Raw genomic sequence first — 41,011 nt, forward strand, 5'->3', positions numbered from 1 at the left:
GATTCCATCGTGTTCGCGGCCCCGGTGGCTTTCGTGCTCGCATCGTTGCTGGCCCCGGGGGCCGTGTAGGCGCGCGGCCGCGGTTACCCGGGGCCATGCGGCGGCCCGCATAGACTGGGCACCGTAGACAAGCGGAACGTATTGAAGGAACAGGAACCACAGGACACCATGGCGCGACGAACCATTGATGCCGGCAAGGGCAGTGCCCCGTTCGACCACGTGGACCGGCGGAACTTCGGCTACAACGCACGCCAGGTGGACGACTTCCTGGGCCGGGCGCGGGAGTACTACAACAACCCCGAGCCCGACGACGCTCCCATCACCAGCCGCGATGTCCGGGCGATGACGTTCGATCCGGCCAAGGGCGGTTACGACCCGCGGGCCGTCGACGCCGCGCTGGACCGGCTGGAGGACGTCTTCGCGCAGCGGGAGCGCGACGCGCTGATCCGGCGGGACGGCGAACAGGCCTGGCTGACCCAGATCGGCCGCGTGTCGGCGATGCTGCGCGCCCGCCTGCACCGCGCCCCGGGCGAACGCTTCCGCCGGCCGGCGAAGCGGAACGCCGTCAGCTACAACGTGGAGGACGTCGACGCGCTGTGCGTCGAACTGCTGGGCTATTTCGAGCACGACCAGCCGATGAGCGTCGACGTGGTCCGCAGGGCCGTGTTCCGCGAGGCCAAGGGCAAAGACGGCTACGAGGAAAACCAGGTGGACGCGTTCCTGGACCGCGTCGTCGAGTTGATGGCCGCGATCGACTGACGGGCCGGACCTCGTTCAGTCCCCGGGACCGGGCCAGCCGGCCGGCTCCGGCCTGTCCGCCCGCTCCGGGGTGTGCAGCCGTGCCATGACCCGGGCAGTGGTGGCCGGCCTGCGCGAAGCCGTCGCGCGGGAAACGGCCACGGTCACCAGGAACGCCGCCGGAACCGTCCAGGCCGCCGGCTGTCCCAGCGGCTCGGCCCAGGCGCCCAGTTTCGGTCCCGCCACGGCAGCCGCCAGCAATGAACCGCCGCAGAGCACCGCCCCCGACACCATGCCGGCAATCGCGCCGGCATCCGTGAGGCCGCGCCACCAGATGCCTAGCAGCAAGAGCGGGCAAATGGTCGAGGCGGTGAACGCGAAGACCGTGCCCACGCTGCCGGCCAGGGCCAGCGATTCGGTGCTCAGGGCGATGCCCAGCGGCACGATGGCAGACAGCACGGCGGCCAGCCGGAAGCCCCTGACGCTGCCGCGGAACAGGTCCTGGCTCACCACCCCGGCCAGGGACACCACCAGCCCGGAGGTGGTGGAGAGGAACGCGGCGAACGCGCCCGCCACCACGCACGCGCTCAAGAGGTCGCCGGCCATGCCGTCCACAATCCGCCCCGGCAGCAACAGCACCGTGGCGTCGGACTGGCTGCCGCCGGCCAGCCGCGGGGTGTGCAGCCTGCCGAGGATGCCGTAGATGGTGGGGAAGAGGTAGAACAGCGCCAGCAGCCCGAGCACCAGTTGCGTGGTGCGGCGGGCGGCGGCACCGTCTGGATTGGTGTAGAAACGCACCAGCACGTGCGGCAGCCCCAGCGTGCCGAAAAGCAGGGCGACGATCAGCGAGATATTCCGGTACAGCGATGCATCGCCGACGACATCCAGCAACGGGTCGAAGGCCGCGCCGCCGCCGGTGGCCGACTGGCCCGAACCGGCGAGGACCAGCAGGATGAACACCACCGGGACGGCCAGGGCCGTGAGTTTCAGCCAATACTGGAAGGCCTGCACGAAGGTGATGGAGCGCATGCCGCCGGTGACCACGGACAGCACCACCACGACGACGACGGCGAGGGCGCCTGCCCAGCCCGGCAGGCCCGTGGCGATGCGCATGGTCAGGGCGGCCCCGTGCAGTTGCGGCACGATGTACAGCCAGCCGACCGCTATCACCAGCAGGCTGGTGACGCGGCGGGCGGCTGTGGAATCGAGCCGTGCCGCGGCGAAGTCGGGAATCGTGTATGCGCCGGAGCGGCGCAGCGGGGCGGCCACGAACAGCAAAAGCATCAGATAGCCGGCGGTGTATCCGACGGGGAACCAGAGCGCGTCGATGCCCGAGACCAGGATCAGCCCTGCCACGCCCAAAAAGCTTGCGGCCGAGAGGTATTCGCCGCCGATGGCCGACGCATTCCACCACGGCTTGACCGTCCTCGAGGCGACGTAGAAATCACCGGTGGTGCGGGAAATCCGCAGCCCGTAGATGCCGATCAGCACGGTGGCGGCGCAGACGGCGGCCACCGCCGCCAGCCCGGCGGCCGCGTTCACTGCCTCGTCCCCGGGTCAACCCGGTCGGCCGTCAACTCGCGGAAGCGGCGCTCGTTGCGGGCGGCCGCCCGGTTGTAGAGCGCGGCGCACGCCAGGATGATCGGGTAGATTCCGATGCCCAGCAGCAGCCAGGGGAGCGGGACGGTGAACACGGTCAGCGTGCCCGTGAGCGGTACCAGCGCGATCAGCACGGCCATGCCCAGCAGGATCAGCCCGAAACCGGCCGCCACCACGACGGCCAGGCGCAATTGGGAACGGACCAGGGACCGCACGAAGAGCTCGCCGACCTCGGACTGCTCGGCCACCTCGCGGGAGAAGGTGTAGCCGCCCGCCGGCCGGGGCGCGGCCGAACGCGGCGCGGTGACGCGGATGCGCTGCCGGAAACCGGCCGACGGAACCTGTGCATCGCCGTCGGGCAGCGGGGCGCCGCCGGGCAGCGGGACGCCGCCGTCGTCGCCAAGGGGAACCTCGCCGCGGCCGGGACCGCTGCTCATCCGCGCGGCCTCACCCGCGTGGCCTCCAGCCTGTCGCGGACGGCGGGCAGATGACGCCGGCTGACGGGCAGTTCCGCACCGCCGACCAGGAGGCTGGCCCTCCCGGCGCTGGTGCGCATCTGCTGGATTTGGTCCATCGCCACCAGGTAGGACCGGTGGATCCGGAGGTAGCCGGCGTCCGCCCACTGACGCTCCAGGTCGTTGAGCGGCACCCGGATCAGGTAGCTGGCGTCGGCCGTGTGCAGCCGGGCGTAATCGCCTTGGGCCTGCACATACTGGATCTCGTCGCGCCGGATCATCTTGGTAATGCCGCCCTGGTCAACGGTGACGACTTCAGGCTTGGCGGCGGCGCCGTCTTCCATCAGTTCGCAGATCCGGCGCACGGATTCCGCCAGCCGGTCTGCCCGCACCGGCTTGAGCAGGTAGTCCACGGCGGCCAGCTCGAAGGCCTGCAGCGCCTTGTCCTCATCGGCGGTCACGAAAACGACGGCGGGCGGGCGGCTGAAGCGGGAAATGACCTTGGCGATGTCCAGACCGGTCAGGGCCGGCATGTGGATGTCCAGAAAGAGCGCGTCCACGTCGTGACGCTCCAAGGCACGCAGCGCTTCGGCGCCGCTGGTGGCCTTGTGGACCTCCCCGATCCGGGAATCCCGGGCGAGCAGGTACGCCAGCGCCTCGACGGCGGGGGCTTCGTCATCGGCGACAACCACATTGACCATGGCCCACAGTCTATTAGGCCCCGGGGTGTAGCTCCGCGCCGGCCGCTTCAGTCCACCAGGTTCCCGGGCTGGGACTTGGGTAGCCGCAGCGTGACCAGCGTGCCGGCACCGGGCGCCGTGTCGACCACCAGGCCGTGTTCGTCGCCGTAGACCTGCCGCAGCCTCACGTCCACGTTGCGCAAACCCACATGGTCGCCTTCGGCGCGGCCGGCCAGCACGGTGCGCAGCCGGTCCGGATCCATGCCCACGCCGTCGTCTTCAATGGTCACCACGGCGTAGGCCCCGGCGTCGTGGGCGGTGATGGTGATCTGCCCCGGCCCTTCCTTGGCTTCGATCCCGTGGCGCACCGCGTTCTCCACCAAGGGCTGCAGGGAGAGGAACGGTATGACGGTGCTGAGGACTTCGGGGCCGATCTGCAGGCTGACCCTGAGCCGGTCACCGAATCGGGCCCGTTCCAGCAGCAGGTAGCGGTCGATCGATTTCAGTTCCTCCGCCAGGGTGGTGAAGTCTCCGTGCCGACGGAAGGAGTAGCGGGTGAAGTCGGCGAACTCGATCACCAGCTCCCGTGCCCGCGCCGGGTCGGTGAGGATGTAGGAGGCGATGGCGTTCAGGGCGTTGTAGATGAAGTGCGGGCTGATCTGGGCCCGGAGCGCGCGCACCTCGGCCTCCATTAGCAAGGTCCGCGAGGTGTCCAGTTCGGCCAGTTCGATCTGCGTGGCCACCCAGGCCGCGACCTCGTTGGTGGCCCGCACGAGCGACGCGGCGACGTGTCCGGTGTAGGCGCCGACGGTGCCGACCACCCGGTCCTGGACCCGGATCGGGGCGAAGACCGCTTCCGTCGGGCCGCCGTCTCGGGCGGCGGCCCCCCGCGGGACCCGGCCCTCCGGCAGCAACTGATCGCCGCGGAAGACCCGGGTGCGTCCCGATCCAATGGTCTTGCCAGCCAGGCGCAGGGCCGACTCCGGCGGCTGGCCGGCGCCGTCCCAGCCGAGCACATCGTCCAACCCGGTCAACACCAGCACCTCGGAGCCCAACAGGCCGCGCAGGTGCTTGCTCGCCTTGCCGGCGCCGGCCGGCGTCAGTCCGGCGCGCAGGTACTGGCCGGCAAGCCCCGCGGTATGCAGCGTGGCGTAGGTTGCGCGGTCGGCCTCGGAGCCAAGGTCCCGGTAGGACCGGGTCAGCTTAAAGCCCACCAGCGCGATCACCGCCACCGCCGCCGCGGCCAGGGCGGCGATGAGCGCGATGTCCACGGCCGGGCTGAGCATGCCCTCCAGCCTAGCCGCCGGACGGCCGGGCCGATTTGCAGCTCGGCGCACGGAGGTGCCGTTCACCGCAGCCGGAGAGCCGTTGGGCGACCCGACCCGCCCGGCCGCTGGCCACCGGCCCCGCCAGCTAGCAGAGTGATCGCAGTCACACACGCCACGCGTGTGCCCGAAGAGGAGGAAAAGATGGGCAACAACCCTCACCCGGACGCCGGAACCGCCGCGGCCGTGGACTTCCGAGAGGTCCAAGGCAGTCCGGAATTCACCGAGCTGCGCAGGCGCCACCGCTCATTCGTGTTCCCGATGGCAGTGGCCTTCCTGCTGTGGTACTTCGCCTACGTGCTCCTGGCCGACTACGCGCACGACTTTATGTCCACCAAGCTGTGGGGCAACATCAACGTCGGCCTGGTCCTGGGCCTGCTGCAATTCGTGAGCACCTTCGCCATCACCACCTGGTACGTCCGCTACGCCAACAGGAAGCTGGACCCGATCGCCACTGACATCCGCCGCAGCCTCGAGGACGAGGGTGTCGGCCTACCGGAGGACACCAAATGAACCACTCCGTCACCATCCCGCTGGCCGTCACGGCGGACGACATTAAGGATTCCACCTGGATCAACATCCTGATCTTCGCGCTGTTCGTCGGCGTGACGCTCGTGGTGGTGCTGCGGGCCAGCCGGAATAACAAGACCGCCGCCGACTACTACGCGGCGGGCCGGTCCTTCAGCGGCGGCCAGAACGGCACCGCCATTGCCGGCGACTACCTGTCGGCCGCATCGTTCCTGGGCATCTGCGGCGCGATCGCGATCAACGGCTACGACGGTTTCCTGTACTCGATCGGCTTCCTGGTGGCGTGGCTGGTGGCCCTGCTGCTGGTGGCCGAACTGCTGCGCAACACCGGCAAGTTCACCATGGCAGATGTGCTCTCCTTCCGGCTGCGGCAGCGCCCGGTGCGGATCGCCGCGGCCATCACCACGCTGGCGGTGTGTTTCTTCTACCTGCTGGCGCAGATGGCCGGCGCCGGCGGCCTTGTCTCGCTGCTGATCGGCATCGACTCCAAGCTGGGACAGTCCCTGGTGATCACCGTCGTCGGCGCGCTGATGATCCTCTACGTCCTGGTCGGCGGCATGAAGGGCACCACCTGGGTCCAGATCATCAAGGCCTGCCTGCTGATCGCCGGTGCGTTCATCATGACCGTCTGGGTGCTGGCACTGCACGGCTTCAACCTGTCCGAGCTGCTGGGTGCCGCCGTGGATACCGCCGGCAACCCCGAGCTGCTCAATCCGGGCCTGCAGTACGGGGTCTCGGAGGCGTCCAAGCTGGACTTCATCTCGCTGGCGCTGGCCCTGGTGCTGGGCACCGCGGCCCTGCCGCACGTGCTGATGCGCTTCTACACCGTGCCCACGGCCAAGGAGGCCCGCCGGTCCGTGGTCTGGGCCATCTGGCTGATCGGCGCGTTCTACCTGTTCACCCTGGTGCTGGGCTACGGCGCCGCGGCCCTGATCGGCCCGGAAGCCATCAAGAGCGCGCCGGGCGGGGTCAACTCCGCCGCGCCGCTGCTGGCCTTCGCGCTCGGCGGCCCCGTGCTGCTGGGGCTGATCTCCGCGGTCGCATTCGCCACCATCCTGGCGGTGGTGGCCGGCCTGACCATCACCGCGGCCGCCTCCTTCGCGCACGATATCTACGCGAACGTGGTGCGCAAGGGACAGGTCGACTCGGCCGGCGAGGTCAAGGTGGCCCGCCGCACGGTGGTGGTCATCGGCGTCGTCTCCATCCTTGGCGGCATCGGCGCGCAGGGCCAGAACGTGGCCTTCCTCGTGGCCCTGGCGTTCGCGGTGGCCGCCTCCGCCAACCTGCCCACCATCGTCTACTCGCTGTTCTGGAAGCGCTTCACCACCCAGGGTGCGGTGTGGAGCATGTACGGCGGCCTGGGCGCGGCCATCGTCCTGATCGCGTTCTCCCCGGTGGTCTCCGGAAAGGAGACGTCGATGATCCCCGGCGCGGACTTCGCCATCTTCGGCCTGAACAACCCGGGCATCGTCTCCATCCCGCTCGCGTTCTTCCTGGGCTGGCTGGGAACCGTGCTGGACAAGAACCGCGAGGACGCGTCCAAGCAGGCCGAAATGGAGGTCCGCTCGCTCACCGGCGTCGGAGCGGAGAAGGCCACGGTTCACTGAGACGACGACGGCGGCGCGCGCCTGCTGCGGCGCGCCGCTACAGATAACATTGCGGGCCCGGCGGCCGATTGCCGGGCCCGCAGCCATGCGGGTCGGATGGCGTTAGCCGGTTGCCCGGGCCCCGCGGGAGAGCAGCGGTTCCATCCGGAACGGGATCAGTTCGTGCATGGCCAGCGACGTGTCGGTCCGCTCCACGCCGTCGATCGCCAGGATCTTGCCGTTGACGCGGAACAGGTCCTCGGCGCCCTCCGAGACGACGCGGGCCAGGATATCCGCCTGGCCCGTGATGCCGATTGCTTCGAGTACCTCCGGAATGCGGGCCAACTCGTCGGTGATTTGTTGCAGTTTCGGCTGGTGCACGTGGATGTGGATGAAGGCCGCCAGCGGGTAGCCCACGGCGGCCGGATTGATCCGCCGGTCGAAGGAAAGGAACACCTGGTCCTTTTCCAGCCGGGCCATGCGCGCCTGCACCGTGTTGCGGGACAGGCCCAGGATCTGCGCCAGGGCCACGACGGTCCGGCGCGGATCCTGCGTCAGGGCTCCCAGTAACCGCAGGTCGGTGCCGTCCAGATTCCGCATAATGCGCAGAATAGCACGGGCTGCCCGGCCCCGACAGGGCATCCTGCTCAGTTTTTGTCAGGATCATTGCGCTACTTGCGGGATGTGAGTAGTGTCACAGTCAACCGCGGGCAAAGGTGCAGGCGGGGCTGTCCGGCGCCGGGAGGTCCACAAGACCTTCCCGGCCCTGAAGACGCAAAGGGAGTGTCGCAAGTGTCCTTACCAGGCACGGACCCGGCCGGTCCGCATCACCAGGAAAGCTACATCCAACTGCTCGCGCCGGACGGTACGCGGGTCCCCAGCGGGGAGTTCGACCCCTGGCTGGAGGATATCGACGGCGACCGACTCGCCGGCCTCTACCAGGACATGGTGGTCGTCCGCCGCCTGGACCAGGAAGCCACCGCCTTGCAGCGGCAGGGGGAGCTCGCCTTGTGGCCGCCGCTGCTGGGGCAGGAAGCGGCCCAGATCGGCTCCGGCCGCGCCCTGCGCAAGGACGACTTCGTCTTCTCCAGCTACCGGGAAAACGGCGTCGCGTACTGCCGCGGCGTGGACCTGACCGACATGATCCGCGTCTGGCGCGGCAACAGACCCTCCGGCTGGGACCCCTACGAGATCAACATGGCCACCCCGCAGGTCATCATCGGCGCCCAAACGCTGCACGCCACCGGCTATGCCATGGCGGTCAAGTTCGACGGCGACGACGCCGTGGCGGTGACGTTTTTCGGCGACGGCGCCACCAGCCAGGGCGACGTGAACGAGGCCATGGTGTTTGCCGCCAGCTTCCAGGCACCGGTGATCTTCTTCTGCCAGAACAACCAGTGGGCGATCTCCGAACCGGTGTCACTGCAGGCCCAGGGCAAACTGTCCGACCGGGCGCCCGGATTCGGCATTCCCAGTTACCGGGTGGACGGCAACGATGTCCTGGCCTGCCTGGCAGTGACGCGCCGGGCCTTGGAGCACGCGCGCAGCGGCGGCGGCCCCGCCTTCATCGAAGCGGTCACCTACCGGATGGGACCGCACACGACGGCGGACGATCCCACCCGCTACCGCGACGCGAACGAGCTGGAGGATTGGAAGAGCCGGGATCCGATCGACCGGCTGGCCGCCCACCTGGCGGCCGAGGGCCTGTTGGACGAGGGCCTGCAACAGCGGGTCCGGGACGCGGCCGACCGGGCCGCGGCCGAGATGCGGGCCGGCTGCACGGGCATGGCCGACCCTGCGGATTTGGAGCTGTTCGAGAACGTCTACGCGGCGCCGCACCCCGTGCTGGCGGAACAACGCGCGCACTACGAGCGCTATCTTGATTCGTTCGACGCTGCCGAGGGAGGCCGCTGATGACCACCATGACGTTTGGACGCGCCATCAACACCGGGCTGCGCAAGGCCCTGGAGAACGACCCCAGGGTGGTGATCATCGGCGAGGACATCGGAGCGTTGGGCGGGGTGTTCCGCATCACCGACGAACTGCAGAAAGACTTCGGCGCCCACCGGGTGATCGACGCCCCGCTGGCCGAGTCCGCGATCCTGGGCACCGCCGTCGGGATGGCCTACCGGGGCTACCGGCCGGTGTGCGAAATCCAGTTCGACGGCTTCATCTACCCGGCGTTCGACCAGATTGTCAGCCAGGTAGCCAAGCTGCACTACCGCACCCGCGGCCGGGTCAAGATGCCGCTGACCATTCGGGTGCCCTTCGGCGGCGGCATCGGCGCGGCCGAACACCACTCCGAATCCCCGGAGGCGTATTTCACCCACACCTCCGGGCTGCGGGTGGTGGCAGTGTCCAACCCGCAGGACGCCTGCACGATGATCCAGCAGGCCATCGCCGCCGACGATCCGGTGGTCTACTTCGAGCCGAAGCGGCGGTACCACACCAAGGGCGAAGTGGACGAGAATGCGCTGGAGTCCGCCCTGCCGATGGGCAGCGCCCGGGTGGAGGTGCCCGGGTCCGACGTGACCCTGGTGGCCTACGGCGCGCTGGTCCAGACGGCGCGGGAGGCGGCCCAGGCCGCCGAGGACGACGGCGTGTCGGTGGAAGTCATCGACCTGCGCTCGCTGTCGCCGCTGGACTTTCCCACCGTGGAGGCCTCGGTGCGCAAGACGGGCCGCCTGGTGATCACGCACGAGGCGGCCCGGACCGGCGGGCTCGGCGCGGAGATCGCGGCCAGCCTGACCGAGCGCTGCTTCTATCATCTGGAACACGCTCCCGTGCGGATCGCCGGGATGGACATTCCCTACCCTCCGGCCAAGCTGGAGCGGCATCACCTCCCGGACCTGGACCGCATCCTGGACGGGGTGGACCGGGCGCTCGGCAGGCCCAACTCGCTGACCGGACTGGAGGACTGAAGCCGTGGGGATCAAGGTATTCAAGTTGCCGGACCTGGGCGAGGGGCTCACCGAGTCGGAGATCGTCAGCTGGAGCGTGGCGGAGGGCGACGCGGTCCAGCTCAACCAGATCCTGGGCGAGGTGGAAACCGCCAAGGCCGTGGTCGAGCTGCCCTCGCCGTTCGCCGGGGTGGTCCGGACCCTGCATGAGGTACCCGGCACCACGGTCAGCGTGGGCGAGCCGATCGTCTCCATCGAGGTGGAAGACGCGGGGCAGAGCGACGACGGCGCGAAGGCCGCCGGAAGGCCGCCGGAACCGCGCCGCGAGGCGAACCTGGTGGGGTACGGTGCTGCCGCCGAAGGGAACGGGCGGCCGGCCCGGCGCCCGCGCAAGACCGGAGGGGCGGCGGCCACCGCGGCGGTGCCGGCCGCCTACCCGGCGACCCTGGCCGGGCGCGCACCGGACACGGAGCCCGCCGGAGCCGCGAATGGTGCGGTTGCCGCCCGGCCGGCCGGGGCGCCCGGCGAGGCCGCGGCCGAACCGTCCGGGAAGATCCCGGAGCGGCCACGCTCCACCCCGCCGGTCCGGAAGCTGGCGAAGGACCTCGGCGTCGAGCTCGCACGGGTGGCCGGGACCGGCGAACGGGGCCTGATCACCCGCGACGACGTCCTGGCCTTCCACGAGGCGGCCGCAGCGGCCCCGGCCGTCGCGGCCCGGGGCGCCGTGTCCGGAACGGCCGGCGGCTGGCTCGGCGGCGCCGCGGAGGCCGAGACGCGGATCCCGGTCAAGGGCGTACGGAAGCACACCGCCGCCGCCATGGTGGCCAGTGCCTTCACCGCCCCGCATGCGTCCTCGTTCCTCACCGTCGACGCGACGGAGAGCATGGAATTGATCCGGCGGCTCAAGGCGGGCAAGGCGTTCGCCGGGCTGAAACTCACGCCGCTGACCATCACCGCCAAAGCCCTGTGCCTGGCGCTGGAGCGCCGCCCCGAGCTGAACTCCCGCTGGGACGGGGACGCCGGCGAGATCGTGCGGCAGAACTACGTGAATCTGGGCATCGCCGCGGCGACCCCGCGCGGGCTGACCGTGCCGAACATCAAGGACGCGCACCGGATGGACCTGCACCGGCTGGCCGAGGCCCTGGGGGAGCTGACCGAGACGGCACGTGCCGGCAGGACCGCCCCGGCCGAACTGCGCGGGGGGACCATCTCCATCACCAACATCGGGGTGTTCGGCATCGACGCCGGAACGCCGATCCTGAACCCGGGGGAGTCGGCCATCCTGGCCCTCGGCGCGGTGCGCCGGCAGCCGTGGGAATACCGGGGTGAGGTGGCGCTGCGCGACGTGGTGACGCTCAGCCTGTCCTTCGACCACCGCGTGGTGGACGGGGAGCAGGCGGGGCGCTTCCTCGCCGACATCGGCACCATCCTGTCGGACCCGGCCATGGTGCTGGCCATGGTGTGATCAGCCCGGCCATGGTGCTGGCCATGGTGTGATCAGGGTTCAAAGCCGGCTCAGGCCAGTTCGAGGATCTCCTCGGTGACCACGGCGCCGCGGGCGTTGGCGAAGCCCTGGGCCTCGCCGACGGTCCGGAAGCCGAGCTTGTGCAGGACCTTGACCGAGCCAAGGTTGTCCTTGACCACCCTGGCCCGGATGGGACGCGCGGAAAATTCCCGCAGGAAGGCCTCGACGGCCGCGGTGGTGACGCCCTTGCCCCACTGCGACTTCGCCGTCCAGTAGCTCAGTTCCGGGTACCCCTCGTTGGGGTAGGCCAGCACGCTGCCCACCACCTCGCCGTCGACGGTGACGGTGCGCACGGTGATGGACTCGTCGTCGAGCAGGCTCTGCCAGTGAAGATCAAACACGCCGCGGTCAGACGGATTCCGGGCGGCAAACGCCGCCATATGGTTGGCGTCGGGATCCTGCTGGTACTCGAAGAACTCGTCGAGGTCGGCAGGTTCTACAGGACGAAGCTCAATCACAGCAGACCTTTCGGCTAGTTGGTGTCTGATACACCCTACTCGGCTTTCAACGCGGCCCAAGCCATTTGTTCCAGCAGATTGCGGCGCCAGGCTTCCCGCGGCTGCCGGCTCCGATGGGTCGAATGCGGCGTGGAGTTGATCAGTCCGAAGACCGCGTGTGCGCGGACCCGCAACTGCGCCGCGTCCGCCTCCGGCAGCAGCCGCGCCAGCACGGAAACCCACACCTCCACATAGGTGCGCTGCAGCGTCCGGACCAGCGCCGAATCCTCGGCGGGCAGGCTGTCCAGGTCCCGGTCGTGGACCCGGATGACGTCGGGATGCTTCAAGGCAAAGTCCACGTGGAAGGCGACCAGGCCGCGGAGCGCCTCCTCGGCGTCCTGCTGGCCGGCCGCCACGTCCTGGCCGCCGTCGAGCAGGTCCTGGCTGACGCCCGTGAGCAGCGCCGCCAGTACCGCATGTTTGCTCTCGAAATGCCGGTAGACGGCCGGCCCGCTGACGCCGGCCGCCGAGCCGAGGTCTTCGATGGAGACGCCGTTGAAGCCGCGCTCGGCAAAGAGGCGGGCGGCGGCGTCCAGCAGTGCGGCCCTGCGGGTGGCCTTGGCCAGGCTGCGGCCGGTCTGGCGCGTCCCGGCGGCGGCATGCGGTGCTGTGGGCATGGATCGGTTCCCTCGAGAAGGTGCTGAATAAGTGCTGGACAAGACACTTAACGGCCACTAGCCTGATTTCAGTTAGTACAGACTAACCAAAATGCGTCCTGCAGGCCAGTTGCCCGGAGCGGGCGGCGGGCCGGACGCGCGACGGCTTCGGCCAGGAAGGTGTCGATGGAGACACTGGCTTCCCGGGTGGACACTACCAGTGACAGCTTCCGGGCCAACGACGAGCAGCAGCGCCGGCTGGCTGCCGACCTGCACGCCCGGCTGGCGTCGGTGGCGGCGGGCGGGCCGGAGAGCTCGCGCCGGCGCCATCTGGAACGGGGCAAGCTGTTGCCGCGGGACAGGGTCGACACGCTGCTGGACGAGGGCAGCCCGTTCCTGGAGATCGCGCCGCTGGCCGCCGAGGGAATGTACGACGGCGATTCGCCGGGGGCGGGGATGATCGCCGGCATCGGCCTGGTGCACGGCCGCCACGTGCTGGTGGTCTGTAACGATGCGACCGTCAAGGGCGGGACCTACTATCCGATGACGGTCAAGAAACACCTGCGCGCCCAGGAGGTGGCGCTGGAGAACAACCTGCCGTGCATCTACCTGGTCGACTCCGGCGGCGCGTTCCTGCCCAAGCAGGACGACGTCTTCCCGGACCGCGAGCACTTCGGCCGGATCTTCTATAACCAGGCCCGGATGTCGGCGGCTAAAATCCCGCAGATCGCCGCGGTGCTCGGTTCCTGCACGGCCGGCGGCGCCTACGTTCCGGCGATGAGCGACGAAACCGTGATCGTCCGCGGCCAGGGCACCATCTTCCTGGGTGGCCCGCCGCTGGTGAAGGCGGCCATCGGCGAAGTTGTCACCGCGGAGGAACTCGGCGGCGGCGAGCTGCATGCGCGGACCTCGGGGGTGACCGACCACCTGGCCGAGAACGATGTGCACGCGCTGGAGATTGTCCGCGACATCGTGGCCACGCTCCCGTGCCGGGCGCCGGCCTGGGAGACGGCGCCCGTGGAGGCCCCGGCGGCCGACCCGCAGGAAATCTACGGATCCGTTCCGGTGGACGTCAACGCCGCCTACGACGTCCGCGAGGTCATCGCCCGGCTGGTGGACGGCAGCCGCTTCCACGAGTTCAAGCGGGAGTACGGCACCACGCTGGTCACCGGGTTCGCCCGGCTCCACGGGCATCAGGTGGGCATCGTGGCGAACAACGGCGTGCTCTTTTCCGAATCTGCCCTCAAGGGCGCGCACTTCATTGAACTCTGCGACCAGCGCGGCATCCCGCTGGTTTTCCTGCAGAACCTCTCCGGCTTCATGGTGGGCCGCGACTACGAGGCCGGCGGCATCGCCAAGCACGGCGCCAAGATGGTGACCGCCGTCGCGACCGCTCGGGTGCCGAAGCTGACCGTGGTGATCGGCGGGTCCTTCGGCGCCGGCAACTATTCCATGTGCGGCCGCGCGTACTCGCCGCGCTTCCTCTGGATGTGGCCGGCCGCGCGCATCTCGGTGATGGGCGGCAACCAGGCCTCCTCGGTCCTGGCCACCGTCAAACGGGACCAGTTGGAAGCCCGCGGGGAGGAGTGGAGCGCCGAGGCCGAGGAGGCGTTCAAGGCCCCCATCCGGGAGCAGTACGAAGCGCAGGGCAACCCGTATTACTCCACCGCCCGGCTCTGGGACGACGGGATCATCGACCCGGCGCAGACCCGGACCGTGCTCGGCCTCGCCCTCGACGTCTGCGCCAACAGTCCCTTGCCCGAGACCGCCTTCGGCCTGTTCAGGATGTGATCAGAGTGTTCGAAACCGTCCTGGTTGCCAACCGCGGCGAAATCGCCTGCCGGGTCATCCGCACGCTGCGCGCCATGGGCATCCGGTCCGCGGCCGTCTATTCGGACGCCGACGCCGGGGCCCGCCACGTGCGCGAGGCCGACATCGCGGTGCGGATCGGGCCCGCCCCGGCCGCCGAGAGCTACTTGCGCATCGACGCGGTGATCGAAGCCTGCAAGGCCACGGGCGCCGAGGCCGTCCACCCCGGCTACGGCTTCCTCAGCGAGAACGTGGCGTTCGCCCAGGCGCTGGAGGCCGCCGGCATCGTGTTCATCGGACCCAACGTGGGGGCGATCGGGATCATGGGGGACAAGATCCGCTCCAAGAACCACGTGGCATCGTATGGGGTCCCGGTCATTCCCGGGATCGCGGAACCGGGGCTGGACGACGACGGGCTGGTCCGGGCCGCCGAAGAGGTCGGCTACCCGCTGTTGATCAAGCCGTCGGCCGGCGGCGGCGGCAAGGGGATGATGGCCGTGCAGCGGCCCGAGGAACTGCGCGCCGCGCTCGCCGCCGGGCGCCGGGTGGCCGCCTCCGCCTTCGGCGACGACACGCTCTTCCTCGAGCGGCTGATCGCCCGGCCGCGGCACATCGAGGTGCAGGTGCTGTGCGACCGGCACGGCAACGCCATCCACCTCGGGGAGCGCGAATGCTCGCTGCAGCGCCGGCACCAGAAAGTGATCGAGGAGGCCCCGTCGTCGCTGCTCGACGCTGTCACCCGCGCCAGGATCGGCGAGGCGGCCTGCAACGCCGCCCGCTCGGTGGACTACACCGGGGCCGGAACGGTGGAGTTCCTGGTCTCCGACGACGCGCCCGACGAGTTTTTCTTCATGGAGATGAACACCCGGCTGCAGGTGGAACACCCGGTCACCGAGCTGGTGACCGGCCTGGACCTGGTGGAGTGGCAGGTGCGCATCGCGGCCGGCGAGGTGCTCGCGCCGGCGCAGTCCGACGTCGTGCTGACGGGACACGCGGTGGAGGCGCGCGTCTACGCGGAGGATCCCTCGCAGCAGTTCCTGCCCTCGGCGGGCACGGTGCTGGCCCTGGAGGAAGCCGCCGGGGAGGGCCTCCGGGTGGACAGTTCGCTGCTGCCCGGACTGGTCATCCCCTCCGACTACGACCCGTTGCTGTCCAAGGTGATCGCCTGGGGCGAGGACCGGCAGCAGGCCCTGGCACGGCTGGACGGTGCGCTCGCCGACACCATGGTGCTCGGCATCCATACCAACATCGAGCACCTCCGCAGCCTGCTGGCCGACGAGGACGTGCGGGCCGGGCGGCTGGACACCACGCTGATCGACCGAAAGATCGAACACCAGCAGTTCCGCCGGCCCGGTGACGCCGAACTGTCCGTGGCCGCCGTGGACTGGCTGCTCCGGCAACAGGGCGCGCGCATCCAGGCATGCGCGGCCGGCGGGGCGGGGTCCGCCTGGCGGAGCGAGGGCTGGCGGCTGAGCGGGCCGCGCCCGGGCACCGTCAGCTTCGACCTCGGCGGCGGAGAGCGCCGCGAGGTGACGGTGGCCTGGACGGGGGACGCGGCCGCCGGGGGGCCCGCCGGTGCCGTGGTGACGGCCGGCGGCGGCAGCTACGCCGTCGTGCTGGATCGGGCCGGGCACGCGGCGGAGGTCGACGGACTCCGCCGGCCGCTGCGCCACGCGTTCGGCGCAGACGGCACGATCTGGCTGGGCGACGCCGGCTGGTCGGCCCGGGTGACCGTCCGCGGCCGGGAGCGGCGGCTCGCCGATGCCCTCGCGGGGGTCCGCCAGGCCGAGGGGGAGGCATCACCCGAGGTGCGCTCGCCGATGCCCGGGACGGTGACGTCCGTGGCGGTGGCCAACGGCGAGCGTGTGGTGGCCGGCCAGCCGCTGTTGACGGTGGAAGCGATGAAGATGGAACACCAGCTGAGCGCCGCGATCGCCGGCGAGGCCAGCATCAACCTCAAGCCCGGCGACCTGGTCAAGGCCGGCCAGATCGTCGCCGTCGTGCGGGCAGCGGATCCTGTCCCCGAAGAACCTGAACAGAAAGGGGCATGACCATGCCTGACTTTTCACTGAGCGAGGACTACCAGGATCTGGTGGAGACCGTGCGGGAATTTGCCCGCGAGGTGGTTGCCCCGGTGTCCGCCAAGCACGACGAGGAGCACAGCTTCCCGTACAAAGTGGTGGCACAGATGGGCGAGATGGGACTGTTCGGCCTCCCGTTCCCCGAGGAGTACGGCGGCATGGGCGGCGATTACTTCGCGCTCGCCCTGGCGCTGGAAGAACTCGGTGCGGTGGACCAATCGGTGGCGATCACCCTCGAGGCCGGGGTCTCGCTGGGGGCCATGCCCATTTACCGGTTCGGCAGCGAGGACCAGAAACAACAGTGGCTGCCCATGCTGGCCAGCGGCGAGGCGCTCGCCGGCTTCGGCCTGACCGAACCCGAAGCGGGCTCCGACGCGGGCGGCACGAAGACCCGGGGCGAGCTCGTGGACGGGCAGTGGGTGGTCAACGGGCACAAGGAATTCATCACGAACTCCGGCACCGACATCTCCCGGCTGGTCACCGTCACCGCGGTCACCGGCACCTCCGAGCGCGACGACGGCTCGCTGAAGAAGGAGATTTCCACCATCCTGGTCCCCACCGACACCCCGGGCTTCACCGCCGAGAAGGCCTACAACAAGGTGGGTTGGAACGCCTCCGACACGCATCCGCTCACTCTCGACAATGTCCGCGTCCCGGAAGAGAACCTGCTGGGCCGCCGCGGCCGGGGCTATGCCAACTTCCTGCAAATCCTGGACGAGGGCAGGATCGCCATCGCCGCGCTGGCCACGGGCGCGGCGCAGGGCTGCGTGGACGAGGCGGTGCGCTACGCCAAGGAGCGTCAGGCCTTCGGCACCAGCATCGGCTCCTTCCAGGCCATCCAGTTCAAGATCGCCCGGATGCAGGCCCGCGCGCACACGGCGCGGCTGGCGTATTACGATGCCGCCGCCCGGATGCTCGCCGGCCAACACTTCAAAACGCAGTCCGCGATTGCCAAGATGGTGGCAGGCGAAGCCGCCATGGACAACGCCCGCGATGCCACGCAGATTTTCGGCGGCTTCGGCTTCATCAACGAATTCCGGGTGGCGCGCCACTACCGTGACTCGAAGATCCTGGAGGTCGGGGAAGGGACCACCGAAGTGCAGCTGATGCTCATCGCCCGCGAGCTGGGGCTTTGACCGACCGCGCAGGCTAAGGAGGACGCAGTGATCGACAAGGTAGTAGCTTCCGCCGCGGAGGCCGTGGCGGACATTCCCGACGGCGCCTCGCTGGCCGTGGGCGGCTTCGGCCTGTGTGGCATTCCGGTGGCGCTGATCCAGGCCCTGCACGACGCCGGCACCACCGACCTGGAGACCATCAGCAACAACTGCGGCGTGGACGACTGGGGGCTGGGCGTGCTGCTGGCCGACGGGCGGATCCGGCGCACCATCAGCTCCTACGTGGGCGAGAACAAGGAGTTCGCCCGGCAGTTCCTGGCCGGCGAGCTGGAAGTGGAGCTGACCCCCCAGGGGACGCTGGCAGAGAAGCTGCGGGCCGGCGGTGCCGGGATTCCCGCTTTCTATACGGCCGCCGGGGTCGGCACCCAGGTCAGCGAGGGCGGGCTGCCGCGCAAGTACGACGCCGACGGCGCGGTGGCCAAGGCGTCGGAACCGAAGGAGGTCCGCAGCTTCGGCGGGGCCGACTACGTGCTGGAGGAGTCCCTGCGGCCGGACTTCGGACTGGTGCATGCGTGGAAGGGCGACCGGCTGGGCAACCTGGTGTTCCACGTGACCGCCATGAATTTCAATCCGCTCTGCGCCATGGCCGGCAAGATCACGATCGCCGAGGTCGAGGAACTCGTGGAGCCGGGCGAACTGGACCCCCAGCAGATCCACACCCCCGGCATCTTCGTCCAGCGGGTGGTGGTGGCGCCGGACGTGGAAAAGAGGATCGAAAAACGCACGGTGCGGCTGGCCGGCCAAGAGACCGCGACCGGGAAGTAAGGAGCACGCCATGGCGCTGACGCGCAACGAACTGGCCGCCCGGGTGGCCCGGGAACTGGAAAACGGGCAATACGTGAACCTGGGCATCGGCATGCCCACCCTGATTCCGAACTACATCCCGGACGGCGTGGAAGTCATCCTGCATTCGGAGAACGGGATCCTCGGTGTCGGCCCCTATCCCACCGAGGAGAACATCGACCCGGACCTGATCAACGCGGGCAAGGAGACCGTGACGCTCAACCGGGGAGCGGCCATCTTCGACTCCTCCGCGTCCTTCGGCATGGTGCGGGGCGGGCACGTCGACGTGGCCGTTCTCGGCGCCATGCAGGTGTCCCGGACCGGAGACCTGGCCAACTGGATGATCCCCGGCAAGATGGTCAAGGGCATGGGCGGTGCCATGGACCTGGTCTTCGGTGCCAAACGGCTGATCGTCATGATGGAACACGTGGACAGGGACGGGAATCCCAAGATCTTGACCGAATGCACGCTGCCGCTGACCGGCAGGGGCTGCGTGGACACCATCATCACCGACCTGGCGGTCATCGACGTCGCGGAGCAAGGACTGGTGCTGCGCGAGACGGCCCCCGGCGTCGGGGTGCAGGACGTCGTGGCCGCCACCGGCGCCGAACTCCGGGTCGACCAGTACCAGGCGGGTGCCCGGTGAACACCGATGCCGGGGCAGCGGCCACGCCGTCGGAAGCCGCCGGGGCGCAGAAAGTGATCATCCAGCGCGGGCTCTACTTCGAGGAGATCGAAGCGGATGTCATCTACGCGCACCGGCCGGGCCGGACTGTCACCGAGGCGGACAACGTCTTCTTCACCACCGCCACCATGAACAACCAGGCGCTGCACCTGGACGCGGCGTGGGCGGCGGAGCAGCCGTTCGGCCAGCGGCTGATGAATTCCATGTTCACCCTCGCCACGGTCGTGGGCCAGTCCGTCGGCCAGCTCACCCAGTCCACGATCGTGGCACAACTGGGCATGACCGACGTGACGTTCCCGCACCCGCTCTACCACGGGGACACGCTGTACACGGAGACGGTGGTGACCGACAAGCGGCTGTCCCGGTCCCGGCCCGGCACCGGCGTGGTGACCATGCACCATACCGGCCGGAACCAGCACGGGGACGTGGTCGCCACGGTGACGCGCAGCTGCCTGATGTGGACCAAGGACGGCCACGCGCACGCCATCGCGGGCTCGGAAACGGCCGACGCCGAACTGTGGGACGGCCGGCCCGGGGACGGAATCCGATGACCGGCTTCGACATGGGGCCGGCCATCCTGTTTTGTCCGGCGGACCGCCCGGACCGGTACGGCAAGGCGGCCGCACGCGCCGACGCGGTGATCCTGGACCTGGAGGACGCCGTTGCCCCGGGCGACCGTGCGGCGGCCCGGGCAGCCATCATCGACAACCCGCTGGACCCCGAACGGACCATCGTGCGGGTCAACGCGGCCGGCACCGCCGACCACGCGCCGGACCTGGACGCCGTCCGCCGGTCCGGGTACCGCACCATCATGCTGGCCAAGGCGGAGGACGCGGCGGCCGCCCTCGGCCTCGGGGAGTACTCGGTGGTGGCCCTGTGCGAGACGGCGCTGGGCGTGCTGCACGCCGCGGAGCTGGCACGCTGCGCGAACGTCACCGCCCTGATGTGGGGCGCCGAGGACCTGGTCGCCTCACTGGGCGGCAGTTCCAGCAGGTTCGCGTCCGGAACCTACCGGGACGTTGCCCGGCAAGCGCGTTCCCAGGTCCTGCTCGCCGCCGGCGCCTACGGCAAGGCCGCCATCGACTCGGTCTACCTCGACATACCGGACCTCGGCGGGCTCGCCGCCGAGGCTGAGGACGCCGTCGCCTCGGGCTTCGCGGCCAAGGCCATCATCCACCCCAGCCAGGCCGACGTCGTGCGGGCCGCCTACCGTCCGGGCGAGGAGGAAACGGACCATGCGGCCGCGTTGCTGGCCGCCGCCGCCACCGAATCCGGGGCCTTCCGGTTCCGCGGCCAGATGGTCGACGGGCCGGTCCTCAAGCACGCGGAGCAGATCCTGCGGCGGGCGCGGCAGACTCCGTCCTAACGGCTGATCGGGACGTAGGCCCGTCCTGACGCCTGATCGGGCCCGGCAGACCCGCCCTAACGGCTGATCGGGACGTAAAACTTCTCCGGCCGGCCGGCTGCTCCGTACCGCGGGGTGATCCGTGCCTCGCCGCGCGAGACCAGGTACTCCAGATACCGCCGCGCGCTGACCCGGGCCAGGCCCAGCCGCCCGGCGACCTCGGACGCGGAGGAGGCCGCGCCGGCCGCATTCAGGTCGGCGATCACCGCCTCCAGGGTGGGCAGGGACAGGCCCTTGGGCAGCGGGACCGCGGCTCCCGGGCCGGACAGCGCCATGGCGGAAAGCGCGGTTCGGCCGGCGTCGCTTCCGGAGGCGGCGGCAGCGCGCGGCAACAGCCGGGGTGCGCCCGGGGCACTGCGGGGCGCCGGGCCGTCAGCGGTTCCGTCCGCGTCCCGCCGGGCGGACTCCCTGCCGGCATCGAGCTGCGGTGCGAGCAGCCGGTCGATGCCGTCCTGGTCCAGCACGGCGGAGTCGTCGCTGCCGCTGATTTGCCGGCGGTGTTCCACGTAGGCGTCCAGCCGCTCCATCAGCACCCGCGCGTTGAACGGCTTCACGAGGTAGTGGAGCACTCCGCCGGCCATCGCGGCCCGCACCGTGTCCAGTTCGCGTGCCGCAGTTATCGCGATGACGTCGACAGGTTCCCCGGGAAGGTTCCGGACCGCGCGCAGGACTTCGATGCCGCTCATGTCCGGCAGGTGGATGTCCAGCAGCACCAGTTCGGGGCGAAGCGCCGCGACCATGGCCAGGCCCTCGGCCCCGGTGTACGCGGTGCCCACGGCGTCGAAGGCGCCATGGGCCAGCAGGAAGCCGGTGTGCACCCCGGCAACTTCTTTGTCGTCGTCGATGACGACCGTGCGGATCTGGCTCATGGGACCGGGACTCCCTGCGCGCGGGCGTTGGGCGGGGTGGGCGAGAACGTGACCGTGAACTCTGCGCCGCCGGAGGCCGAGGCCGCCACCCGGGCGCAGCCGCCGCGCCGCGCCGCAACGCGGCTGACCAGCGCGAGGCCGAACCCCCGGCTGCCCGGCAGCGCCGCCTCCTTGCCCGAGACGCCCGGCTCGAAAATGCGGTGGTATTCCTCCGCCGGGATGCCGGGGCCGTCGTCCGCGACCGTGATGGTGCAGCCGGCCGGGCCGCTGGCGACGGCGACGGTGATGGTTCCCTGCATCCCCACGGCTTCGATGGCGTTGTCGATCAGGTTCCCGAGCACCGTGACCGCATCGGTGGTGCCGTCCGGGGCGAGCTCGGACGCCGGATCGATGAGCAGCCTGATGTCCTTTTCGTCGCAGATGGTGGTCTTGGCCATCAGCAGGCTGGCCGCGTCCGGGTCCGTGATGCCCGGGGCCAGTTCGCCCGCCACCACCGACCCGCCGTGGCCGGAACGCGAGATGAAATCCACCGCCTGTTGCGCGCGGCCCAGTTCCAGCAGGCCGGAGATCACATGCATCTTGTTGGAAAATTCGTGCGCCTGGGCACGCAGGGCCTGGGTGACATCGCGTGCGCCGTCCAAATCCTGCAGCAGCTGGTGCAGTTCGGTGCGGTCCCGCAGGATGAGGACGCTGCCCACGCGTCGCGAGTCCACGGTGGCCGCGTTGGCCCGGGCCAGCAGCACCCGTTCGCCGGCGAGGACGGTTTCGTCGGCGCCGCCGGTGGCCGCGAGCATTGCTGCCAGCTCCGGTTCCAGAATGGTGGTGGCTGGCTGGCCCAATGCGGTGTCGGAGACCTCCAGGAGCCGTTTCGCCTCATCGTTAAGCAAGGCAATGCGCCCGCGGTCGTCGACGGCGACCACACCCTCGCCGATGCCGTGCAGCATCGCGTCGCGCGTTTCGAGCAGGGCGGCGATCTCCTCCGGCTCGAGCTGATAGATCCGCCGCCACACCAGCCGCGAGATGTAGATCGCGCCCGCCGATCCGACCAGTGCCGCCGCGATGAGCCAGGCCAGCAGAACCGGCAAGTCGTCGTTGAGGTCATCGCGCAGCGTCGATTCCAAGGTGCCGACCGACGCGGTGCCGATCACTGTGCCGCCCGACCGGTCATAGACGGGCACCTTCACCCGCCACGACTCGCCCAGCGTGCCGGTCTGCCGGCCGACGAACGTCTCGCCGGACAACGGGATGGACGGGTCCGTGGAAACCATCTGCCCGATCAATGCCGGGTTCGGGTGGGAGTAGCGGATCCCGCGGTCGTCCGTGACCACCACGTAGGTCACGCCCGTGGACTGCGCGATGAGCTCGGCGATCGGCTGGATGGTCTCGCTGGGGTCTTCGTCGTCGAAGGCGTCCACAATGGACGGCAGTTGCGCCACCGAGCGTGCCACGCCGATCATCCGTCCCTCGTAGGCATCGCGGATCTGCTGCTCCTGCATCGATATGGCGACCGAGCCGGCCACCAGCACGACGGCGAGCAGGATGGACAGCTGCAGCACAAACAGCTGGGTCCGCAGCGACAGGGATTGGAACACACCACCATTTTCGCATGCTGTTAGCTGCGCCACTTTGCAGCTGTTATCCGGTGCCCCGGAGGCGGGGCGCGGTCGTGACCACAATGACCAATACGGCCACAATGACCGCATTCTTCCCGCGCGGCGCACCGGTCCCTACGCTGGGGCGCACGGCATGGTGATGCCCATCACGCCGGCTGGAGGAGGAAGAACCTACATGAAGCTCGACCGTACGATGAGACGCCGTTCGGCCCTGGTGGCCGCCGCGGCAGCATCCGCCCTGGTCCTGGCCGCCTGCGGCTCCACTACTGGCGGCGGTGGCGGTGCCGAAGAAGCCGGCATCGACAAGCTCAACATCATTGTCCCGGCAGACCCGGGCGGCGGCTGGGACCAGACCGGCCGCGCCATCCAAAAGGATCTGCAGGAGAACGACCTGGTTTCCAGCGCCTCGGTGGTCAACATCGGCGGCGCCGGCGGCACCAACGGGCTGGCGAAGCTGGCCACCGAACAGAACCCGGACACCCTGATGGTGATGGGGTACGTCATGGTCGGGGCCGTGGAAACCAACAAGTCGAAGAACCGGATCGAAGACACCACGCCGATCGCCCGGCTCACCGAAGAGCCGCTCGTCGTCGTCGTTCCCGCCGACTCGCCGTACCAGACAATCGACGACCTGATCGCCGACGTCAAGGCCAAGGGCAAGGGCGTCTCCATCACCGGCGGGTCCGCCGGCGGCGCCGACCACATCCTGGCCGGCCTCATGCTGAAGGAAGCCGGAATCGGCGCCGACAGCCTGAACTACATCCCGTACTCCGGCGGCGGGGAATCGCTGGCGGCGCTGCTGGGCAACAAGGTCTCGGCCGGCATCTCCGGCGTGGGCGAGTACGCGGAGCAGGTCAAGGCCGGCAAGCTGCGTGCCCTGGCGGTCTCCGGTCCGGAGGCCGCGCCGCAGTTGCCCGAGGTCAAGCCCCTGAAGGAGCAGGGCATGGACGTGGTGCTCACCAACTGGCGCGGCGTCGTGGCTCCCGGGTCCATCGACGACGCCCAGGCGGAGAAGCTCACGGCGCTGATGACCGAGCTGCACGAAACCGACGCGTGGAAGGAAACCCTGTCCACCAACAACTGGGGCGACGCGTTCCTGGCCGGCGAAGAATTCGCCAGCTTCCTGACGGAGGACATCGAGACAGTCACCGCGACCCTGACGGATATCGGTCTCGTGAAGTAATCATGGCCTCTTCCACTACTGGAGCGGTCCGGGGCGGCACTGCCGCCCCGGGCAAGCCGCTCGGAGAAATAATCTTCGCGGCCGTGATCCTGAGCATCGGGATCGTCGGCTTCGTGGCCGGGGCAGGGATCGAAACGCCCGACTCGGCCAGCGACATCGGGCCGCGGGCGCTGCCGTACATCGTCTCCGGCCTGCTGGTGGCCGTCGGTGCCGGGCTGATCGTGCAGCTGCTGCGCGGCGTCACCGGCGAGGCCGAAGAGGGCGAAGACATCGATCCGGATGTCAAGACGGACTGGCTGACCGTCGCCAAGATGGCGGGCGCCGTCGTCGTTCATATTTTCCTGATCGTGCCGCTGGGCTGGCCGGTTGCCGCGGCGGTGCTGTTCGTCGGCGCGGCGTGGGCGCTCGGCGCCAAGCCGCTGTGGCGTGCGGCCGTGGTCGGGGTGGTCATGGCGCTGCTGCTGCAGTTCGCGTTCGCCGGGCTCCTCGGCGTCTCGCTGCCTGCCGGCGTGCTCGAAGGGGTGCCGTTCCTGAATGGATAACTTCTACGCCCTCCTGGAGGGCTTCTCCGTGGCGATGCAGCCGATCTACCTGCTGTACGCCTTGGGCGGCGTCCTGGTCGGAACGGCGGTGGGGGTGCTGCCGGGCATCGGGCCGGCGATGACCGTTGCCCTGCTGATGCCGATCACGTACAGCCTCGAGCCGACGGCGGCGATCATCGTCTTCGCCGGCATCTACTACGGCGGCATGTACGGCGGTTCGACCACGTCGATCCTGCTGAACACGCCCGGTGAATCCGCCTCCATCGTCACCGCGCTCGAGGGCAACCGGATGGCCAAGGCCGGCCGCGGTGCCGCGGCGCTGGCGACGGCGGCGATCGGCTCCTTCATTGCCGGCACGGTCGCGACGGTGCTGCTGAGTTTCGTGGCGCCCTATGTGGCTGCGTTCGCGGTGCAGATCGGTCCGGTGGAGTACGTCGCCCTGATGGTCGTGGCGTTCCTGACCGTCGGCGCGCTGCTGGGCGCCTCCGTGCTGCGCGGCTTGGCCTCGCTGGGGCTGGGACTGTTCATGGCGTTCATGGGCGTGGACCTGATGACCGGCCAGCAGCGCTACACCTTCGGCAGCCCGTTCCTGGCGGACGGGATCGACGTGGTGCTGGTGGCCGTGGGGCTGTTCGCGCTGGGCGAGGCGCTGTATGTGGCGTCCCGGCTGCGGCACGGTCCCGTCAAGGTCATCCCGGTGACCGGCGGCTGGACGTCGTGGATGAAGAAGGAAGACTGGCGGCGGTCCTGGAAGCCGTGGCTGCGCGGGACGTTCATCGGCTTCCCGATCGGCACCATGCCGGCCGGCGGGGCCGACGTGGCAACCTTCCTGTCCTATGCGTCCGAGAAGAAACTGGCCAGGGGCGCGCGCAAGAAGCAATTCGGGCGCGGCGCCATTGAAGGCGTGGCCGGGCCGGAGTCGGCCAACAACGCGGCCGCGGCCGGCGTGCTGGTCCCGCTGCTGACGCTGGGCATTCCGACGACGGCGACGGCGGCGATGATGCTGGTGGCCTTCCAGCGCTACAACATCCAGCCCGGGCCGCTGCTGTTCGAGGTCGAGGGTGCCCTGGTCTGGGCACTGATCGCCAGCCTCTACGTGGGCAACCTGATGCTGCTGGTGCTGAACCTGCCGCTGGTGGGCATCTGGGTGAAGATCCTGCAGATCCCGCGGCCGTACCTCTACGCCGGCATCCTGGTCTTCGCGGCCATGGGCGCGTTCTCGGTGAACTTCACCCCGGTCGACGTGTTCGTGCTGCTGGTGGTGGGCGTGCTGGGCTTCTTCATGCGCCGGTACGGCTACCCGATTGCCCCGCTCGTGGTGGGCATGATCCTGGGGCCGATTTTCGAGAGCCAGCTGCGGCGTTCGCTGGCCATCTCCCAGGGTGATCCGATGGCTTTGGTGTCCACCCCGATCTCGGCCGGCATCTACGTCGCCCTGGTCATTATCTTCGTGCTGTCCTTCTGGATGAAGAAGCGCCAGCGCGTGATGGAATCGGCGATGCTCGACGACGAGAACCCCCAAGGCAAGGAGGTCAGCGCATGACGACGATAGTGGTGGGGTATGTTCCCAACGCACTGGGCGACGCCGCACTGGCCGCCGCCATCGACGAGGCCGGCCGCCGTTCGGCGAAGCTGCTGGTGGTCAACACCACGCGGGCCGACCGGTTGGTGGATCCGACCTATGCCGACGCCGCCGATGTCACGCGGCTGGAATCGGTCCTGGCGGGAGCCGGCGTCGATTTCAGCATCAGGCACGGCATCTCGGACGGGCTGGCCGCCGACGACGTGCTCGACGCCGCCGAAGAGTCCGGGGCGGACCTGATTGTCATCGGGGTGCGCAACCGGACGCCGGTAGGCAAGCTGGTGATGGGTTCCACGGCGCAAACCATCCTGCTGGGCGCCTCCTGCAACGTGCTGGCGGTCAAGCAGGGGTAACCGGCGCCGCGGCTTCGACGGGTCGCGACAGTCGGCAACCCCGCGCTCGCGGGGGAGCGCCGAGGCGTGGGTTGGCGCTCCGGCGTTCGACGGGAGCGGATGGTCTCGGAGCCACAGGCTGACATCGACGCCGGTGCAGGGTTTGGCTGCCGGTGCAGGGCCCACAAACCCTGCACCGGCAGATTTTCCCTGCACCCGGTGCCATGTCCGGGCGGGTGAGGAGCAGGTTCCCGCGGCCGGGGGGTTGTCGTCGAGATGACCCGCCGTAAAGGGCGATCCCACCACCAGGTCAGGGGATGGCTTCGAGATCACCCCATATAACCGGTGATCTCGCCACCAGGTCAGGGGATGGCTTCGAGATCACCCCCATATAACCGGTGATCTCGAAGCCAAGGGGTAACTTGGACGCCACACCGCCCGTGCTCCGCGGCCGGACCGCCGGTGCTGGATAATTGAGCGCATGGAGTTCCGAGATCCGCCCCGCGCCGCCCCGCTTCCCGCCCGACGCAGGGTAGTGCTGCTGGGTTCCACCGGTTCGATCGGCACGCAGGGGATCGACGTCGTGGACGCGGCCCCGGAACGCTTCGAGGTCACGGCGCTCGCCGCCGGCGGCAACCTGGAGCTGGCCGCCCGGCAGGCGGTCCACACCCGGGCCCAGGCCGTCGGAACCGCCGCCAGAACGGTGGAGGACCTGGCGACGGCCATCAAGGCCGCCGCGGCGGACGCCGGGGTGTCCGGCTACTCGCCGGAGCTCTTTGCCGGCCCCGACGCCGCGGCGAGGATCGCCGCCTGGCCGGACGCCGACGTCGTGCTTAACGGCATTACCGGGTCCATCGGCCTGGCCCCCACGCTGGCCGCGCTCGGTGCGGGCCACCTGCTGGCACTGGCCAACAAGGAGTCCCTGATTGCCGGCGGCCCCCTGGTCAAGCAGGCCGCGCGGCCCGGGCAGATCGTGCCGGTGGATTCGGAACACTCGGCGCTGGCCCAGGCGCTCCGCTCGGGCACGGCCGCCGAGGTGGAACGGCTAATCGTCACCGCTTCCGGCGGGCCGTTCCGCGGCTACAGCAAAGAGCAGCTGCGCGACGTCACCCCGGCGCAGGCGCTGGCCCACCCCACCTGGGACATGGGCCGGATGGTCACCACCAACTCGGCGACCATGGTCAACAAGGCGCTGGAAGTCATCGAGGCGCACCTGCTCTTCGACGTCCCGCTGGAGCGGATCGACGTGGTGGTGCACCCGCAGTCGGTGGTGCATTCGATGGTGCAGTTCACCGACGGCTCCACCATCGCGCAGGCGTCGCCGCCGGACATGCGCCTGCCGATCGCGCTCGGCATGGGCTGGCCGGAGCGGGTGCCCGGCGCCGCGCAGCCGTGTGACTGGAGCCAGGCCACCAGCTGGACCTTCGAGCCCCTGGACGAGGAGGTCTTCGGCGCGGTGCGGCTGGCCAAGGAGGCGGCCGGCCGCGGCGGGACCTTCATGGCCGTGTACAACGCGGCCAACGAGGAAGCCGTGGACGCCTTCCACCACGGCCGGATCCGCTTCGACGAGATCGTGGAGACGGTCGCTGCCGTGGTGGACGAGCACGCGCCGTCCGGTGAACTGACCGTGGCCGCAGTGCTGGCCGCAGAGGACTGGGCACGCTCGCGGGCCCACGAACGTTTGGCTATGTTGTGACCATTCTGCTTTTCATTCTCGGCGTCCTCTTCGTGGCCGTCGGCATCGCCGTGTCCATCGCCCTGCACGAGGTGGGCCACCTGCTGCCCGCCAAGCTGTTCAAGGTGCGGGTCACCCAGTACATGGTCGGCTTCGGCAAAACTCTCTTCTCCCGCCGGCGCGGCGAGACCGAATACGGGGTCAAGGCCATCCCGCTCGGCGGCTACGTCTCGATGATCGGCATGTATCCGCCGGCCAAGGACGGCGGCAGCGGAGGCGGCGACGGTGGCGTCGGAGGCGTCGACGGCGGCGTCGCGGTCCGCCGGTCCAGCACCGGCATGTTCCAGCAACTGGCCAACGACGCCCGGCAGGCCGAAGCCGAGCGGCTGCAGCCCGGCGACGAAAACCGGATGTTCTACAAACTGCCGGTCTGGAAACGGATCATCATCATGCTCGGCGGTCCGTTCGTGAACCTGGTCATCGGCACGGTGCTGATCGGCATCGTGCTTGTCGGCTTCGGCACCGCCGAGGCCACCACCACCATCGCCCAAGTCAATAAATGCGTGGTCCCGGCGTCGCAGGCCGCCGAAACCGGACAGACCGACTGCCTGCCCAGCGATCCGGAGGCTCCCGCCACGGCGGCGGGCATCCGGCCGGGGGACACCGTCACCGCCTTCGACGGCAGGCCGGTCACCGACTGGTACCAGTTGACCACCTGGATCCGGGACGCGGCGGGGGAGCAGACGCCGATCACCCTGCAGCGCGACGGCCGGGAAATCACCACGACCATCACCCCGATCCTCACCGAACGCCCGGTATACGACGACGCCGGGCAACCGCTGCTCGACGGCGACGGCGAGCCGGTGACGGAGCAGGCTGGCTTCGTGGGGATGGGCGCCACCACCGCGCTGGTACCGCAGCCGGCCGGCGACGTGCTCCCGGCCGTGGGGGAGAACCTGCAGGCGATCACCGGCGTGGTGCTCCATCTGCCGCAGCGGCTGGCCGACGTGGCCGAGGCCGCCTTCAGCGATGCTCCGCGGGACCCGAACGGGCCGATGAGCGTGGTGGGCGTGGGCCGGATTGCCGGCGAGATCAGCGCGATGGACGAGATTCCCTTCGAGGCGCGGGCGGCCTCGCTGATCGGGTTGGTCGGCTCGGTCAACCTGGCGCTGTTCGTGTTCAACCTGATCCCGCTGCTGCCGCTCGACGGCGGGCACGTGGCCGGCGCGCTCTGGGAAGCCATCCGCCGCGGCGTCGCCAAGCTGTTCCGCCGCCCGGATCCGGGGCCGGTGGACATCGCCAAACTGCTCCCGCTGACCTACGTGGTGGCCGTGGTGATGATGGGCATGGGCGCGCTGCTGATTTACGCGGACATCGTCAAACCGGTCAACATCTTCGGCTGATCCCGCCGTCGCGGCGGCGCCGCGGCGAAACCGCCGTCTCCCTGATCCGGCACGACGGCGGTGCTCGCCCGTGTGCGCGGCAGGCCCGTGTGCGCGGCGCGCCCGCCGTTGGTTGGAACCCGGCCCTTCGCCGTGGTTAGACTGGCCGGAACCGGCGAAGGGAGCCACAACCCGTGAGCACGGCACCGCGGACAGTCCGCACCGCAGCGAGCCTTTGGGGCACCGCCCGGGCGGAGACGATGGGCCGCAGGCCCCGGTTCAGGACCGGCGCCGCCGCCGTCCTGGCGGCCGCTGTTGCACTTGCCGGTTGCACCGCGCCGGGCGAGGCGCAGGATCCGCCATCATCGGCAGCGTCAACAGAGGCTGCCCCGGATCGCGTGCAGTTGAGGGCCGGTGCCGCCGATCCGCAGGTGCTTGCCGGATCCGACGCCGAAGCATCGCTCGCTGCCAGCCAGGCGTTGTTTGACTCCAGTCCCGTGGCGTTCGTCGCGCCTCCCGGCGACGCCGAGGCCATAGCTGCCGCGGCTGCCGAGTCGGTACCGATGGGTGTGCCGCTGCTGTTGGCCGGAGACGGGCTGGCCGAAGAACTAGAGCGGCTCGGCGTCCGCCAGGTCAAGGCTTTCGGGCAGCCGCCCGCCGAGCCGGAGGGCTCCCCGAGCGCCGCGCCGGAGGCCGGCTCCGCGGCCGGGTCCTCCGCCTCGGGCGCTGCCGGCTCGGCCGCTGCCGGCCCCGCCGCCTCTGTCTCTCCAGGCTCCGCCGCCTTGAGTACCGCATCGACGGGGTCCGACGCCGAGCCGGACCGCGGCCTCGAGGCGTGGGCCCCGCTGCTGACGGACGCGGAAATTCTGCCCCCGGACGGGGACGTGGAGGCGCCCGAGCGTGCCGAGGAGCCCGCGGCCGTCTCGGTGTTGACGGCCAAGGACGGCGGGCGGGACTATCCCGCGACCCTGGCGGTCGTCGAAGCGGCAGGCGCCCGGGTGTTCCAGGACCCGCACGCAGACCCGCGGCGCGGCAGCGAGACCATCGACTTCCTGCGCCAGGAGCCCGACAACCGCGTGCTCGCCGTCGGCAAGGACTTCGGCAGCGGCGACACCTTCGCGCGCCGGACCACGGCGGCGCTGACCGTGCCGGAGCTGCCCGGCGGCGGGCAGCTGGCTTTCCCGTCCCGGCGGATGGTGGCGCTGTACGGTCATCCCTCCGGACCAGCCCTCGGCGCGCTCGGCGAGCAGGATGCCAAGGCGTCGGTGCAGCGCGTGAAGAAACTGGCCAAGCAGTACCAACCGCACAGCAAGGAACCGGTGGTCCCGGCGTTCGAGATCATCGCCACGGTTGCCAGCGCCTCGGCCGGAAAGGACGGCGACTATTCGGAGGAGACGGATCCGGACGAGCTGCGCCCCTGGATCGACGCAGCCGGCGAGGCCGGGGTGTACGTGGTGCTGGACTTGCAGCCGGGCCGGTCGGACTTCCTCACCCAGGCCAGGATGTACGAGGACCTGCTGAAGGAACCGCACGTGGGCCTGGCCCTGGACCCGGAATGGCGGCTGGGCAAGGGGCAGCGTCACATGGAGCAAATCGGCTCGGTGTCCGCCGCGGAAATCAACCGGGTCAGCGACTGGTTAGCGGAGCTTACCCGCAAGAACTCCCTGCCCCAAAAGGTGCTGATCCTGCACCAGTTCCAGTACCAGATGATTTCGGACCGCCAGAAGCTGGAAACCGGCCACGAGGAGCTGGCCCTGGTGCTGCACGCCGACGGCCACGGGGGGCCCGACCAGAAACTGGACACCTGGCGCGTCCTCCGGGAGGACCTGCCGAAGAACATCTGGATGGGCTGGAAGAACTTTTACGACGAAGACACCCCGACCTTCAGCCCGGAACGCACCTACACCGGCGTGAAGCCGGCTCCGTGGTTCGTTTCCTACCAATAGGCCCGCCCCAACCACCGCGGCGGCCAACCGAAAGCCCCGCCCCAACCACCGGCGGGCTGCCGATAGTGCCGCCCGCATCCACAGGCGGGCTACCGATAGCCCGCCCGCATCCACCGGCGGGTAAGGTGAAGGCCATGAGTGTCTTTGCCGTCGAATACGTCTACGCCGCCGATTCCGAGTCCGGCCGGGACGAATACCGTCCCTCCCACCGCGCCTGGCTGGGCGGCTTCCTGGACCGGGGCCGCCTGCTGGCCTCCGGCCCCTACGCCGACGGCACCGGTGCCCTGCTGATCTTCACCGCCGAGGACGAAGCCAGCCTGCTGGAGGAGCTGAAGCAGGATCCGTTCAACGTCAACAACTTCGTCTCCGGCCTGAAAGTCACCGACTGGAAGCCCGTCACCGGGGCGTTCGCCGACCACGCATGATCCTTCCCACTCCCGCAGCATGTGCCAACGCCCGGCGGGAAGGGGATAATGAAACCTGATCAGCAACTGCCTACCGGCACATGGAGGACGTTTTGACCTCGGTCAATCTTGGAATGCCAGCTTCACCACCGCCAGTCCTGGCGCCGCGCCGCAAGACCCGGCAGATCAAGGTCGGGTCCGTCGGGGTCGGGTCGGACTCGCCCATCAGCGTGCAGTCGATGACCACCACGCCCACCACGGATATCAATGCCACGCTGCAGCAGATTGCCGAACTGACGGCCTCCGGTTGCGACATTGTCCGGGTGGCCTGCCCCAGCGCCGATGACGCCGAGGCCCTGCCGATCATCGCCAAGAAGTCCCAGATTCCGGTGATCGCGGACATCCACTTCCAGCCCAAGTACGTTTTTGCCGCCATCGATGCCGGCTGCGCCGCCGTCCGCGTCAATCCGGGCAACATCCGCAAATTCGACGACCAGGTCAAGGAGATCGCCGCGGCCGCCAAGGCCGCCGGCACCTCCATCCGGATCGGCGTCAACGCCGGTTCCCTGGACCCGCGGCTGATGCAGAAGTACGGCAAGGCGACCCCGGAGGCGCTGGTGGAATCCGCCGTCTGGGAGGCGTCGCTGTTCGAAGAACACGACTTCCACGACTTCAAGATCTCGGTCAAGCACAACGACCCGGTGGTCATGGTCCGCGCCTACGAACTGCTGGCCGAACGCGGCGACTGGCCGCTGCACCTCGGCGTCACCGAGGCCGGTCCCGCGTTCCAGGGCACCATCAAGTCCGCCACCGCCTTCGGGGCGCTGCTGTCGAAGGGGATCGGGGATACCATCCGCGTGTCCCTGTCCGCCCCGCCGGTAGAAGAGATCAAGGTCGGCCTGCAGATCCTGCAGTCGCTCAACCTGCGGGAACGCAAGCTGGAAATCGTTTCCTGCCCCTCCTGCGGGCGCGCACAGGTGGACGTGTACAAGCTGGCCGACGAAGTCACTGCCGGGCTCGAAGGCATGGAGGTGCCGCTGCGGGTCGCCGTGATGGGCTGCGTGGTCAACGGGCCGGGCGAAGCCCGCGAAGCCGACCTGGGGGTGGCCTCCGGCAACGGGAAGGGCCAGATCTTCGTCAAGGGCCAGGTCATTAAGACTGTTCCCGAAGACCAGATTGTGGAAACGCTGATTGAAGAAGCACTGCGGATTGCCGAGGAGATGGGTGACTCCGATGGCGAGAATGCTGTCAAGGGTAGCCCCGTGGTTAACGTCAGCTAGCCGCGACACGGCGGGTGCGGCAGGGGCCGTGCCCGTCGATCAGCATGCCGGAATACGGCCGCTGGCGGACGCCGATACCGCGGACCTTTGGGCGTTGGTGCGCGCCGATCCGGTAGCCAACGTCTTCCTCGCCGCCCACCTGGAGACCGCCGGGACCGCCGGCCCCACCCCGTCCGGTGCCCACATCCTGGGAATGTACGACGACGGCGTCCTCACCGGGGCCTGCTGGGCGGGCGTGAACGTGGTCCCGTCCGGGCTGGATGCCGAACAGGGCGCCCGGCTGGGCGCCCACCTGGCCGCCGGCGGACGGCGCATGTCCTCCATCTTCGGGCCCGCCGAGGGCGTGCTCGGCATCTGGTCCTCGTACCGGCACGCCCATCCGCGGGCCTTCGACGTCCGGCCCAACCAGCCGCTGATGGAGCTGCGCGGAACTCCCGCCGTGCCCGCGGACCCGCAGGTGCGGTTCTCCACCGACGACGACTTTGAGGTGCTGGTGCCCGCCTGCGTCGCGATGTTCGAGGAGGAAGTCGGGTACTCGCCGCTGATCGGCGGCGGCCAGCACTACCGGCAGCGTGTGGCCACCCTGATCGGGAAGGGACACTCGCTGATCCGCCGGGACGGCCAGGGGCAGGTCGTGTTCAAGGCAGAACTGGGCAACGTCAGCGCCGACGCGGTGCAGATCCAGGGCGTCTGGGTGAACCCCGCCTACCGCGGCCGCGGTCTGGCAGCCGGCTGCATGGCCGCCGTCGTCGAGCTGTCCCGCAAGTACGCGCCGGTCGCAAGCCTCTACGTTAATGATTACAACCACCGGGCCATGGCCGCCTACGCCGCGGTCGGCTTCCGGCAGGTCGGCACCTTCGCCACCGTCTTGTTCTAGCCGCGGGTCCAGGCGCGCCGCGGCCGCCCCGCCGCACGGGCCTGCGGCTGTCGCTGGCACGCGCGCGGAGCCAGTAGATTAGAAGGCAGTTGAATTTCGCGGGCCGCTGCCGGCCCAACCCTTGAGAAACGGATTCCTGCAGTGGTACTTCGCCTGTCCAGCATGTTCCTGCGCACCCTGCGCGATGACCCGGTAGACGCAGAAGTTGCCAGCCACAAGCTGCTGGTGCGCGCCGGCTACATCCGCCGCGCCGCCCCTGGCATCTACTCCTGGCTGCCGCTGGGCCTGAAGGTGCTGGCCAAGGTGGAGGCCGTGGTCCGCGAGGAGATGAACGCCATCGGCGCCCAGGAAGTCCATTTCCCGGCGCTGCTGCCGCGCGAACCGTACGAGGCGACGAATCGCTGGACCGAGTACGGCGACGGGTTGTTCCGCCTGCAGGACCGCAAGGGCGCGGACTACCTGTTGGCCCCCACGCACGAGGAAATGTTCACCCTGCTGGTCAAGGACCTGTACTCCTCGTACAAGGACCTGCCGGTGACGCTGTACCAAATCCAGAACAAGTACCGCGACGAGGCCCGCCCGCGCGCCGGGCTGCTGCGCGGCCGCGAATTCATCATGAAGGACTCCTACTCCTTCGACGTGGACGACGAGGGCCTGGACGTCAGCTACGACGCGCACCGGCGCGCCTACCTGCGGATCTTCAAGCGCCTGGGCCTGGAAGTGGTGACCGTCAAGGCCACCTCGGGCGCCATGGGCGGGTCGAAGAGCGAGGAGTTCCTGCATCCCACCGAGATCGGCGAGGACACCTTCGTGCGTTCGCCCGGCGGCTACGCCGCGAACGTGGAGGCCGTCACCACCGTGGCGCCGGAGCCGGTGGACTACGCCGATGCCCCGGCTGCCGAGGTCAAGGACACCCCGGATACCCCCACGATCGACACCCTGGTGGCCGCGGCCAACCAGCTGGCACCTCGCGCGGACGGGGAATGGACCGCCGCGGACACGTTGAAGAACGTCGTCCTGGCCATCAAGCTGCCCACCGGCGAGCGGAGTTTGGTGGTCATTGGCGTACCGGGCGACCGCGCCGTCGACCTCAAGCGCGTCGAGGCGAACATCGGTGCCTTCCTCCCGGTGGGCGGCGAAGTCGAGGTCGAGGCGGCCACCGAGGAAGACCTGAAGAAGCATCCGGGTCTGGTCAGGGGCTACATCGGTCCCGGCGAGAGCCTGGACGCCGCGGTCCTCGGGACCGAGTCGGCCACCGGCCTGCTCTACCTCGTGGATCCCCGGGTGGTGCCCGGCACGCGCTGGATCACCGGCGCCAACGAGGACGGCAAGCACGTGTTCGGCCTGGTGGCCGGCCGCGACTTCGGCTGGGACGGCGTCGTCGAGTCGGTCGAGGTCCGCGAAGGGGACCCCGCGCCGGACGGCTCCGGTCCGCTGGAGGCGGCCCGCGGCATCGAAATGGGCCACATCTTCCAGCTGGGCCGCAAATACGCCGAGGCGCTGGGCCTGCAGGTGCTGGACCGCAACGGCAAACTGGCCACGGTGACCATGGGCTCCTACGGCGTGGGCGTCACGCGTGCGGTGGCCGCGCTGGCCGAGGCCTATCACGACGACAAGGGCCTGACCTGGCCGCGCAACGTGGCCCCGGCCGACGTCCACATCGTCGCCACAGGGAAGGGCACGGAGATTTTCGAGGCAGCCAACAGGCTGGCCGAGGAACTGTCCGCCGCCGGCGTCGATGTCATCTACGACGACCGGCCCAAGGTCTCCCCGGGCGTGAAGTTCTCCGACGCCGAACTCATCGGCGTGCCCACCATCGTGGTGGTCGGCCGCGGGCTGGCCGACGGCGTCGTGGAAGTCAAGGACAGGGCCACCGGGCAGGCCGAAAACGTGCCGCTGGCCGAGGCTGCCGGGCAGTTGGCAGCCCTGGCCGGGAGGTGACCTCCGGCCTCGAGGAACTGCAGCTGGCCACCCTCGCCCTCGTGGTCGTGGGTGGCTTTGCCGCCGGCTGGGTGGACGCCGTGGTGGGCGGCGGCGGCCTGCTCCAGTTGCCGGTGCTGCTGCTGGTCCCCGGCATCAGCCCGGTGCAGGCGCTGGCCACCAACAAGATGGGCTCCATCTTCGGCACCACCACCAGCGCGGTCACCTATTACCGCAGGGCGCACCCGGACCTGAAAACGGCGCTGCCGATGGCCGCCGTCGCGCTGGCCGGGAGCTTCGGCGGGGCGATCGTGGCCACCGTGCTGCCCGCCGAGGTATTCAAGCCGATCATCGTCGCCGCGCTGATCGCGGTGGCCGTCTTTACCGCGCTCCGTCCGACGGCGGGATCGTTGACCCGGCTGCGCTACAAGGGCGCCCGGCATCTGGGCACGGCCGCCGGAATCGGGCTGGTCATTGGCTTCTACGACGGCCTGATCGGCCCCGGTACGGGCTCGTTCCTGATCATCGCGATGGTGGCGCTGCTCGGCTACAACTTCCTGGCCGCCAGCGCCAAGGCCAAGATCGTGAACATGGCCACCAACCTGGGCGCCCTGGCCTTTTTCCTGCCGAGCGGGGCGCTGCTGTGGGGGCTCGGGCTGGTGCTCGGCGTCGCCAACATGGCCGGCGGTTACGTCGGTGCGCGGATGGCCGTCTCACAGGGCAGCAAGTTCATCCGGGTGGTCTTCCTGGCCGTGGTCGCGGCCCTGATCCTCAAACTTGGCTACGACGTGTTGCAAGAGAACGTGCTGGGCCGCTGATCCCGACCGGAGGGGCGGTCAGCTGTCCGCCCCTCACGAGTCGGTGGCGGGCGCGGCCGGCAGCTCGTCGTCCAGTCCCGGGGCCGGCGGCACGACGCCGCTCGAGGCCGCCAGGTCCGCCGTGGCGGCGGCGAGGCCGGACACCGCGTGCTCCCGCACCCTCCCGCTGCTGAGCGCGACCAGGTCGGCCAGCGGCCGGAGGGCGGTCTCCTCGGCGCCCTGCAGCGCCGGCAGCGGATCGGCCGCGAAGTCGCTGCCCAGGGCATACGCCGGCTCCGGCAACGGCAGGGCGAGGCATTCGGCCGCCGCCACCGCCCGCCAGTTCGCGGCGGCGTCGGCATGCGCCGCGAGGCGTTCGGCGGCGACCGCACGTTCGGCGCCGGCGAGGCGCGGCAGCACCGTTTCATAGGCGTAGGCCAGGCGCTCGTGGCTGCGGACGACGGCGGCCAAGGCCTCCGCCGTCGACGGCGCGCCGGGCGACGGCGACCGGGGCCCGTCCCCGGCCGGAGCGGAAGGCGCGGCGCAGCCGGGGGATGCGGGCGGTATCTCCGGGGCGTCCCACGGCGCAGCCACTTCCGCCCCGCCGGCCAAAACCTGCGCCTGCGCGAACACCGCGGAGCCGATCGAGGCCAGCAGCCGGGCCAGCCCCGGGTCCGCCTCCTGGGCGTCGGCCAGCAGGTCGCCGGCCAGCCCGGCCAGCTCCCCGGGACCGGGTGGCTTTACGGCCGGGGCCGGGCTGCCGGCAGAGCCGGCGGGGGAAGACGGGGCCGCGGTGTCTGGTGCGGCAGGGGACCCGGACGGCCAGGACGTGGTCAGCCTCAGCAGGTCCGCTTGCGTCCGGAGCAGGTCGGCGGTGGGGGAGGCGCCGTCGTCGTCGTGTTCCTCGAAGGCCGAGGCCAGGCCCTCCAGCCCGGCCAGGGCGTCGAGGCGTGCTTGCTCGGTGGTGCTCGGGGGCGGGGCGGGGTCGGTGATGCTCGCCACCACGGTGCCGGTGCTGACCACGATCGCCGCGGTGAGCAACAGCAGCGGCGCCCGGCGCCACGCCCGGGATGGCGCGGCCTGCTTGCCGCCGCGGCGCCTTGAAGTAGATCCCACAACTGAAGATGATGTCACGGGTTCGGCGTCGGCTGCACCGGCGGTGGCGGGTACTGGCGGCGGGGAGGCCACCAGTGACGGTAAAGTCGCTAGTCTAGAAGCGAGACTTACGAAACAGGGAGGCAGCATGGCCCAGCGGCGCGATCACAGCGGCGTGCCCACTACCGGAGGGACATCCGGTACCGACACGTCCGCGGAGGCCGCACGCCTGAAAGAGCTGCTGGAACCGTCCGTCGCCGCGCACGAGTTGTTCCTCGAGGATGTGGAAATCCGGCACGTCGGATCACAGCGCATCATCCACGTCGTCGTGGACCTGCCCGAGGACCAGACCGGCGGCGTGGGGCTCGATGCCATCGCCGAGGTGTCGCAGGCCCTCTCCAAGACGCTGGATGAGGACCCGCGCGACGACGGCCGGGCCTACAGCCTGGAGGTATCCTCGCCGGGGCTCAGCCGGCCGCTCACCCAGCTGCGCCACTGGCGCCGGAACGTGGGCCGGCTGGTCAAGGTCAAGCTGGTCGCCGGCGACGACGTTGCCGGCCGCCTGCTGGAGGTCGGCGAGGCCGGCGTGACCGTTCGGCCGGAAGAAGCGCCGAAGAAGGGCATGAAGCCCCGTCCCGGCGAACCGGTGCACCTGGACTTTACGAACATCCGCTACGGCAAGGTCGAAGTGGAGTTCGCCCCGGTAGACGACGACACGATTGCTGCCGCCGACGGCGAGCTGGAGAACGAGGAGGAGGCCTGAGATGGATATCGATATGAGCGCCCTGCGGCTGCTTGAGCGCGAACGCGAAATTCCGCTGGACCTGCTGATCCCTACGATCGAGCAGGCCCTGCTGGTGGCCTATCACAAGTCGCCCGGCTCCATCGACCAGGCCCGGGCGGAGCTGGACCGCAAGAGCGGCCACGTCACCATCTGGGCGGCCGAGGTGGACGACGACGGCACCGTGATCGGCGAGTTTGACGACACGCCCAGCGGGTTCGGCCGGATCGCGGCCAGCACGGCACGCCAGATCATCCTGCAGCGGCTGCGCGACGTCGAGGACGACAACGTGCTGGGTTCCTTCCGCGGCAAGGAGGGGGAGCTGGTGTCCGGTTTGATCCAGCAGGGTCACAACCCCCACATGGTGCAGGTGGACCTTGGCACGGTGGAGGCGCTGCTGCCGCCGCCCGAACAGGTCCCGGGGGAGAGTTACGTGCACGGCACGCGCCTGCGCGCCTATGTGGTGGACGTCCACCGCGGCATGAAGGGCCCCTCGATTACGCTGTCCCGTTCGCATCCCGGCTTGGTGCGGAAGCTCTTCGAGCTGGAAGTACCCGAGATCGCGGACAAGAGCGTGGAGATTGTTGCCCTGGCGCGGGAGGCCGGCCACCGGACCAAGATCGCCGTCAAGGCCAACGTGCCCGGACTCAATGCCAAGGGTGCCTGCATCGGCGAGATGGGTTCCCGCGTGCGGGCCGTCATGACCGAGCTGCACGACGAAAAGATCGACATCGTCGACTTCAGCGAGGATCCGGCGACGTTCATCGCCAGTGCGCTGTCGCCGTCGCGGGTCAGCTCGGTGACCATCACCGACCCGGAGACGCGTTCCGCCCGGGTCGTGGTGCCGGATTACCAGCTTTCGCTGGCGATCGGCAAGGAAGGGCAAAACGCCCGGCTCGCGGCAAAACTGACGGGCTGGCGGATCGACATCGTGTCCGACGCAGCGATGGCCCAATAGCGCTGGAGAAGCAAAAACCACGCCCGGTTTCGGGCCTGCAACACGCCCGGTTCGTTGGCCGGGCACTGGAAGCGGTAGAATATCCATGGCCGGGTTTCCCGACAGTCAAAAGCCCTTGCAGGCGCACGCCCAGGCGGCCACGCCGCCCCAGCGGACCTGCATAGGCTGCCGGCGCCGGGAAGACCAGGCCGTTCTGCTGCGGCTAGCAGTCGAAGAAGTCGACGGTGTTCCCACCGTCGTCGTCGATCCGGCCCGCCGCAGGCCTGGACGCGGTGCCTGGATGCACCGCGGACCGGATTGCATGGAACTGGCTTTGAAACGGCATGCCTTCGGCAGGGCCTTCCGGGCCGCTGTTGACAGCAGCACTGTTGCAGACCAGTTCCGTGCTGACGACGAGGCGGCCACCGCGGCCGGCCCCGTCACCCCAACCGTCCAACCTGAAAGCGGGTCAGAAAACTGATGGAAACCCGATGAGTGCCAAGTGATGAGTACTTCATTGTGCTCCGCCCGCGGCCTTTCAGCCCATTCTGCTGAAAGCCGCAGCAAGAATTAGACGGTTCGTGCCCGGCAGACCTGCCTCGTGCGGACCGAGACAGGAGAAATGTGGCCAAGGTCCGCGTACACGAGCTCGCCAAAGAGCTCGGTATTACCTCGAAAGATGCAGTATCCAAACTGCAGGAGCTGGGCGAATTCGTCCGCTCAGCGTCATCGACCATTGAGGCACCCGTCGTGAAGAAGCTTCGCGACGCGTTCCCCGCCGCCGCCCCGAAGGGCGAGCAGGCGGCCCCCAAGACAGCCCCCAAGGCAGCAGCGCCCAAGCCGGGAGCGAAGCCCGCTCCCAGCGCGCCGGCTGCCCCGGCTCCGGCCGCCCCGGCTCCGGCCGCGGAAGCCACCAAGCCGTCGCCTGCCGCTCCGGCAGCACCGGCTCCCGCCGCTCCGGCGGCTCCGGCAGCGGAAGCGGCGCAGCAGCGTGCAGAAGCACCGGCTGCCAAGCCGGGATCGGCCGCTCCGCGCCCCGGCGGTCCCGCCGCGGCCCGGCCCGGTGCCCCGCGCCCCGGTGGCCCGCGCCCCGGCAACAACCCCTTCGCTACGTCCCAGGGCATGCCCCGCGGCCGCGGCGACCGCGACGCCGAGCGTGCACCGCGTCCGGGCAACAACCCCTTTGCAACCTCGCAGGGCATGCCCCGTCCGGGCGGCCCGCGTCCTCCGGCAGCCGGCCAGGGCGGTCCCCGTCCGGCCGCACCGCGTCCCGGCGCCGCACCGCGTCCGGGTGCTCCCGCGCGGCCGGGCGCACCTCGTCCCGGCGCACCGCGTCCCGGCGGTGCCCGTCCTACACCGGGCATGATGCCCAACCGCACCGAGCGACCGGCTCCGGCCGGCCGCGGCGGCGGCGCTCCCGGACGTCCGG

At 69.7% G+C, this 41,011-nt stretch carries 40 protein-coding genes (1 of these 40 only partly in view); 30 read left to right on the forward strand and 10 right to left on the reverse strand.

All coding sequences use genetic code 11. The annotated features are described in order from the left end of the window. Nucleotides 1–69: the 3' end of a phosphatidate cytidylyltransferase gene (locus AC5RUP_RS13100; RefSeq protein WP_494154477.1), read on the forward strand. 834 nt of this gene lie to the left of the window's left edge; only the last 69 of its 903 coding nucleotides appear in the window; the start codon falls outside the window, past its left edge; it ends in the stop codon at nucleotides 67–69. Nucleotides 70–168: 99 nt separating this feature from the next. Then, on the forward strand, nucleotides 169–759 hold the full coding sequence (locus AC5RUP_RS13105; RefSeq protein WP_494068032.1) for a DivIVA domain-containing protein: 591 nt from the start codon (nucleotides 169–171) through the stop codon (nucleotides 757–759). 15 nt (nucleotides 760–774) lie between these two features. Here the strand turns inward: AC5RUP_RS13105 and AC5RUP_RS13110 are convergent, their stop codons facing one another. Genes AC5RUP_RS13110 through AC5RUP_RS13125 form a run of 4 tightly spaced genes read right to left on the reverse strand, consistent with a single transcriptional unit; the run spans nucleotide 775 to nucleotide 4,758 of the window. Further along, nucleotides 775–2,280 carry a sodium/solute symporter gene (locus tag AC5RUP_RS13110; RefSeq protein ID WP_494154476.1) on the reverse strand — a complete coding sequence of 502 codons (1,506 nt, stop codon included), beginning with the start codon at nucleotides 2,278–2,280 and terminating at the stop codon, nucleotides 775–777. After that, on the reverse strand, nucleotides 2,277–2,774 hold the full coding sequence (locus AC5RUP_RS13115) for a DUF485 domain-containing protein (protein ID WP_494158629.1): 498 nt from the start codon (nucleotides 2,772–2,774) through the stop codon (nucleotides 2,277–2,279). Before AC5RUP_RS13115 ends, AC5RUP_RS13110 begins: the two co-directional genes overlap by 4 nt. Then, the gene (locus tag AC5RUP_RS13120; RefSeq protein ID WP_494133267.1) at nucleotides 2,771–3,493 is read right to left on the reverse strand and encodes a LytR/AlgR family response regulator transcription factor; all 723 of its coding nucleotides are present in this window, start codon (nucleotides 3,491–3,493) and stop codon (nucleotides 2,771–2,773) included. The genes AC5RUP_RS13115 and AC5RUP_RS13120 overlap by 4 nt, the downstream gene beginning before the upstream one ends. 47 nt (nucleotides 3,494–3,540) lie before the next feature. Then, entirely contained in the window at nucleotides 3,541–4,758 is a 1,218-nt protein-coding gene (locus tag AC5RUP_RS13125) for a sensor histidine kinase (protein WP_494154152.1), read from the reverse strand. Between the two features lie 183 nt (nucleotides 4,759–4,941). On the opposite strand from AC5RUP_RS13125, the gene AC5RUP_RS13130 reads away from it, so the two are divergent. Further along, nucleotides 4,942–5,310, forward strand: coding sequence for a DUF485 domain-containing protein (locus AC5RUP_RS13130; protein ID WP_494068028.1), 369 nt, complete (start codon nucleotides 4,942–4,944; stop codon nucleotides 5,308–5,310). Next, on the forward strand, nucleotides 5,307–6,932 hold the full coding sequence (locus AC5RUP_RS13135) for a monocarboxylic acid transporter (protein WP_494133265.1): 1,626 nt from the start codon (nucleotides 5,307–5,309) through the stop codon (nucleotides 6,930–6,932). The genes AC5RUP_RS13130 and AC5RUP_RS13135 overlap by 4 nt, the downstream gene beginning before the upstream one ends. A gap of 102 nt (nucleotides 6,933–7,034) precedes the next feature. On the opposite strand, the gene AC5RUP_RS13140 is transcribed toward AC5RUP_RS13135, so the two are convergent. After that, nucleotides 7,035–7,511 (reverse strand): Lrp/AsnC family transcriptional regulator, encoded by a 477-nt coding sequence (locus AC5RUP_RS13140; RefSeq protein WP_493977699.1) that lies wholly within the window; start codon nucleotides 7,509–7,511, stop codon nucleotides 7,035–7,037. 192 nt (nucleotides 7,512–7,703) lie between these two features. Here AC5RUP_RS13140 and pdhA point away from each other — a divergent pair, with 192 nt between their 5' ends. The 3 genes from pdhA to AC5RUP_RS13155 are packed head-to-tail and all read left to right on the forward strand — an operon-like array spanning nucleotide 7,704 to nucleotide 11,276. Next, the gene (gene pdhA, locus AC5RUP_RS13145; protein WP_494154151.1) at nucleotides 7,704–8,825 is read left to right on the forward strand and encodes a pyruvate dehydrogenase (acetyl-transferring) E1 component subunit alpha; all 1,122 of its coding nucleotides are present in this window, start codon (nucleotides 7,704–7,706) and stop codon (nucleotides 8,823–8,825) included. Next, complete coding sequence (locus tag AC5RUP_RS13150) at nucleotides 8,825–9,832, forward strand: alpha-ketoacid dehydrogenase subunit beta (RefSeq protein ID WP_494092364.1); 1,008 nt, start codon at nucleotides 8,825–8,827, stop codon at nucleotides 9,830–9,832. The genes pdhA and AC5RUP_RS13150 overlap by 1 nt, the downstream gene beginning before the upstream one ends. Nucleotides 9,833–9,836: 4 nt before the next feature. Further along, complete coding sequence (locus AC5RUP_RS13155) at nucleotides 9,837–11,276, forward strand: dihydrolipoamide acetyltransferase family protein (RefSeq protein WP_494158630.1); 1,440 nt, start codon at nucleotides 9,837–9,839, stop codon at nucleotides 11,274–11,276. Nucleotides 11,277–11,326: 50 nt separating this feature from the next. On the opposite strand, the gene AC5RUP_RS13160 is transcribed toward AC5RUP_RS13155, so the two are convergent. Further along, complete coding sequence (locus tag AC5RUP_RS13160; protein WP_494092873.1) at nucleotides 11,327–11,794, reverse strand: GNAT family N-acetyltransferase; 468 nt, start codon at nucleotides 11,792–11,794, stop codon at nucleotides 11,327–11,329. A gap of 35 nt (nucleotides 11,795–11,829) precedes the next feature. Next, nucleotides 11,830–12,450: an SACE_7040 family transcriptional regulator gene (locus AC5RUP_RS13165; protein ID WP_494154734.1), complete on the reverse strand. Its 621-nt coding sequence runs from the start codon at nucleotides 12,448–12,450 to the stop codon at nucleotides 11,830–11,832. A 165-nt stretch (nucleotides 12,451–12,615) separates the two neighbouring features. Here AC5RUP_RS13165 and AC5RUP_RS13170 point away from each other — a divergent pair, with 165 nt between their 5' ends. From AC5RUP_RS13170 to AC5RUP_RS13200, 7 genes are read left to right on the forward strand one after another with little or no spacing between them, the layout of a single operon-like run. Further along, nucleotides 12,616–14,220, forward strand: a complete 1,605-nt coding sequence (locus AC5RUP_RS13170; RefSeq protein ID WP_494154733.1) for a carboxyl transferase domain-containing protein — start codon at nucleotides 12,616–12,618, stop codon at nucleotides 14,218–14,220. Beyond that, nucleotides 14,217–16,289: an acetyl/propionyl/methylcrotonyl-CoA carboxylase subunit alpha gene (locus AC5RUP_RS13175; protein ID WP_494158631.1), complete on the forward strand. Its 2,073-nt coding sequence runs from the start codon at nucleotides 14,217–14,219 to the stop codon at nucleotides 16,287–16,289. The genes AC5RUP_RS13170 and AC5RUP_RS13175 overlap by 4 nt, the downstream gene beginning before the upstream one ends. A gap of 2 nt (nucleotides 16,290–16,291) precedes the next feature. Further along, nucleotides 16,292–17,455 (forward strand): acyl-CoA dehydrogenase family protein, encoded by a 1,164-nt coding sequence (locus tag AC5RUP_RS13180; protein WP_494154786.1) that lies wholly within the window; start codon nucleotides 16,292–16,294, stop codon nucleotides 17,453–17,455. 27 nt (nucleotides 17,456–17,482) lie between these two features. Further along, nucleotides 17,483–18,259 (forward strand): CoA transferase subunit A, encoded by a 777-nt coding sequence (locus AC5RUP_RS13185; RefSeq protein WP_494154785.1) that lies wholly within the window; start codon nucleotides 17,483–17,485, stop codon nucleotides 18,257–18,259. 10 nt (nucleotides 18,260–18,269) lie between these two features. Next, entirely contained in the window at nucleotides 18,270–18,923 is a 654-nt protein-coding gene (locus AC5RUP_RS13190; protein WP_494154784.1) for a CoA transferase subunit B, read from the forward strand. Then, complete coding sequence (locus tag AC5RUP_RS13195) at nucleotides 18,920–19,513, forward strand: MaoC family dehydratase (protein WP_494092864.1); 594 nt, start codon at nucleotides 18,920–18,922, stop codon at nucleotides 19,511–19,513. The genes AC5RUP_RS13190 and AC5RUP_RS13195 overlap by 4 nt, the downstream gene beginning before the upstream one ends. Next, nucleotides 19,510–20,328, forward strand: coding sequence for an HpcH/HpaI aldolase/citrate lyase family protein (locus AC5RUP_RS13200; protein WP_494158632.1), 819 nt, complete (start codon nucleotides 19,510–19,512; stop codon nucleotides 20,326–20,328). The genes AC5RUP_RS13195 and AC5RUP_RS13200 overlap by 4 nt, the downstream gene beginning before the upstream one ends. Nucleotides 20,329–20,384: 56 nt before the next feature. Here AC5RUP_RS13200 and AC5RUP_RS13205 read toward each other — a convergent pair whose 3' ends face one another. Together AC5RUP_RS13205 and AC5RUP_RS13210 are read right to left on the reverse strand one after the other, a co-directional pair. Beyond that, nucleotides 20,385–21,236 (reverse strand): response regulator, encoded by an 852-nt coding sequence (locus tag AC5RUP_RS13205; RefSeq protein WP_494158633.1) that lies wholly within the window; start codon nucleotides 21,234–21,236, stop codon nucleotides 20,385–20,387. Then, a complete protein-coding gene (locus tag AC5RUP_RS13210) occupies nucleotides 21,233–22,828 on the reverse strand; it encodes an ATP-binding protein (protein WP_494158634.1) in 1,596 nt (531 codons plus the stop codon). The genes AC5RUP_RS13205 and AC5RUP_RS13210 overlap by 4 nt, the downstream gene beginning before the upstream one ends. Before the next feature lie 196 nt (nucleotides 22,829–23,024). Between AC5RUP_RS13210 and AC5RUP_RS13215 the strand changes: the two genes are divergently transcribed. From AC5RUP_RS13215 to AC5RUP_RS13270, 12 genes are all read left to right on the forward strand, one after another. Further along, nucleotides 23,025–24,032: a Bug family tripartite tricarboxylate transporter substrate binding protein gene (locus AC5RUP_RS13215; RefSeq protein ID WP_494068012.1), complete on the forward strand. Its 1,008-nt coding sequence runs from the start codon at nucleotides 23,025–23,027 to the stop codon at nucleotides 24,030–24,032. Nucleotides 24,033–24,034: 2 nt separating this feature from the next. Continuing rightward, on the forward strand, nucleotides 24,035–24,574 hold the full coding sequence (locus tag AC5RUP_RS13220) for a tripartite tricarboxylate transporter TctB family protein (protein ID WP_494133255.1): 540 nt from the start codon (nucleotides 24,035–24,037) through the stop codon (nucleotides 24,572–24,574). Next, complete coding sequence (locus AC5RUP_RS13225) at nucleotides 24,567–26,117, forward strand: tripartite tricarboxylate transporter permease (protein ID WP_494068010.1); 1,551 nt, start codon at nucleotides 24,567–24,569, stop codon at nucleotides 26,115–26,117. Before AC5RUP_RS13220 ends, AC5RUP_RS13225 begins: the two co-directional genes overlap by 8 nt. Beyond that, nucleotides 26,114–26,509, forward strand: a complete 396-nt coding sequence (locus AC5RUP_RS13230) for a universal stress protein (protein ID WP_493977715.1) — start codon at nucleotides 26,114–26,116, stop codon at nucleotides 26,507–26,509. The genes AC5RUP_RS13225 and AC5RUP_RS13230 overlap by 4 nt, the downstream gene beginning before the upstream one ends. Before the next feature lie 460 nt (nucleotides 26,510–26,969). After that, a complete protein-coding gene (gene dxr / locus AC5RUP_RS13235) occupies nucleotides 26,970–28,184 on the forward strand; it encodes a 1-deoxy-D-xylulose-5-phosphate reductoisomerase (protein ID WP_494158635.1) in 1,215 nt (404 codons plus the stop codon). Next, entirely contained in the window at nucleotides 28,181–29,566 is a 1,386-nt protein-coding gene (locus tag AC5RUP_RS13240) for a M50 family metallopeptidase (RefSeq protein WP_494154912.1), read from the forward strand. The genes dxr and AC5RUP_RS13240 overlap by 4 nt, the downstream gene beginning before the upstream one ends. Nucleotides 29,567–29,739: 173 nt before the next feature. Further along, nucleotides 29,740–31,491 (forward strand): hypothetical protein, encoded by a 1,752-nt coding sequence (locus AC5RUP_RS13245; RefSeq protein ID WP_494158636.1) that lies wholly within the window; start codon nucleotides 29,740–29,742, stop codon nucleotides 31,489–31,491. 134 nt (nucleotides 31,492–31,625) lie between these two features. Further along, complete coding sequence (locus AC5RUP_RS13250; RefSeq protein WP_494068006.1) at nucleotides 31,626–31,916, forward strand: YciI family protein; 291 nt, start codon at nucleotides 31,626–31,628, stop codon at nucleotides 31,914–31,916. Between the two features lie 92 nt (nucleotides 31,917–32,008). Next, nucleotides 32,009–33,175: a flavodoxin-dependent (E)-4-hydroxy-3-methylbut-2-enyl-diphosphate synthase gene (gene ispG / locus AC5RUP_RS13255; protein WP_494068285.1), complete on the forward strand. Its 1,167-nt coding sequence runs from the start codon at nucleotides 32,009–32,011 to the stop codon at nucleotides 33,173–33,175. 28 nt (nucleotides 33,176–33,203) lie between these two features. Then, complete coding sequence (locus AC5RUP_RS13260) at nucleotides 33,204–34,052, forward strand: GNAT family N-acetyltransferase (protein WP_494068005.1); 849 nt, start codon at nucleotides 33,204–33,206, stop codon at nucleotides 34,050–34,052. A gap of 141 nt (nucleotides 34,053–34,193) precedes the next feature. Beyond that, nucleotides 34,194–35,993, forward strand: coding sequence for a proline--tRNA ligase (locus AC5RUP_RS13265; protein ID WP_494068004.1), 1,800 nt, complete (start codon nucleotides 34,194–34,196; stop codon nucleotides 35,991–35,993). After that, complete coding sequence (locus tag AC5RUP_RS13270) at nucleotides 35,990–36,790, forward strand: sulfite exporter TauE/SafE family protein (RefSeq protein WP_494068003.1); 801 nt, start codon at nucleotides 35,990–35,992, stop codon at nucleotides 36,788–36,790. The genes AC5RUP_RS13265 and AC5RUP_RS13270 overlap by 4 nt, the downstream gene beginning before the upstream one ends. Before the next feature lie 33 nt (nucleotides 36,791–36,823). Here AC5RUP_RS13270 and AC5RUP_RS13275 read toward each other — a convergent pair whose 3' ends face one another. Beyond that, entirely contained in the window at nucleotides 36,824–37,885 is a 1,062-nt protein-coding gene (locus AC5RUP_RS13275; protein WP_494068002.1) for a DUF4439 domain-containing protein, read from the reverse strand. Between the two features lie 127 nt (nucleotides 37,886–38,012). Between AC5RUP_RS13275 and rimP the strand changes: the two genes are divergently transcribed. The 4 genes from rimP to AC5RUP_RS13295 all read left to right on the forward strand — a co-directional run. Continuing rightward, nucleotides 38,013–38,627: a ribosome maturation factor RimP gene (gene rimP, locus AC5RUP_RS13280; protein WP_494154969.1), complete on the forward strand. Its 615-nt coding sequence runs from the start codon at nucleotides 38,013–38,015 to the stop codon at nucleotides 38,625–38,627. A 1-nt stretch (nucleotide 38,628) separates the two neighbouring features. After that, a complete protein-coding gene (nusA, locus tag AC5RUP_RS13285) occupies nucleotides 38,629–39,603 on the forward strand; it encodes a transcription termination factor NusA (RefSeq protein WP_494068000.1) in 975 nt (324 codons plus the stop codon). 85 nt (nucleotides 39,604–39,688) lie between these two features. Continuing rightward, complete coding sequence (locus tag AC5RUP_RS13290) at nucleotides 39,689–40,063, forward strand: YlxR family protein (RefSeq protein WP_494067999.1); 375 nt, start codon at nucleotides 39,689–39,691, stop codon at nucleotides 40,061–40,063. Between the two features lie 143 nt (nucleotides 40,064–40,206). Then, a partial coding sequence (locus AC5RUP_RS13295) for a translation initiation factor IF-2 N-terminal domain-containing protein (RefSeq protein ID WP_494158637.1) occupies nucleotides 40,207–41,011 on the forward strand: 805 nt, incomplete at its 3' end.

This window comes from Arthrobacter sp. Y3223151 (assembly GCF_059091125.1).

Bases quoted from the DNA above. Each gene is read 5' to 3' on its own strand.
- AC5RUP_RS13230 (WP_493977715.1), top strand. From the start codon at position 26,114: ATGACGACGATAGTGGTGGGGTATGTTCCCAACGCACTGGGCGACGCC.
- AC5RUP_RS13120 (WP_494133267.1), bottom strand. From the start codon at position 3,493: ATGGTCAATGTGGTTGTCGCCGATGACGAAGCCCCCGCCGTCGAGGCG.
- AC5RUP_RS13115 (WP_494158629.1), bottom strand. From the start codon at position 2,774: ATGAGCAGCGGTCCCGGCCGCGGCGAGGTTCCCCTTGGCGACGACGGC.
- AC5RUP_RS13170 (WP_494154733.1), top strand. From the start codon at position 12,616: ATGGAGACACTGGCTTCCCGGGTGGACACTACCAGTGACAGCTTCCGG.
- dxr (WP_494158635.1), top strand. From the start codon at position 26,970: ATGGAGTTCCGAGATCCGCCCCGCGCCGCCCCGCTTCCCGCCCGACGC.
- nusA (WP_494068000.1), top strand. From the start codon at position 38,629: ATGGATATCGATATGAGCGCCCTGCGGCTGCTTGAGCGCGAACGCGAA.
- AC5RUP_RS13130 (WP_494068028.1), top strand. From the start codon at position 4,942: ATGGGCAACAACCCTCACCCGGACGCCGGAACCGCCGCGGCCGTGGAC.
- AC5RUP_RS13205 (WP_494158633.1), bottom strand. From the start codon at position 21,236: ATGAGCCAGATCCGCACGGTCGTCATCGACGACGACAAAGAAGTTGCC.
- AC5RUP_RS13125 (WP_494154152.1), bottom strand. From the start codon at position 4,758: ATGCTCAGCCCGGCCGTGGACATCGCGCTCATCGCCGCCCTGGCCGCG.
- AC5RUP_RS13190 (WP_494154784.1), top strand. From the start codon at position 18,270: ATGGCGCTGACGCGCAACGAACTGGCCGCCCGGGTGGCCCGGGAACTG.
- AC5RUP_RS13220 (WP_494133255.1), top strand. From the start codon at position 24,035: ATGGCCTCTTCCACTACTGGAGCGGTCCGGGGCGGCACTGCCGCCCCG.
- AC5RUP_RS13250 (WP_494068006.1), top strand. From the start codon at position 31,626: ATGAGTGTCTTTGCCGTCGAATACGTCTACGCCGCCGATTCCGAGTCC.
- AC5RUP_RS13140 (WP_493977699.1), bottom strand. From the start codon at position 7,511: ATGCGGAATCTGGACGGCACCGACCTGCGGTTACTGGGAGCCCTGACG.
- AC5RUP_RS13200 (WP_494158632.1), top strand. From the start codon at position 19,510: ATGACCGGCTTCGACATGGGGCCGGCCATCCTGTTTTGTCCGGCGGAC.
- AC5RUP_RS13225 (WP_494068010.1), top strand. From the start codon at position 24,567: ATGGATAACTTCTACGCCCTCCTGGAGGGCTTCTCCGTGGCGATGCAG.
- AC5RUP_RS13105 (WP_494068032.1), top strand. From the start codon at position 169: ATGGCGCGACGAACCATTGATGCCGGCAAGGGCAGTGCCCCGTTCGAC.
- AC5RUP_RS13165 (WP_494154734.1), bottom strand. From the start codon at position 12,450: ATGCCCACAGCACCGCATGCCGCCGCCGGGACGCGCCAGACCGGCCGC.
- AC5RUP_RS13215 (WP_494068012.1), top strand. From the start codon at position 23,025: ATGAAGCTCGACCGTACGATGAGACGCCGTTCGGCCCTGGTGGCCGCC.
- AC5RUP_RS13135 (WP_494133265.1), top strand. From the start codon at position 5,307: ATGAACCACTCCGTCACCATCCCGCTGGCCGTCACGGCGGACGACATT.
- AC5RUP_RS13290 (WP_494067999.1), top strand. From the start codon at position 39,689: ATGGCCGGGTTTCCCGACAGTCAAAAGCCCTTGCAGGCGCACGCCCAG.
- AC5RUP_RS13150 (WP_494092364.1), top strand. From the start codon at position 8,825: ATGACCACCATGACGTTTGGACGCGCCATCAACACCGGGCTGCGCAAG.
- AC5RUP_RS13180 (WP_494154786.1), top strand. From the start codon at position 16,292: ATGCCTGACTTTTCACTGAGCGAGGACTACCAGGATCTGGTGGAGACC.
- rimP (WP_494154969.1), top strand. From the start codon at position 38,013: ATGGCCCAGCGGCGCGATCACAGCGGCGTGCCCACTACCGGAGGGACA.